This is a genomic window from Variovorax sp. OV084, from assembly GCF_900111625.1.
Lineage (GTDB): Bacteria > Pseudomonadota > Gammaproteobacteria > Burkholderiales > Burkholderiaceae_C > Variovorax.
The window spans coordinates 617,695-673,687 of sequence record NZ_FOII01000002.1; the positions used below are offsets into that span (position 1 = coordinate 617,695).

52 protein-coding genes (2 of these 52 running past the window's edge) are annotated in these 55,993 nt (G+C 65.4%); 21 read left to right on the plus strand and 31 right to left on the minus strand.

The window, feature by feature from the left end; genetic code table 11:
- The 3 genes in view from BMW87_RS09225 to BMW87_RS09235 are tightly spaced (at most 6 nt apart) and all read right to left on the minus strand, a layout consistent with a single transcriptional unit that may run on beyond the window.
- Positions 1-551 carry the 5' portion of a type IV pilus inner membrane component PilO gene (locus BMW87_RS09225; protein ID WP_093075886.1) on the minus strand. It extends 127 nt beyond the left edge of the window, so 551 of the gene's 678 nt are visible here — the first part of the coding sequence; it begins with the start codon at positions 549-551; its stop codon lies off the left edge, out of view.
- A 6-nt stretch (positions 552-557) separates the two neighbouring features.
- Positions 558-1,178, minus strand: a complete 621-nt coding sequence (locus BMW87_RS09230; RefSeq protein WP_093048536.1) for a PilN domain-containing protein — start codon at positions 1,176-1,178, stop codon at positions 558-560.
- On the minus strand, positions 1,175-2,254 hold the full coding sequence (locus BMW87_RS09235) for a pilus assembly protein PilM (protein WP_093048533.1): 1,080 nt from the start codon (positions 2,252-2,254) through the stop codon (positions 1,175-1,177). Before BMW87_RS09235 ends, BMW87_RS09230 begins: the two co-directional genes overlap by 4 nt.
- A 239-nt stretch (positions 2,255-2,493) precedes the next feature.
- On the opposite strand from BMW87_RS09235, the gene BMW87_RS09240 reads away from it, so the two are divergent.
- Complete coding sequence (locus tag BMW87_RS09240; RefSeq protein WP_093048530.1) at positions 2,494-4,902, plus strand: penicillin-binding protein 1A; 2,409 nt, start codon at positions 2,494-2,496, stop codon at positions 4,900-4,902.
- A 16-nt stretch (positions 4,903-4,918) separates the two neighbouring features.
- Here BMW87_RS09240 and cyaY read toward each other — a convergent pair whose 3' ends face one another.
- Positions 4,919-5,251 carry an iron donor protein CyaY gene (gene cyaY / locus BMW87_RS09245; RefSeq protein ID WP_093048527.1) on the minus strand — a complete coding sequence of 111 codons (333 nt, stop codon included), beginning with the start codon at positions 5,249-5,251 and terminating at the stop codon, positions 4,919-4,921.
- Between the two features lie 12 nt (positions 5,252-5,263).
- Here cyaY and BMW87_RS09250 point away from each other — a divergent pair, with 12 nt between their 5' ends.
- Positions 5,264-5,551: an LPS translocon maturation chaperone LptM gene (locus tag BMW87_RS09250; RefSeq protein ID WP_093075888.1), complete on the plus strand. Its 288-nt coding sequence runs from the start codon at positions 5,264-5,266 to the stop codon at positions 5,549-5,551.
- Positions 5,548-6,834, plus strand: coding sequence for a diaminopimelate decarboxylase (gene lysA, locus BMW87_RS09255; RefSeq protein WP_093075889.1), 1,287 nt, complete (start codon positions 5,548-5,550; stop codon positions 6,832-6,834). Before BMW87_RS09250 ends, lysA begins: the two co-directional genes overlap by 4 nt.
- A gap of 10 nt (positions 6,835-6,844) precedes the next feature.
- Here lysA and BMW87_RS09260 read toward each other — a convergent pair whose 3' ends face one another.
- The 5 genes from BMW87_RS09260 to BMW87_RS09280 form a co-directional block, all read right to left on the minus strand.
- Positions 6,845-7,510: a protein-methionine-sulfoxide reductase heme-binding subunit MsrQ gene (locus BMW87_RS09260; RefSeq protein WP_093075891.1), complete on the minus strand. Its 666-nt coding sequence runs from the start codon at positions 7,508-7,510 to the stop codon at positions 6,845-6,847.
- Positions 7,511-7,538: 28 nt separating this feature from the next.
- Entirely contained in the window at positions 7,539-8,561 is a 1,023-nt protein-coding gene (gene msrP / locus BMW87_RS09265; RefSeq protein WP_093075892.1) for a protein-methionine-sulfoxide reductase catalytic subunit MsrP, read from the minus strand.
- A gap of 116 nt (positions 8,562-8,677) precedes the next feature.
- On the minus strand, positions 8,678-9,994 hold the full coding sequence (gene ccsB / locus BMW87_RS09270; protein WP_093048512.1) for a c-type cytochrome biogenesis protein CcsB: 1,317 nt from the start codon (positions 9,992-9,994) through the stop codon (positions 8,678-8,680).
- Positions 9,991-12,162, minus strand: a complete 2,172-nt coding sequence (locus BMW87_RS09275) for a cytochrome c biogenesis protein ResB (protein ID WP_093075894.1) — start codon at positions 12,160-12,162, stop codon at positions 9,991-9,993. Before BMW87_RS09275 ends, ccsB begins: the two co-directional genes overlap by 4 nt.
- A 119-nt stretch (positions 12,163-12,281) precedes the next feature.
- A complete protein-coding gene (locus BMW87_RS09280) occupies positions 12,282-12,962 on the minus strand; it encodes a c-type cytochrome (RefSeq protein ID WP_093075895.1) in 681 nt (226 codons plus the stop codon).
- A 72-nt stretch (positions 12,963-13,034) separates the two neighbouring features.
- Between BMW87_RS09280 and yihA the strand changes: the two genes are divergently transcribed.
- The gene (yihA, locus tag BMW87_RS09285; protein WP_093048504.1) at positions 13,035-13,784 is read left to right on the plus strand and encodes a ribosome biogenesis GTP-binding protein YihA/YsxC; all 750 of its coding nucleotides are present in this window, start codon (positions 13,035-13,037) and stop codon (positions 13,782-13,784) included.
- Between the two features lie 85 nt (positions 13,785-13,869).
- Complete coding sequence (locus BMW87_RS09290) at positions 13,870-14,784, plus strand: alpha/beta fold hydrolase (RefSeq protein WP_093075896.1); 915 nt, start codon at positions 13,870-13,872, stop codon at positions 14,782-14,784.
- Here the strand turns inward: BMW87_RS09290 and BMW87_RS09295 are convergent.
- Together BMW87_RS09295 and BMW87_RS09300 are read right to left on the minus strand one after the other, a co-directional pair.
- Positions 14,778-15,662, minus strand: coding sequence for an LpxL/LpxP family acyltransferase (locus BMW87_RS09295; RefSeq protein ID WP_093048494.1), 885 nt, complete (start codon positions 15,660-15,662; stop codon positions 14,778-14,780). The genes BMW87_RS09290 and BMW87_RS09295 overlap by 7 nt on opposite strands.
- On the minus strand, positions 15,659-16,549 hold the full coding sequence (locus tag BMW87_RS09300) for a lysophospholipid acyltransferase family protein (protein ID WP_093075898.1): 891 nt from the start codon (positions 16,547-16,549) through the stop codon (positions 15,659-15,661). The genes BMW87_RS09295 and BMW87_RS09300 overlap by 4 nt, the downstream gene beginning before the upstream one ends.
- Before the next feature lie 220 nt (positions 16,550-16,769).
- Between BMW87_RS09300 and metK the strand changes: the two genes are divergently transcribed.
- Entirely contained in the window at positions 16,770-17,954 is a 1,185-nt protein-coding gene (metK, locus tag BMW87_RS09305) for a methionine adenosyltransferase (protein WP_093050301.1), read from the plus strand.
- Between the two features lie 21 nt (positions 17,955-17,975).
- On the opposite strand, the gene BMW87_RS09310 is transcribed toward metK, so the two are convergent.
- From BMW87_RS09310 to BMW87_RS09325, 4 genes are all read right to left on the minus strand, one after another.
- Positions 17,976-20,114 (minus strand): TonB-dependent receptor, encoded by a 2,139-nt coding sequence (locus BMW87_RS09310; protein WP_093075899.1) that lies wholly within the window; start codon positions 20,112-20,114, stop codon positions 17,976-17,978.
- A gap of 63 nt (positions 20,115-20,177) precedes the next feature.
- A complete protein-coding gene (locus BMW87_RS09315) occupies positions 20,178-20,375 on the minus strand; it encodes a hypothetical protein (RefSeq protein ID WP_093075901.1) in 198 nt (65 codons plus the stop codon).
- Complete coding sequence (locus BMW87_RS09320; RefSeq protein WP_093075903.1) at positions 20,372-21,562, minus strand: PepSY-associated TM helix domain-containing protein; 1,191 nt, start codon at positions 21,560-21,562, stop codon at positions 20,372-20,374. The genes BMW87_RS09315 and BMW87_RS09320 overlap by 4 nt, the downstream gene beginning before the upstream one ends.
- 30 nt (positions 21,563-21,592) lie before the next feature.
- The gene (locus BMW87_RS09325) at positions 21,593-23,668 is read right to left on the minus strand and encodes a TonB-dependent siderophore receptor (RefSeq protein ID WP_256216706.1); all 2,076 of its coding nucleotides are present in this window, start codon (positions 23,666-23,668) and stop codon (positions 21,593-21,595) included.
- A gap of 182 nt (positions 23,669-23,850) precedes the next feature.
- On the opposite strand from BMW87_RS09325, the gene BMW87_RS09330 reads away from it, so the two are divergent.
- Positions 23,851-25,452, plus strand: coding sequence for a phospholipase D family protein (locus tag BMW87_RS09330; protein ID WP_093075904.1), 1,602 nt, complete (start codon positions 23,851-23,853; stop codon positions 25,450-25,452).
- A 12-nt stretch (positions 25,453-25,464) separates the two neighbouring features.
- Here the strand turns inward: BMW87_RS09330 and BMW87_RS09335 are convergent, their stop codons facing one another.
- Together BMW87_RS09335 and BMW87_RS09340 are read right to left on the minus strand one after the other, a co-directional pair.
- Positions 25,465-25,995, minus strand: a complete 531-nt coding sequence (locus BMW87_RS09335; protein ID WP_093075906.1) for an RBBP9/YdeN family alpha/beta hydrolase — start codon at positions 25,993-25,995, stop codon at positions 25,465-25,467.
- Between the two features lie 117 nt (positions 25,996-26,112).
- Positions 26,113-27,081, minus strand: a complete 969-nt coding sequence (locus BMW87_RS09340) for a zinc-binding alcohol dehydrogenase family protein (RefSeq protein WP_093075907.1) — start codon at positions 27,079-27,081, stop codon at positions 26,113-26,115.
- 110 nt (positions 27,082-27,191) lie between these two features.
- Between BMW87_RS09340 and BMW87_RS09345 the strand changes: the two genes are divergently transcribed.
- On the plus strand, positions 27,192-27,860 hold the full coding sequence (locus BMW87_RS09345) for a response regulator transcription factor (RefSeq protein ID WP_093075909.1): 669 nt from the start codon (positions 27,192-27,194) through the stop codon (positions 27,858-27,860).
- Positions 27,857-29,260, plus strand: coding sequence for a sensor histidine kinase (locus BMW87_RS09350; RefSeq protein WP_256216707.1), 1,404 nt, complete (start codon positions 27,857-27,859; stop codon positions 29,258-29,260). Before BMW87_RS09345 ends, BMW87_RS09350 begins: the two co-directional genes overlap by 4 nt.
- Here BMW87_RS09350 and BMW87_RS09355 read toward each other — a convergent pair.
- From BMW87_RS09355 to BMW87_RS09395, 9 genes are all read right to left on the minus strand, one after another.
- Positions 29,248-30,072: a MipA/OmpV family protein gene (locus tag BMW87_RS09355; protein ID WP_093075910.1), complete on the minus strand. Its 825-nt coding sequence runs from the start codon at positions 30,070-30,072 to the stop codon at positions 29,248-29,250. The two genes, BMW87_RS09350 and BMW87_RS09355, sit on opposite strands and share 13 nt — an antisense overlap.
- Positions 30,073-30,222: 150 nt before the next feature.
- Positions 30,223-31,650, minus strand: a complete 1,428-nt coding sequence (gene hydA, locus BMW87_RS09360) for a dihydropyrimidinase (RefSeq protein ID WP_093075912.1) — start codon at positions 31,648-31,650, stop codon at positions 30,223-30,225.
- Between the two features lie 18 nt (positions 31,651-31,668).
- On the minus strand, positions 31,669-32,349 hold the full coding sequence (locus tag BMW87_RS09365; RefSeq protein ID WP_093048470.1) for an amino acid ABC transporter permease: 681 nt from the start codon (positions 32,347-32,349) through the stop codon (positions 31,669-31,671).
- A 22-nt stretch (positions 32,350-32,371) separates the two neighbouring features.
- Positions 32,372-33,208 (minus strand): ABC transporter substrate-binding protein, encoded by an 837-nt coding sequence (locus BMW87_RS09370; protein ID WP_218132207.1) that lies wholly within the window; start codon positions 33,206-33,208, stop codon positions 32,372-32,374.
- Between the two features lie 64 nt (positions 33,209-33,272).
- On the minus strand, positions 33,273-33,725 hold the full coding sequence (locus BMW87_RS09375) for a MaoC family dehydratase (RefSeq protein ID WP_218149747.1): 453 nt from the start codon (positions 33,723-33,725) through the stop codon (positions 33,273-33,275).
- 5 nt (positions 33,726-33,730) lie between these two features.
- Positions 33,731-35,332 carry an acyl CoA:acetate/3-ketoacid CoA transferase gene (locus BMW87_RS09380; RefSeq protein ID WP_093075915.1) on the minus strand — a complete coding sequence of 534 codons (1,602 nt, stop codon included), beginning with the start codon at positions 35,330-35,332 and terminating at the stop codon, positions 33,731-33,733.
- A gap of 10 nt (positions 35,333-35,342) precedes the next feature.
- Positions 35,343-36,485 (minus strand): acyl-CoA dehydrogenase family protein, encoded by a 1,143-nt coding sequence (locus BMW87_RS09385; RefSeq protein ID WP_093075916.1) that lies wholly within the window; start codon positions 36,483-36,485, stop codon positions 35,343-35,345.
- A gap of 5 nt (positions 36,486-36,490) precedes the next feature.
- Positions 36,491-36,895, minus strand: coding sequence for a tautomerase family protein (locus tag BMW87_RS09390; protein WP_093075918.1), 405 nt, complete (start codon positions 36,893-36,895; stop codon positions 36,491-36,493).
- A 17-nt stretch (positions 36,896-36,912) separates the two neighbouring features.
- Positions 36,913-37,923 carry a LacI family DNA-binding transcriptional regulator gene (locus BMW87_RS09395; RefSeq protein WP_093048453.1) on the minus strand — a complete coding sequence of 337 codons (1,011 nt, stop codon included), beginning with the start codon at positions 37,921-37,923 and terminating at the stop codon, positions 36,913-36,915.
- 175 nt (positions 37,924-38,098) lie between these two features.
- On the opposite strand from BMW87_RS09395, the gene BMW87_RS09400 reads away from it, so the two are divergent.
- Genes BMW87_RS09400 through BMW87_RS09415 form a run of 4 tightly spaced genes read left to right on the plus strand, consistent with a single transcriptional unit; the run spans position 38,099 to position 41,185 of the window.
- Entirely contained in the window at positions 38,099-39,037 is a 939-nt protein-coding gene (locus BMW87_RS09400; protein ID WP_177192751.1) for a dihydrodipicolinate synthase family protein, read from the plus strand.
- A 20-nt stretch (positions 39,038-39,057) separates the two neighbouring features.
- Positions 39,058-39,951: a dihydrodipicolinate synthase family protein gene (locus BMW87_RS09405; protein ID WP_093075921.1), complete on the plus strand. Its 894-nt coding sequence runs from the start codon at positions 39,058-39,060 to the stop codon at positions 39,949-39,951.
- 9 nt (positions 39,952-39,960) lie between these two features.
- Positions 39,961-40,743, plus strand: a complete 783-nt coding sequence (locus tag BMW87_RS09410; protein WP_093075922.1) for an amino acid ABC transporter ATP-binding protein — start codon at positions 39,961-39,963, stop codon at positions 40,741-40,743.
- 31 nt (positions 40,744-40,774) lie between these two features.
- The gene (locus BMW87_RS09415) at positions 40,775-41,185 is read left to right on the plus strand and encodes a DUF3830 family protein (protein ID WP_093048441.1); all 411 of its coding nucleotides are present in this window, start codon (positions 40,775-40,777) and stop codon (positions 41,183-41,185) included.
- 21 nt (positions 41,186-41,206) lie between these two features.
- On the opposite strand, the gene BMW87_RS09420 is transcribed toward BMW87_RS09415, so the two are convergent.
- The 3 genes from BMW87_RS09420 to BMW87_RS09430 form a co-directional block, all read right to left on the minus strand.
- Positions 41,207-42,559 (minus strand): ABC transporter ATP-binding protein, encoded by a 1,353-nt coding sequence (locus BMW87_RS09420; RefSeq protein WP_093075924.1) that lies wholly within the window; start codon positions 42,557-42,559, stop codon positions 41,207-41,209.
- Between the two features lie 2 nt (positions 42,560-42,561).
- Entirely contained in the window at positions 42,562-44,304 is a 1,743-nt protein-coding gene (locus BMW87_RS09425) for an ABC transporter permease (protein WP_093048433.1), read from the minus strand.
- 139 nt (positions 44,305-44,443) lie between these two features.
- Complete coding sequence (locus BMW87_RS09430; protein WP_093075925.1) at positions 44,444-45,475, minus strand: LacI family DNA-binding transcriptional regulator; 1,032 nt, start codon at positions 45,473-45,475, stop codon at positions 44,444-44,446.
- Between the two features lie 151 nt (positions 45,476-45,626).
- On the opposite strand from BMW87_RS09430, the gene BMW87_RS09435 reads away from it, so the two are divergent.
- From BMW87_RS09435 to BMW87_RS09460, 6 genes are read left to right on the plus strand one after another with little or no spacing between them, the layout of a single operon-like run.
- Positions 45,627-46,493 carry a dioxygenase family protein gene (locus tag BMW87_RS09435; protein WP_093048427.1) on the plus strand — a complete coding sequence of 289 codons (867 nt, stop codon included), beginning with the start codon at positions 45,627-45,629 and terminating at the stop codon, positions 46,491-46,493.
- A gap of 22 nt (positions 46,494-46,515) precedes the next feature.
- Entirely contained in the window at positions 46,516-47,280 is a 765-nt protein-coding gene (locus tag BMW87_RS09440; RefSeq protein WP_093075927.1) for an SDR family NAD(P)-dependent oxidoreductase, read from the plus strand.
- Positions 47,277-48,182, plus strand: a complete 906-nt coding sequence (locus BMW87_RS09445; protein ID WP_093075928.1) for a beta-keto acid cleavage family enzyme — start codon at positions 47,277-47,279, stop codon at positions 48,180-48,182. Before BMW87_RS09440 ends, BMW87_RS09445 begins: the two co-directional genes overlap by 4 nt.
- Entirely contained in the window at positions 48,179-49,186 is a 1,008-nt protein-coding gene (locus BMW87_RS09450) for a quinone oxidoreductase family protein (RefSeq protein ID WP_256216708.1), read from the plus strand. Before BMW87_RS09445 ends, BMW87_RS09450 begins: the two co-directional genes overlap by 4 nt.
- A gap of 20 nt (positions 49,187-49,206) precedes the next feature.
- Positions 49,207-49,563 (plus strand): cupin domain-containing protein, encoded by a 357-nt coding sequence (locus tag BMW87_RS09455; RefSeq protein WP_093075930.1) that lies wholly within the window; start codon positions 49,207-49,209, stop codon positions 49,561-49,563.
- 59 nt (positions 49,564-49,622) lie between these two features.
- Positions 49,623-50,621, plus strand: coding sequence for a Bug family tripartite tricarboxylate transporter substrate binding protein (locus BMW87_RS09460; protein ID WP_093075931.1), 999 nt, complete (start codon positions 49,623-49,625; stop codon positions 50,619-50,621).
- Between the two features lie 132 nt (positions 50,622-50,753).
- On the opposite strand, the gene BMW87_RS09465 is transcribed toward BMW87_RS09460, so the two are convergent.
- Positions 50,754-52,307 (minus strand): hypothetical protein, encoded by a 1,554-nt coding sequence (locus BMW87_RS09465; RefSeq protein WP_143062571.1) that lies wholly within the window; start codon positions 52,305-52,307, stop codon positions 50,754-50,756.
- Positions 52,308-52,741: 434 nt separating this feature from the next.
- Between BMW87_RS09465 and BMW87_RS09470 the strand changes: the two genes are divergently transcribed.
- Both BMW87_RS09470 and groL read left to right on the plus strand, forming a co-directional pair.
- Positions 52,742-53,032, plus strand: a complete 291-nt coding sequence (locus BMW87_RS09470) for a co-chaperone GroES (RefSeq protein ID WP_007835162.1) — start codon at positions 52,742-52,744, stop codon at positions 53,030-53,032.
- 29 nt (positions 53,033-53,061) lie between these two features.
- The gene (gene groL, locus BMW87_RS09475; RefSeq protein ID WP_093048403.1) at positions 53,062-54,714 is read left to right on the plus strand and encodes a chaperonin GroEL; all 1,653 of its coding nucleotides are present in this window, start codon (positions 53,062-53,064) and stop codon (positions 54,712-54,714) included.
- Between the two features lie 71 nt (positions 54,715-54,785).
- Here groL and xylB read toward each other — a convergent pair whose 3' ends face one another.
- Positions 54,786-55,993 carry the 3' portion of a xylulokinase gene (gene xylB, locus BMW87_RS09480; RefSeq protein ID WP_093075934.1) on the minus strand. It continues 265 nt past the right edge of the window, so 1,208 of the gene's 1,473 nt are visible here — the last part of the coding sequence; the start codon falls outside the window, past its right edge; its stop codon occupies positions 54,786-54,788.

Sequence of the window (55,993 nt, forward strand, 5' to 3'; positions counted from 1 at the left end):
ATGTTGTTCAGCGTCACGATGCGCGAGAGGCCGGCGACGTCAGCTGCGAAGGCACCCATGTCGTGGTACCGCCCGGTCACGCGAACAGCGATCGGAAGCTCGGCGTAGTAGTCCTTGACCGATACCTGCCCCGGACGGAACAGCTCGAACTGAAGGCTGCGGCCAAGACCTGCCTGATTGATGTCCGACAGCAGGGCGTCCATTTCAGCCTTGCTGGGCAACTGCTTCTCGAGCAGGGTCACGTACTGCTGCACCTGTTCGCGCTGCTTCTTCAGCAGTTCGAGGTTCGCTGCCTGAGCCACCTTCTTCTGGTAGTCGGCCTTGAGCGCAACTTCCTTGGAACGCTCGCTTTCGAGCTCGTCGTTCGAATTGGTCAGCCAGACAAACCACAGGGCGACCAGTACCAGCGCGGTGACCGCCAGGCAGAGCGCGTACCGGGGCACCGGCGGCCACATCGACGGATCGTTCGGGTTGAGCCCGCGGAACTGTTCGCCGAAACGCTGCAGCGCAGCGCCGACATCTATTTTTTGGGAGGGGCGATTGCTTGCCATGATCGGTTACCCCTTGGATTGCGCCGTTGCGGCCAAGGCCTTCTCGGCAGCGGCCTTTTGAGCATCGGTGGGGCGCTTCAGGCCAATGCGCATCGTGAAGTTCGCAACGCGGCGCTGGTCGCGTGGATTCAGGTTCACGTTTGCCGACGTGATTTCGACCAGCTCCGGCTTCACGAGCCATGGGCTGTTGTTGCCCAGGTTGCGCAGCAGTTCCGAGACCCGCTCGTTCGACTGAGCCATGCCTTGCAGCGTGACCGTCTGGTTGTCCTGCTTCATGCTGGTCAGGTAGACGCCATCGGGCAGTTGCCGGACCAGTTCGTTGAGCAGGTGCACAGGCAGGTTACGGTCGCCCTGCAGGTCTTCGACGGCCTGCTGGCGCGCGCGCAGCGCCGCGATTTCTTCCTGCAGGGTCGAGATTTCCTTGATCTCGACCTCAAGCTTCTTGATCTCGGCCGAGAGGAAGCTGTTCTTCGATTGCTGCGCCGCGATCTGGGCCTCGAACCAGAGGTAGCCCAAGCCAGCAATCAGAAGACCGAGCACCGCTGCGGCGCCCAATGTGCCAAAGAAAGCCTCGCGCCGCCGCTTGCGTGCAGCTTCGCGGTGCGGAAGCAGATTGATGAGGATCACTGCAGGAACCTCCGCATGGCCAACCCGCAAGAGGTCAGATAGGACGGCGCCTCGCGACGAACCTTCTTCTCGCGGATGTTCGAACTGAAGTCCATGCCGTCGAAGGGATTCAGGAGCGAGCAGGCGAACGAGGTCTGTCGCGTCACGGCGTTGGTCAGGCCCGGCAGCGATGCCGATCCACCCGCCAGCAACACATAGTCGACACGGTTGTGCGGCGTGCTCGTGAAGAAGAACTGGAGCGCACGCGCGATTTCCTGCGCGATGCCTTCCACGAAAGGCTTGAGCACACCGGAACCGTAGTCGTCGGGCAGATCGCCGCTGCGCTTTTTGGCTTCGGCTTCTTCAGCGGAAAAACCGTACTGGCGCACGATCAGTTGCGTAAGCTGGGCGCCGCCGAATGCCTGATCGCGGTCATACAGCACTTCCTGGTTGCGAAGCACCTGCATGCTGGTGGTAAAGGCACCCACTTCGAAGAGCGCCACGATCGAATCCACGCCCTTGCCGGGTAGTTGCTCGATCAGGCGGGCGGTTGCCAGGCGCGATGCATAAGACTCGACGTCGAGGATCATCGCCTTCAGGCCGGCGGCTTCCGCCAGGCCTTCGCGATCCTGCACCTTTTCTTTGCGGGACGCGGCAATCAGCACTTCCACGTCGCCGGCGGACGTGGCGCTCGGCCCCGTGACGCAGAAGTCGAGACTGACTTCGTCCAGCGAGAACGGGATGTACTGGTTGGCCTCGGACTCGACTTGAATCTCGAGCTCCTGCTCGCTCATGCCGCCCGGAAGAATGATCTTCTTGGTGATCACGGCCGACGGCGGCAGTGCAAGCGCCACATTGCGCGTGCGCGTGCCGCTCTTGCGGACGACGCGCCGGACGGCTTCCGCCACCTCGTCGAATTTCTCGACGTTGCCGTCAGTGATCCAGCCACGTTCCAGGGGCTCGATGGCACAGCGCTCCAGGACCAGCTTGCCGCTGGCCTCACGGCCGAGCTCGACCAGCTTGACGCTGGACGAACTGACATCCAGCCCAAGCAGGGGAGCGTTCTGACGACGAAACAATGATCCAAGAGCAGCCAAGTTAAGTCCCTCTCCCCCTGTATTTGTAACCAATAGAAAAATGTGCGTTCGGTTGCATGCTAGCAGCAGGCGTAGCGGCAACCAAGCAGCGCCGGGGGGCAAAACCCTGAAGCGTTGTCAAAACCTGACGTCAAATCCGCATTTTGTAACTTTTGAATTATGGCGATGCAAGGGCAGCAAAGATCGGATCGTGAAAAGAGGACGGCTTTTTATAATGTCCGGTGACTCTCCGGCCCCTCATGCAAGAAACTTCAAGCCCCAAAGGGCCAGCCAAGACCCCTCCCCCCAAGCGCCCGACCTGGCTGAAATGGCTGTTGCGCTTTTTCTTCTGGGGGTTCGGCATTGCCGCGGCCGGTGTGCTGGCGGTGCTTTGCGTGGTGGCGGTGGCTCTTGCCGTCGCGTATCCGAACCTGCCGGACATCAGCGAACTCTCCGACTACCGGCCCAAGCTGCCGCTGCGGGTGTTCTCGGCTGAAGGCACCCTGATCGGCGAATTCGGCGAGGAACGCCGCAATCTCACGCCGATTTCCGCCATTCCCAAGGTCGTGAAAGACGCTGTGCTCGCGGCCGAAGATGCACGCTTCTACGACCACGGCGGCGTGGACTACAAGGGCATGGTGCGCGCGGGCCTGGCCAACATGAATCGCGTGAAGAGCCAGGGCGCGTCGACCATCACGATGCAGGTGGCGCGCAACGTCTACCTGAGCTCGGAGAAGACGCTCACCCGCAAGATCTACGAAGTACTGCTGACCTTCAAGCTGGAGCACCTGCTCACCAAGGATCAGATCTTCGAGATCTACCTGAACCAGATCTACCTCGGCAACCGCGCCTACGGCTTCGCCGCCGCCTCCGAAGCGTATTTCGGCAAGCCGCTGCAAGAACTCACGATCGCACAGGCCGCCATGCTGGCCGGCCTGCCGAAGGCGCCGGGTGCGAACAACCCGGTCAACAACCCACAGCGTGCACGCGGTCGCCAGTTCTACGTGATCGACCGCATGCAGGAAGCCGGCTTCATCACCGCCGAACAGGCCGCCGAAGCCAAGAAGGAAGAACTGCATCTGCGCGATGCCGCCGACCCGAACCGCCTGCACGCCGAATACGTCGCGGAAACCGTGCGCCAGCTGATGTACGCCCAGTACGGCGACAGCACCTACACGCGCGGACTGAAGGTCTACACCTCGCTGGTCGCGGCCGACCAGGCGGCAGCCTACAAGGCGCTGCGCAAGGGCATCATGGACTACGAGCGCCGCCAGATCTATCGCGGCCCCGAGAAGTTCGTCGATCTGCCGAACGACGCCAAGGAACTCGACGAGGCGGTGGACGACGCACTCAGCGACCACCCCGACAACGGCGACGTGATGGCAGCGGTCGTGCTCAAGGCCACTGCCAAGCAGATCGACGCCGTGCGCGGCAACGGCGACCCAGTGCAGATCACCGGCGACGGCCTCAAGCCTGCGCAGTCCGGCCTCTCCGACAAGGCCCCGCCCAATATCAAGATCCGCCGCGGCGCGGTCATCCGCGTGGTGAAGACGCCCAAGAACACCTGGGAAATCACGCAGCTGCCCGAGGTCGAAGGCGCCTTCGTCGCCATGGATCCGCGCGACGGCGCCATCAAGGCACTGGTCGGCGGTTTCGATTTCGGCAAGAACAAGTTCAACCACGTGACGCAGGCCTGGCGCCAGCCGGGCTCGAGCTTCAAGCCATTCATCTATTCCGCGGCGCTTGAAAAGGGCTTCACCCCGGCCACCGTCATCAACGACGGCCCCCTCTTCTTCGACGCCGGCACCACCGGCGGCCAGCCCTGGGAGCCCAAGAACTACGGCGGCGGCTACGACGGTCCGATGTCGATGCGCACCGCGCTGATGAAGTCGAAGAATCTCGTGTCGATCCGCATCCTGCAGTCCATCGGCACGCGCTACGCGCAGGAGTGGATCACCAACTTCGGCTTCGACAAGGACAAGCACCCGGCCTACCTGCCAATGGCGCTCGGCGCGGGCTCGGTCACGCCGATGCAGATGGCGGTGGGCTATTCGGTGTTCGCCAACGGCGGCTACCGCGTCAATCCGTATCTCGTGACCCGCATCACCGACCACAAGGACAAGGTGCTGGTCGACAAGCAGCCGCCGCTGCTCAACGAGTCGCTGCGCGCCATTCCCCAGCGCAATGCCTTCATCATGGACACGCTGCTGAATTCCGTGGCTCGCGCCGGCACCGCGGCCAAGGCGCAGGCCATGCTCAAGCGCCCCGACCTCTACGGCAAGACCGGCACCACCAACGACTCGCTCGATGCCTGGTTCGCCGGCTTCCAGCCGACCATGACGGCCATCTCGTGGATCGGCTACGACACACCGCGCAACCTGGGCGACCGCGAAACCGGCGGCGGCCTGAGCCTGCCGATCTGGATCACCTATATGGAAACCGCCATCAAGGGCGTGCCGGTGACAGAGCTGTCGGCCAACCCGCCGTCTGGCATCGTGAGCGTCGGCGGCGAGTGGTACTACGACGACTACGCGCCGGGACGCGGCGTGGCAAGCCTGGGCGTGGAGTCCACGCCTGCGGCGCCAGCGGAAGCCCTGACCGGCGCCCCGGTGAGCCCGCCGGCCCCGCCCGAGGAGCGCAACCGCATCCTCGATCTTTTCCGCAACTGACGGCGGAGACGCAGAATCAGGCAGCCGCGAACGCCAGCGGCTGGCCTGCCTGCAGGGTCGCCTCGCGCGACAGGTTGCCGAAGAATTCTTCCCCGGTCTTGGTATCGACCCAGACTTGGCCGTTATGGCGGTAGTGGTAGCCGCCAGAGCGCGCGGCAAGCCAGATTTCCTGCAGGGGCTTTTGCAGATTCACGATCAACTGACTGCCGTTGCGGAACGAAATCGTGATCATCCCGCCCACCCTCTGGTTGTCGATGTCAGCGTCGGTCGCATCGTTGATGCGGTCGCAGCCTTGCTCGATGGCGGCGAGCGCGGCTTCGGCGCGGTCCATGTACTCTGTGTCGGTCATTACAATTTCGCTATGTTGAACGTTCGCCAAATTCTAGTGAGCACCCGCGCCCGCGCTGCGCTCATGGTCTGCCTCGTCGCAGGCGCTGCCGGTTTGGTTGCTTGCGGACAGCGCGGTGCGCTGTACCTGCCGACCGATCCTGCCGCCGCCGGACGAGCCACGTTGCCGCAGCTGATGACGCCCGAAAGCTTGCGGTCATCGTCCTCCAGCGAGGCGGCCCCCACACCGGCGGCAGCCGCCAGTGCACCGGCCGCCGCGGCCAGCGCACCGGCCAGCAACAGCACGGAACCGCGCAAGTGAGCGCCGATATCACATCCCCCGCCCTCCCTGGCCAGCCGCACATCGCAGAACGCGATGGCGCCCTGCACGTCGAAGGCGTTGCGCTCGACGCGCTGGCCCGCGAGCACGGCACCCCTCTTTTCGTCTACTCGAAGCAGTGGATGCTGGACGCCCTGGCGGCCTACCAGCGCGGCTTCGAAGGTCGCGATGCGCTGATTTGCTATGCGATGAAAGCCAATTCGTCGCTCGGCGTGCTGCGCGTTTTCGCGGAAGCAGGCTGCGGCTTCGACATCGTCTCGGGCGGCGAACTGGCTCGCGTTCTGGCCGTGGGCGCCGATCCGAAGAAGATCATCTTCTCGGGCGTCGGCAAGACCCGCGCGGAAATGCGCGAAGCCCTCGCTGCCGGCATCGCCTGCTTCAACGTCGAGAGCGAAGCCGAACTCGACGTGCTCAACGAAGTGGCGGTGGCCGAAGGCAAGCGCGCGCCCATCAGCATTCGCATCAACCCGAATGTCGATCCGAAGACGCACCCGTACATCTCCACCGGCCTCAAGGGCAACAAGTTCGGCATCGCGCACGATCGCGCGGTCGAAGCCTACCGGCATGCTGCAAGGCTGCCGGGCCTGGAAGTGGTCGGTATCGACTGCCACATCGGCTCGCAGATCACCGAAGCCTCGCCCTACCTCGACGCCTGCGATCGCGTGCTCGACCTGGTCGAGGCAATCGAAGCGGCCGGCGTGCCGATCCATCATCTGGACTTCGGCGGCGGCCTGGGCATCGACTACAACGGCGAAGTGCCGCCCAAGGCCGATGCGCTGTGGCAGCAGTTGCTCGCCAAGCTGGACGCGCGCGGCTTCGGCCAGCGCAAACTGGTGATCGAGCCCGGACGCTCGCTGGTCGGCAATGCCGGCGTGTGCGTAACCGAGGTGCTCTACACCAAGCCCGGCGAGGACAAGAACTTCTGCATCGTCGACGCGGCCATGAACGACCTGCCGCGCCCCGCGATGTACCAGGCCTTCCAGCGCATCGTGCCGGTACGCGCGCGCGCTGGCGACTCGCCGACCTACGACGTGGTCGGCCCGGTCTGCGAAAGCGGCGACTGGATCGGCCGCGACCGCGCGCTCAACGTGGTGGCGGGCGACCTGCTGGCGGTGCTGTCGGCGGGCGCGTACTGCATGAGCATGTCCAGCAACTACAACACGCGCGGCCGTGCCGCCGAGGTGCTGGTAAGTGGCGCCAGCGCCAGGCTGATCCGCCGTCGCGAGACGATGGAAGACCAGCTGCGCAGCGAGATCGACGGCTGATTGCCGTCTGTCAGTTGGTGCGTAGCGGCTTCTCGCTGTTGCGCACCGCGCCTGTTGCCCCTGCTGCCGGCTTCGCCTTGCGCTTGCTCGCAAAATTCCACACGCGCCACGCAAGCAGCACCCCGATGATCGCAACGTAGACGAACACTTCGGCGAAGTTGTTCTTGCCCGCGCGCATCCAGAAGAAGTGCAGCAGGCCCAGGCCCGCGATCACGTAGACCAGCTTATGCAGCATCTGCCAGCGCTTCGCCCCCATCGCCTTGATCGCGCGATTGAACGACGTGGCCGCCAGCGGCGTCAGCAGCACGAAGGCCGAGAAGCCCACCAGGATGAACGGCCGCTTCGCGATGTCCTTGGCAATGTCGCCCCACTCGAAACCCATGTCGAACCAGCTGTAGCACAGCAGGTGCAGCACCACGTAGAAGTAGGCGAACAGGCCCAGCATGCGCCGGTAGCGCGCAAGCGCGTTCCACTTGCTGATGACGCGCAGCGGCGTCACCGCCAACACGATGCAGATGAAGCGCAGCGTCCAGTCGCCGGTGGCGCGAATCAGGAACTCGGCGGGGTTGGCGCCGAGCCCGTCCGTGAACGCGCCGTAGGCCAGCCGCGCGAACGGCAGCAGGCACAGCAAGAAGATGACCGGCTTGGTCGCCGGATGCATGAGCAGCTTGTTCATGGAGCGATGGCCGGGTGCAGAGGCAAGCTCAGTAGTTCTTCTTCAGGTCCATGCCCGCATAGAGCTGGCCGACCTGGGCTTCGTAGCCATTGAACATCTCGGTCTTGCGCCGCTTGGCGAACAGGCCGCCGCCATCGCCGATGCGGCGCTCGGTCGCCTGGCTCCAGCGCGGGTGGTCGACGTTCGGGTTCACGTTCGAATAGAAGCCGTACTCGTTGGCCGCAGCCTTGTTCCACGCCGTGCTCGGTTCCTTTTCGACGAAGCGGATCTTCACGATCGACTTGGCCGACTTGAAGCCGTACTTCCACGGCACCACCAGGCGCACCGGCGCGCCGTTCTGGTTGGGCAGCACCTCGCCGTACATGCCGAAGGCAAGCAGCGTGAGCGGATGCATCGCTTCGTCCATGCGCAGGCCTTCGGTATAGGGCCAGTCGAGCACGCGCGAGCCCACGAAGGGCATGGTCTTGGGGTCGGCCAACGTCACGAACTCGACGAATTTGGCATTGCCCTGCGGCTCGACCTTCTTGATCAGCTCAGCCAGCGAATAGCCGACCCACGGAATGACCATCGACCAGCCTTCGACACAGCGCAGGCGGTAGATGCGCTCTTCCTGCGCGCTGAGCTTGAGCAGGTCTTCGATGCCGTACTTGCCCGGCTTCTTGACCAGGCCTTCGACCTCCACGGTCCATGGCCGCGTCTTCAGCGTGCCGGCGTTCTTGGCCGGATCGGCCTTGTCGGTGCCGAACTCGTAGTAGTTGTTGTAGGTCGACGCGTCCTTGTAGTCGGTGAGCTTTTCCATCGACATGGCCCCCGGCACCGCCGACTTGGCGCCCGGCAGCGGCGCGAGCTTGTTGGGGCGCTCGACCTGTGCCCAGGCTTCGCGCGAGGCAAAACCGGCCAGCGCCGCCCCTGCCGCACCACCAGCCATGAGCTTCAGCATGTCGCGCCGGCTTTCGTAGGCGGCGCGCGGCGTGATCTCGCTCGACAGCGGGTGGGTGAAGCCGTTGTCGCTGCTGCTGTTGCGACGGATCGGGCGGGAATGGAACGACATGACAGGCCTTTCGCGTGAATCGTTGTGCTCAGGGTAGTTCGTGACCAACCCTGATTTGGTTACGCGCCGTCGCGGCGCGCGGTTTCAATTCTTCGCGAAAGACCGCAAGCTTGCGTCTACAGCGTGCCGTAGCTGTGCAACCCGCTCAGGAACATGTTCACGCCAAGGAAGGCGAAAGTGGTGACCGCCAGCCCGCCCAGTGCCCACCAGGCCGCCACGGTGCCGCGCAGGCCCTTCACGAGCCGCATGTGCAGCCAGGCCGCGTAGTTGAGCCAGACGATCAGCGCCCAGGTTTCCTTCGGGTCCCAGCTCCAGTAGCCGCCCCAGGCATCGGCCGCCCACAGGGCGCCCAGCACTGTGGCGATGGTGAAGAAGGCGAAGCCGACGGTGATCGACTTGTACATGACGTCGTCGAGCACGTCGTTGGCCGGCAGGCGCGCCGCGATGCGCTTGCGCCCCAGCAGGATGCCCGCCGCAATCAGCGCCGAGATGCCTGCATAGACCACCCAGTAGCTGCCGCCAGCTTCCTGCACGCGCTGGCGGAACGCCACCGGCACGAAGCACAGCGCCACGCCCAGCAGCCAGATCGGCGTGAGCTTGTACCAGCGCGTCTCGTTGGCCTGCTCCTTGATGAGATAGGCGAAGGCGACCATGGCCGACAGCGCGAAGGTGCCGTAACCGATGAAGTTGGCCGGCACGTGCAGCTTCATCCACCAGCTCTGCAGCGCAGGCACCAGCGGCTGGATTTCATGCGCCTCGCGCACGATCGTGTACCAGAGCAGAAAGCCGACCGCCGCGCTCACCACCAGCATCACGAAGGCGCCGAGCGCGCGCGTGTTGTAGCGCTCTTCGAAGTAAAGGTAGAACGTGGCCGTCAGCCAGCAGAACAGCACGAACACTTCGTACAGGTTGCTGACCGGGATGTGGCCGATGTCCGGGCCGAGCAGGTGGCTTTCGTACCAGCGCACCATGGTGCCGATCAGCGCCATCGTCACTGCAGCCCAGGTCAGGCGCGAGCCGATCATGTCGAAAGCATCCGACTGCTTGCCGCCGAAGAAGCCGAGCCAGTAGAACAGCGTACCCATGAAGAACAGCACGCTCATCCAGAGGATTGCCGACTGGCTCGACAGGAAGTACTTGAGCCAGAACACCGTGTCGGCGCGTGCCAGGTCGCCCTGGTACGACGCGATGGCCAGCAGCGACGCCGCGGCCACCACGATGGCCAGCACGCGCAACGGCCGCCAGAACCAGCCGATGGAGATCATCGCGATCACCGCGGCGACGAGGATCGGCTTCTCGTAATAGTCCATCGACCCCGCATAGCGCGCGAACGCGAACAGGCCGCCGGCCAGCACCAGCGCCGCAAACACCCAGTCGAACAGGTTGCGGCGCGAGAGCCAGCTTTCATTGAGCGTGAGGGTCGTGGTGTTCATGGTGTCTCGGGTTCTGTCTTGTTCAGGGCGAGCAGCTTGTGCTTGAGGTGCTCGAATTCGCGGTCGCTGTCCATGGTCTTGCGATTGACCGAGAACGCCATCGTGGCCGCCGTGGCACCGTCGGTCCCGTTGCCATCGGGCGTCAGCCACACCCAGAGGCGCCGCTCACGGACGTACAGCATGGCAAAAATCCCGACGATCAGCAACAGACAGCCCAGATAGACGACGTTCTTGCCAGGGGCGCGCGCCACCTGGAACACGCTGGCCTGCACCTGGGTGAAGTCGGTCATCATCATCGCGACCGGGGCCGGGTAGAAGTGCGCGTCGCTGATGGCCAGCACGGCCTGGGTCAGGTAGGCCTGCGACTTCTCGTCGTTCGGCAGCGCGGCCAGGCCGGCGCCTTCGCGGCTCAGGTTGAGCACTTCGAACAGCACATCGTTCAGGATGCGCACCAGCACGCCGCCTGCGCGCTCGCGCTCGGCCTCGGGCACGTTGACTTCCATGAACTCTGCAATCGCCTGCCAGCCGCCTGCGGTGGTTGCGTCGGCCTTGGCACGCTCGCTGCCCGAGAACAGCGCCAGCGCGCGCGCGGCCGACACGCGCAGCTGCTCGGCCATTTCGGGGCGCTTGGGGTCGGTCGCCTTGGCGATGTAGCGCTCGATGGCACGCGCGCGGGTGTCGGCGTCGCCGAGTGCGGCGCGCATGCGCACGAAACCATCCATCGAGCCCTGCTCGTCGGCCGGCACGCGCAGGTAGCGGAACGGGTCTTCGGGCTTCTCGCGCATGCCGAGCAGGAACACCGGCTGGCCGTCGCCGGTGTCGACCGGCACCATGTAGTTTTGATACTCGCGCGCCTGGCCGGCGGCATCGCGCAGCTTGTAGCCGATGCTCGGGCCGATGTTGCGCAGCACCTTCGGCTTGTTGGTCTTGTTGGCGGCGCCCAGGCGCGATTCGATGTCGTGGCGCAGGTCGACCTTGCGCACGTCGGCGCCGCTGCCCATGGCGCCGGCGTCGGCGAAGTTCTCGACGTTGATCACGCGCAGCGCGGCGTATTCGAGCGTGAGCTTGTCCTTGCCGTTGGTGATCTCGGTGCTCGGGCCGCCGATGATGCCTTCCACTTCGAAAGACTTGGCAGCGGCCGCCATCGGCACCGCCTTGAGCTTCACCTTGGAGCCGCCATCGTCGAAGCTGGACTGGTAGATCTCCACGCCCTTGTAGCTGGCCGGGTGGTTGACCTCGATGCGCGCCGGCACCTGCTCGCCGGTCTCGCGGTCGTGCAGCACCACCTCGCTCGCAAACAGCTTGGGCATGCCGGTCGAGTAGTAGTCGACGATGAACTTCTTCAGCTCGATGGAGAACGGCAGCTCCTGCAGCAGCACGCCGTCGGACTGGTTCAGGATGGCCACGCTGCCCTGCCCGCCCTCGGGCACGAGGATGTTGCCGCGGAAGGTCGGGTTGCTGGCGGACAGGCGGTGCTCCGGCGCCACGTCGGCGATCATGCCGCCGCCGGTGAACACGCTCTTGCCGTTGAACCAGGTCTGCGCGCGCACCACGAGGTCGCCGTCGAGCAGGCCGCCGATGCACACCAGCACGATCGCGCTGTGGGCCGCGATGTAGCCGAGCTTGTGGGCGCCGCCGGCGCGCGCCGCGACCATCCAGCCTGCGGAGGTCGGCCGGCTGCCGTCGACGGCCTCGCGCTGCTGCAGCTTGACCTTCCAGCCGCCGCTCACCAGCAGTTGCCCGATGCGGTTGGCCGCTGCTTCGGGCGTTTCACCGAGCCGGTTCTCAGCACGCTGGCCGAAGGCCTTCAGGCTCTGCGCACGGATGTCTTCCTTGAAGGTCTTGAGGTCGACCAGGATGCGCGGCGTGTTGCGCGCAATGCACAGCGTGGTGCTGATCACAAGGAACAGCAGGATCAGCAGGAACCACCAGGCGCTGTAGATGGAGTCGAGCCGCGCCGCGCGGAACAGTTCGGCCCAGAACGGACCGAACTGGTTGATGTAGTTGTTGATCGGCTCGTGCTGCTTGAGCACGGTGCCGATGATCGACGCGATACAGATGATGGTGAGCAGCGCGATCGCGAAGCGCATCGACGAAAACAGCTCCACCGCAGCGCGAAGCATGTGCGGGCCGCGATGAACGCGAAGGCCATGGGTGGAGACGGACATCGGGCGAAGGTAAGGGAAGAAGGGAAGAAAGCAAAAAGGCGGGCCATCCTGCTGGATCGGCCCGCCCTTTGTTTGGGGTTGTTGTCGGCGGTTAGTTCACGCTCTGGAGCGCATCGTCATCAGCGCAAGCCGGCGATGTAGTCCGCCACGGCGGCAATTTCGCGGTCGTTGAGCTTGGCAGCGACGCCGGTCATGGGGCCGCTGTTGGTACGCACGGGGGTACCGTCGCCACGGAAGGCCTTGAGCTGGGCCACGGTGTAGTCGGCGTTCTGGCCGCCCAGGCGCGGGTATTGAGCGGGCAAGCCGGCGCCGTTGGGGCTGTGGCAGCCGGCGCAGGCGGGGATGGAGCGCTCACCGATACCACCGCGGTAGATCTTCTCGCCCAAGGCCACGGTGTCCTTGCTCTTCGAGAAGCCGGTCTTGACCTTCTTCGAGGCCACGAACCAGGCGATGTCGCGCATGTCCTGGTCGCTGAGGTTCGCGGCCATGGGACTCATGACGCTGTTCTTGCGCTTGCCGGACTTGAAGTCTTCCAGCTGCTTGAGGATGTATTCGGGATGCTGTTGCGCCAGCTTGGGGTTGGCCGCGATGGTCGAGTTGCCGTCGGCGTTGTGGCACGAGGCGCAGCTCTGCACTGTTGGAGTGCTCGCATTGAACAGCGTGTCCCCCTTGGCGGGGTCCGGCTTGGCCGGTTTTGCAGGCGCCGCGGCCGGAGCAGCCGCGTGTTCATCGGCTGCAAAACTCGCGCTGGATGCGATGCCCACGAGGGCTGCAAGCAGAATATTGGCAAACAACTTCATATCGGGGGCTTCGAATTTATGGCGCAAAACCTCACGATTCTACAATGTGGGTCTTGTTTCGAAAGTCCGTAGATGCCCTCCCCGCGCGCCAAGCCCGCTGCCTATCCTCCCCGCGCGGCCCCCGCCGCGGACCCCCAGGTCGCTGAACGCGAGCGCGTTGCGCTCGGCTGGCTGCACACCGCCCACTTCCTCACCAGCGCCCCCCAGCTGGAGCATCTGCCCCCGGTCGACCTGCCCGAGATCGCCTTCGTCGGCCGCTCCAACGCAGGCAAGTCGACCGCCATCAACACCCTCACGCAGCAGACGCGCCTGGCGTTCGCCTCCAAGACGCCTGGCCGCACCCAGCACATCAACCTGTTCGGCATCGGCAAGCAGAAGGTCGACGACGCGGTGCTGGCCGACCTGCCCGGCTACGGCTATGCGGCCGTTCCGCGCGAAGCCAAGCTGCGCTGGCAGCGCGTGATGGGCAACTACCTGATGACGCGCGAAAGCCTGCGCGGCGTGGTGCTGATGTGCGACCCGCGCCATGGCCTGACCGAGCTCGACGAGATCCTGCTCGACGTGATCCGCCCGCGCGTGGAACAGGGCCTCAAGTTCCTCGTGCTGCTGACCAAGTCCGACAAGCTCACGCGCAGCGAAGCCGCCAAGGTGCTGTCCATTACGCGACTGAACGCCGGCGGCGGCGAGGTGAAACTGTTCTCGGCTTTGAAGAAGCAGGGCGTTGGCGAAGCAGCCGAACTGCTGTGGCGCTGGGTGCATCCGGATGGGGCTGCCGCACCGGCAACGCCATCGGAGCCACCGGCGGAGCCAGAAGAGGCCTGATCACAAAACAGGCTATGCCGACCGTCCCATCTGCGCAGTTCACTATCAAAACAATAGCGACAGTCAACCCAAGGAGACAAGAAGCATGATCGAGACCTTCCAACGCAGCCTGCCCAACGGCACCACCCTGAGTTGCCGCGCCGCCGGCAAGCCGGGCCAGCCGCTGATGGTGTTCCTCCACGGCTTCCCCGAGGCCGCGTTCATCTGGGACGAACTGCTCGACTACTTCGCGGACCCCGCCCACGGCGGCTACCGCTGCGTGGCGCCCAACCTGCGCGGTTTCGAAAAGTCGAGCGCGCCGACGGAAGTGGCCGCCTACAAGGCTCACCTGCTGATTCAGGACATCCAGCAACTCGTCGCGACCGAAAGCGCCGATGGCACCATGGCCGCGCTGGTGGCCCACGACTGGGGCGGCGCCTTCGCCTGGGGCTATGCCAACGCTTTCCCGCAGCAGGTCGGCAAGCTGGTCATCATCAATTCGCCGCACCCGGGCACCTTCACCCGCGAACTGCGCAACAGCCCGGAACAGCAGCAAGCCAGCGCCTACATGAACTTCCTCGCGCGCCCCGACGCCGAGGGGCTGCTCGCGGCCGACGACTTCAAGCGCATGTGGCCCTTCTTCCTGCTGATGAAGGCCGGCCCGGACGGCTTCGGCTGGCTCACCGAAGAAGTGAAGCAGAAGTACCGCGAGGTCTGGGGCGCGGGCCTCACGGGCGCCTGCAATCTCTACCGCGTGACGCCGATGAAGCCGCCGCTGCCGGGCCAGACCATCGACAGCATCCCCGTGCTGCCGCGCGAACGGCTCACGGTGGACGTGCCGACCTTCGTGTTCTGGGCGCTCGACGACGCGGCGCTGCTGCCCGGGCTGCTCGAAGGGCTGGAAGACTATGTGCCGAAGCTCGAAGTGAAAAAGGTGCCGAACGCGACCCACTGGATCGTGCACGAGCAACCACAACTGGTCGCCCGCGAGATCGAAGGCTTCCTGCAGCGCGCTCAGTAAATAGGAGCCTCGCCCTCCGGGCGGGTCTTGAACCGCCGATGCACCCAGTAGTACTGGGCAGGCATCGTGTCGATGTAGCCCTGCAGCCGCGTGTTCATGAGCGTGGTGTCGGCCTCGACGTCGTCGGTCGGAAAGTTCTGCCAGGTCGGCAGGATCTCGATCTCGTAGCCCCCGGGCGTGAGCTTCGACACCACCGGCACCACCTTGGCCTTGCCCAGCCGCGCGAATCGCGACAGCGAGGGCACCGTGGCCGCCTGCACGCCGTAGAACGGCACGAAGATGGTCTGGTCGCGCCCGAAGTCCATGTCGGGCAGCAGGTACAGCAGGCCGCCCTTGCGCAGGCCCTGCAGCACCGGCTTGATGCCGTCCACCCGGTTGAGTGCCGCCACGTCGCCGAAGCGGGTGCGGCCTTCGCGGATCCAGGCGTCGACCATCGGGTCGCGCTGGGTCGTGTAGATGGTGGCCGAGGGGCGCGCCGTGTGCATGGTCAGCGCGGTGGCCGCGGCGTCGAGGCCGTAGAAATGCGGCGCGAACAGGATCATCGGCTCGTCGCCGTCGGCGATCTCGCGGATCTCCGAAGCGGCCCCGACCACCTTGAGCCGGCTCGCCACCACCTTTTCGGGCGCATGCCATAGCCAGCTGCGGTCCAGCCAGGACTGCGCCACGTAGACGAAGGTCTCGCGCGCGATGGCGCGCCGCTCGGCCTCCGATTTCTCGGGGAAGCACACCGCCAGATTGGTATCGACCACGCGCCGCCGCGGCACGGCGACGGTGTGAAGGATGCGGCCGAGAAACGCGCCGAAGCCGCGCACGAGCGGCAACGGCAGCGGCGCAATCACGCGCATGAAGCCGATGCCGAGTCGGGAACCGAGGCTCATGCGGCCTCCCCGGCGGCAGCGGCCACGCGCTCGGCGCGCGGCTCCTTGTAACGGGCGTAGTCCCACACGTACTGGCCCGGCAGGCTGTGGATCAGCCGGCCGATGGCGTCGTTCATGGCGGCCGACGCGTCCTCGATGGAGGCCGACGGATCAGTCAGCGCCGTGCCGACGATGGGTTCGAAGCGGATCACGTAGCCCGCGCCGTTCGGCAGGCGCTCGCACACGCTCAGGAAGCAGGCCGCGCCGGTCTGTTGCGCGAGGCGGGGAAGCAAGGTCATGGTGTAGGCCGGGCGCCCCAGGAACGGCGCCCATACGCCCTGCCCCAACGGCGGCACCTGGTCAGGCAGGATGCCGGTGTAGCCCCCGCCGCGCAGCGTGCGGATCAGGCCGCGCACGCCGCTGTTGTTGGTGGGCAGCGTCTGCAGGCCGGGCCGGTCGCGCGAGCCGGCGGCGATCAGGTCGGCCATCCATTTCTTGCGCGCGGGGCGAAACAGCGCCGTGATCGGCCCGTAGGCCGCGAGAAAGCGCTCGCCGATGGCCTGGCCGCACATCTCCCAGCTGCCGAGATGCGGCGCCACCAGGATCACGCCCTTTTTGGCCTGCATGGCCGCCTCGAAGGCCTCGACGCCCTCCCAGCGCACCACACGGTGCAGCACGGTCTGGCCCTGAGGGCGCAGCCAGAGCCAGGGCAGCTCGGAAGCCATCTTGCCGGCGGCGGCAATGGCGGGACGGTACTGGTCGGGGGCGAAGCCCGCGCTCTCGGCGTTGGCCTTGAAGCGGCGGCGGTAGTCCGGCGCGCTCCACCAGACCAGCCAGCCCAGCATGGCGCCGAGTCGATGCATCAACGGCATCGGCACGCGGGCAAGCAGGCGGAACAGGGTGATCATTGAAAACGGGAGGGAGGGGGTCAAAAAACGGACGCGCGCGCATGGTATTGCGCGGCTCGAATAGAATGCAAATTGTCGCCGAGTTACGGAACAACTTGCAGGGCGACAAACACAAGCGCGAAGCGATTGTGCCCCCGCCGATTCATCGGCATCTGCTAAAGCGTTCGCCATGGCTCCGCAGAGTTGGCAACGCGCCAACCACTTCAAGGAGTTTGAACAAATGGCGAACGATTTCCTCTTCACTTCCGAATCGGTTTCCGAAGGCCACCCCGACAAGGTAGCCGACCAGATCTCGGATGCCATCCTGGACGCGATCTTCGAGCAGGACCCCCGCAGCCGCGTGGCCGCCGAGACGCTGACCAACACCGGCCTGGTCGTGCTAGCTGGCGAAATCACGACCAACGCGCACGTCGACTACATCCAGGTGGCGCGCGACACCATCAAGCGCATCGGCTACGACAACACCGAGTACGGCATCGACTACAAGGGTTGCGCCGTGATGGTCTGCTACGACAAGCAGTCCAACGACATCGCCCAGGGCGTGGACCATGCCAGCGACGACCACCTGAACACCGGCGCCGGCGACCAGGGCCTGATGTTCGGCTACGCCTGCGACGAAACGCCCGAGCTGATGCCCGCGCCCATCTACTACGCGCACCGCCTCGTCGAGCGCCAGGCCCAGTTGCGCAAGGACGGCCGCCTGCCCTTCCTGCGCCCCGACGCCAAGAGCCAGGTCACGATGCGCTACGTGGACGGCAAGCCGCACAGCATCGACACCGTGGTGCTCTCCACCCAGCACAGCCCCGACCAGAGCGAAACCTCGACCAAGATGAAGGCCTCGTTCAACGAAGCCATCATCGAGGAGATCATCAAGCCGGTGCTGCCCAAGGAGTGGCTCAAGGACACGCGCTACCTGATCAACCCGACCGGCCGCTTCGTCATCGGCGGCCCGCAGGGCGACTGCGGCCTCACCGGCCGCAAGATCATCGTCGACACCTACGGCGGCGCCTGCCCGCACGGCGGCGGTGCGTTCTCCGGCAAGGACCCGTCGAAGGTCGACCGCTCGGCTGCCTATGCCGCGCGCTACGTGGCCAAGAACATCGTGGCCGCCGGCCTGGCGCGCCAGTGCCAGATCCAGGTGGCGTACGCCATCGGCGTGGCCCAGCCGATGAACATCACGGTCTACACCGAAGGCACCGGTGTGATCCCCGACGACAAGATCGCCGAACTCGTGCGCGAGCACTTCGACCTGCGTCCGAAGGGCATCATCCAGATGCTCGACCTGCTGCGCCCGATCTACCAGAAGACCGCCGCCTACGGCCACTTCGGCCGTGAAGAGCCCGAGTTCACCTGGGAAGCGACGACGCAGGCGCCCGCACTGCGCGCAGCTGCCGGCCTCAAGTAAGAAGCAAGAAACGGCGGTGGGTCAGAAGCGGTAAGCGCCGCTCAAACCCACCGTCCAGTTACGGCCCGGCGCAGGCTCGTAATAGCGCGCATTGCCCTCGTTGACGATGACCGAGCCCACGTAGCGCCGGTCGAACAGGTTGTCGACACGCGCGAAGGCGTTGAACTCCCAACGCTCCCATTTCTTCAGATAGCCCGCATACATCGCCGCGACGGCATAGCCCGGCGCGCTCGCGGTGTTGACGTCGTTGGCCTGCATTCGGCCCAGCGCACGCATCTCGACACCGGCACGCCAGCCCTCGGGCGGCACCCACCCCAGCGATGCAAACAGCGACTGCCGTGCAATGCCCGGAATGCGATTGCCCGCGGCCACGGTGTTCGCAGCCGCGCACGGAGACGGTGAACAGAAGACATCGCGATACGTCGCGTCCAGCCATGTGTAGGCCAGCTGCGTGCGCCAGTGATTCGCAGTCTCGTGCTGCCAACCCAGCTCGAAGCCGTTGCGCCTGGTGCGGCCCGCGTTCTGGAAGGTCGCGCGGCCGCCGACGTTGGTGTCCGTGACGATCTCGTCGCGCGTGCGGGTCTGGAACAGCGCCGCCGTCAGCAGGCCGCCCGCAAGCCGCGCCTTGGCCCCGACCTCGATGCTGTCGTTCACCGACGGCCGCAGCGCGAAGTTGAGCCCGCTCGCGCCGTTCGCCCGATAGGAGAGTTCGTTCAGCGTCGGCGTCTCGAAGCCGCGACCGATGGAGCCGTACAGCGCGAGGTCCTGCGTCGCCTGGTAGCGCAGCGAGGCCACGGGCAAGGTCTTGCTGTAGCGCGCGCTGCCACTGTCGTCGCGGTTCGCGCCCACGATGTAGCGGTCCTGCGAGTTGAAATGCACGCTGCTGCGACGCACGCCTGCTTCGAGCGTCCAGCGGTCGGTAAAGCGCCAGGTAGCTTGCGCGTAAGGATCGAGGTTCCAGGCTTCGTTGAGCTCGTTGCGCCTGAGCCGCCCCTGCACGCCGAGCACCGGCGCTGAAACCGGCCCGAGGTAGTTCTCATAGCCACGCCGCTTTTCGCGCAGGCTGTCGTAGGCCAGGCCCGCCACCACGTCGAGTGGCCGGTCGGCCAGCGTAAGCGCGGCGTTCCAGCGCAAGTCAACGCCGCCGTACTGCCGCGACAGGTCGATCACGCCGCCCGCGTGCAGCGGGCTCTGCTGCGCAGATGGCGGGATCGACTGGAACTGCGTGGTCTTGCGCTCGCCGCCATAGACCATGAGGCGCAGCCCCTGCTGCGCGTTGATGCGGTGCTCGTAGAGCAGACCGGCCTGCGTCTGCTCGACCGTCTTGCGGGTGTCGTACTGCGTGGCCAGCGGGGCGTTGCGCGGTGCCAGGGCGTACTGGTCGGCCGTGAGGCCCAGCGGGTCCTGTGCGTCGATGCGCACGCTGTTGAAGATCAGCGTCAGCTTGTCGCCGTTGTCCAGCGCGATGCCGAGCTTGCCGTTGGCGATGTCGCGCCGCGCCGCGCTGTGCTCGCGCCAGCCGTCGGTGTGGAAGCGACTCGCGTCGAGCAGATAGTCCACCGCCCCCTGCGATCCGCTCAGTTGCAGCGACTGCCGCCAGGTGCCGAAGCTGCCACCCGCGAGCGAGTACGCCAACCGCGGCGCGCCCTCGCCCGAAGCGGTGAATGCCTGCACCACGCCACCCGACGAGTTGCCATACAGCGCCGAGAACGGCCCGCGCAGCACTTCGACCCGGTCCAGCGAGCCGATGTCGATGTTCGAAGTCTGCCCCTGGCCATCGGGCAAGGTCGCGGGAATGCCATCGACATACAGCCGCACGCCACGCACGCCGAAGGTCGAGCGCGCGCCGAAGCCGCGGATGGACAGCTGCAGGTCCTGCGCGTAGTTCAGCCGGTTCTGCACCTGCAGCCCCGGCACCGCTCCGAGGCTTTCGGAGAGATTGACCTGCAGGCGGCTGTCGCGCATCTCGTCGCCATCGACACGGTCTACCGAGCCTGGCACGTTGAAAGGCGCGACTTCGCCGCGTGGCGTGGAGACAGTGATCTCGCGCAGACGCACGCCGCTGGTGTCAGGATCGGCCGATGGCTCCTGCTGGGCCTGCGCGGCCAGCGGAACACCCAGCAAGAGAAGGCAGGCGGCGGCAACGGGCGCAGGTTTCATCGCGCCGATTCTGCTTCGGCACACCAGCTACGCGTGTCGCGGTGGCGCGACTCTCAGGGAAAACTAGCGCTCCGGCGCCTTGTGCCAGCCATACCAGGCGCCCACCGCGCACGGAATGCCCAGTGCGATCCAGGCCAGGATGTCCCCCAGCCCGCCATCGCTGAAGAGTGCCGAGATCAGCCCGAAGGTGGTCAGCAGGCCGAGCACGATCGGCCAGCCCCACATGCGCCAGAAGCTTTGATGGTGTTGATGCGGCTTCATGCCTGAACCTTCATCGCCGGAGCCGGCTCGCCCTGCGGGGCGGCAGGCACATGCTGCTCATGCGCAGCCGTCTTCTTGCTGGACGCAGGCACGGGGTTGCCCCGCTTGAGCCAGAGATACAGCCCGCTGCCCAGCACGATGATGGTCGCTATGTCGAGCAGCGCCCAGATGATCTGCATCGGCATGCCGCCGTAGTCGCCGAAGTGCAGCGGCTGCGACACCAGCAGCGCCCAGAGGTACCAGGGCAGCTTCGGCGACGCGGTCACCTGCGCCGTCTTGGCGTCGACCAGCACCGGCTGGAAGAGCTTCGAAGTGAAGGGCTCGTTGCCGCGCAGGAAGAAGGTGGTGTGATGCGGGCTCGAGAACGACGTACCCGGGAACGCGATGAACGACAGCTTCGTGCCGGGCGCCTTCTGCATCGCGGCGTCCATCGAGCGCTGCACCGAGCCGCGTTCGTTCACCGCCACGATGGGCTCGTTCTTGTAAGGAGTGAGAAGTGCGCTGAGCTGGTCGTACTGCCAGTACTTGATGAGCAGGTCGGCCCACGTGTTGATCATGCCGGTGGCGCCCACCACGAACACCCACACCAGCGTGACGATGCCCAGCAGGTTGTGCAGGTCGAGCCACTTCAGGCGCGGCCGCTTCTCGCGCCGCACCGTGCCGAAGTCGAGCTTGCGCATGAAGGGCGAATACAGCACCACGCCCGAGACGACGGCCACCAGCAGCAGCAGGCCCATGAAGCCGAGGAACAGCTTGCCCGGCAGCCCGGCAAAGAGGTCGACGTGCAGCTTGAACATCACGTACATGAAGCCTTCGTCGAACTTGGGCTGCGCGAGCACCTCGCCCGTGCGCGCATCGACCGCGACCGACTTGAAGTCGTCCGTGGCTTCCGGCGTGGGCGTGAGCGTGACGAACCACAGGCCGTCGTCGTCCTCGGGCTGCGAGGCGAACTGCACCACGCGGTCGGGGTGCTTCGCCTTCGCGATGTCGAGCACGCGATCGAGGCTGATGTGCGGCGTGCCCGCCGGCATCTTCGGCGCCTCGACCTCGGTGCCGAGCAGGTGGCCGATCTCGTGGTGGAAGATCAGCGGCAGCCCCGTGATGCACAGCAGCAGCATGAACACCGTGCACACGAGGCTGCTCCACTTGTGCACCCAGGCCCAGGTCTTGATCTTTCGGCTGTTCATGTCGTGGTGGCTCTGATGGAGAAAGGGATTCTAGAAACGGTAGGTGGCGCTGGCGACGATGTTGCGGCGCGAGCCGTACCAGCAGTCACCACGCGACAGGCAGGTGCTGAAGTAGACCTTGTCCGTCACGTTGTTGATGTTGAGCGCATAGCGCCAGGCGGCGGTCTCGTAGGCGAACACGAGATCGGCCAGCGCAACGCCCGGTATGCGCGGACCCACGCCCGACTGCATGTCGCGGAACGAACTCATCATGCGCAGCCCGGCACCGGCCGAGAAGCCGCTCACGCCGCCGACCGAGAACTTGTACTTGGCCCAGACGCTCGCCTGGTGCTTGGGCAGACCCTCGATCAGCGCATCGGCGTCTGTGTAGTTGTAGTGGGCAATGAGGTCGAGGTTCGGGCCGATCGAGCCCTTGGCCTCCAGCTCCACGCCGCGGGTCTTGGTTTCGCCGAGCTGCGTGAACACCTTGGGCTGCGGCTCGCTGATCTGGTTCTTCTCGCGCAGGTCGTACACCGCGGCGCTGAAGGCCAGGGCGCGGTCCTTGGGCTCGTATTTCACGCCCACTTCCCATTGCTCGCCGCGCAGCGGACTGAAGATGCGGCCTTCGCGCGCAGCCTGCGGCGTGAACGACTCGCTGTAGCTCAGGTACGGCGACCAGCCGGAGGGCGAGGCGTACATCAGGCCGAAGCGTTTGGTGGTGGCGCTGCTTTTCTCGTCGTTGCTGCCGGCGGCGCTGGACACGGCCCTGTCGTGCCGCAGGCCCGCCACCAGGATCCAGTTGTCGAGCTTGATCTGGTCCTGCAGATAGACGCCCGTCTGGCGCTGGCGGGTGCGCGGCCGCGCGTCGCGCACGGGCTCGTCAAGATGGCCGTAGACCGGCGCATAGACGTCGATGGTGTCGAAAGTCGTTCCGACCCAGACGTTCTCGCGCTGGCGTGCGAAGTCCGCGCCCACGAGCAGCGTGTGCTTCAGGGCGCCGGTCTGGAAGTGGCCCTCGACGTGGTTGTCGAGCGTCTGCGTGCGGTTGCGCGTGAGCGAGCTGTCGTAGTAGCGGCCCAGCACGCGCTTGAAGATCGGGTCGGTGGCATCCCAGCTTTCGGCCCCCGCGAACGCGCCGCCGTAGTGGTAGCGGTTGTCGTTTTCGTTGCGCGCGTAGCGGAAGTTCTGGCGCAGCGTCCAGCTGTCGTTGAACTTGTGCTCGAACTGCCAGCCGAAGGTCTTGCGCTCGCTGTCGTAGTAGTCGCCCGGTTCGCCGATGAAGCGGCTGCTTGGAAGACGTCCGTTCGGGTTCGGCAACAAGGTGCCCTCCCAGGGCAGGAACTGCGAGCTGCTGCCGCTCTTGTCCTTCTGCCAGAGGCCTTGCAGCGTCAGCGAGGTCATGGCGTTGGGCCGCCAGGTCAGCGAAGGCGCGATCACGCTGCGGTCGTCGGGCACGTAGTCGACCTGCGTATCGGACTTGCGTTGCAGCGCGATCAGGCGGTACGACAGGGAACCGTCAGCATTCAGCGGGCCGGTGAGGTCGGCTTGGATCTGCTTGCGGCCGAAGCTGCCGAACTGCACGCCCACTTCGCGCTGGGCCTCCTGCAGCGGGCGCTTGCTCACCATGTTGACCACGCCCGCAGCCGTGCCCGCGCCGAACAGCATGCCCGAGGGGCCGCGCAGCACTTCGAGCCGCTCCAGCGTGTAGGGCTCGGTGCGGGTGGTGCTGGTGTAGTAGCCGTAGGCCTGGCGCAGGCCGTCGAGGTAGACGTCGGGGGTGGAGCCTCGCACCCGCACGGAGTCGGTTCGCGAATCGAGGCCGTAGGCGTCGGAGCGCACGCCGGCCGCGTAGTTGAGCGCGTCCTGCACGTTGATCGCGCCCTGGTCGACCATCTGGTCGCGCGTGATCACGGTCACGGACTGAGGCGTTTCCGACAGCGGCGTATCGGTCTTGGTGGCGGTGACCGCATTTTTCGCGCGGTAGCCGATCACCGGCGTGGTCGCCGTCTCGGCTTCAGCATTCGCGTCGACCCGCACTTCGGGCAGCGAGCCCGCATTCGTCGTCTGGGCCAGCACCTGGTGCTGTGTGGAAATCGCCAGGCACCCCATCAGCACCAACCTCTTCATTCCTGCTCCACTCCTCGAAATTTTGATTAATACGAACGATTCGCATTTTAGTCGTGACAAATTTCCGCTTCCTCCAATCACCGCCCTGAGTGAAGGGCGTTGCGTTGCGAAATTGCGTCTTCGGGTTAGGGGTGAACCGGCTACCATGCCGCCCGCACGCTTCCCGTGCGTTGGCAGCCCTCATGCTCAAGCTCATTGCCTTTCTGTTTCCCGCGCTGCGCGGTCCGGCTTTGCGGCTGATGGTCCTTGCGACTGCCATTGCGCTGACCGGCTGCGCCGGCCTCCCGCCGCGCACGCCCGAACCGCCGACGCTGGCCATTGCGGCCTCGCCCGCCACCGAGCTCGGCCGCGCGGCCGTCAGCCTCAATTCCCCGCCCGATGGCCTGACCAGCATGCGGCCGCTGATCGAAGCCTCCTTCGCGCTCGATGCACGGCTGGAGCTGATGCGGCGCGCCAAGTCGTCGCTCGACATCCAGACCTACCAGCTCGGCAACGACAAGACCGGTCGCCTGCTGCTGCGCGAAATGCGCAATGCCGCCCGGCGCGGCGTGCGCGTGCGGCTGCTGCTCGACGACTTCTACACGGCCGGCATGGACCGCCTGCTGCTGGGCCTGGCCGCCGAGCCCAATGCCGAGATCCGGCTGTTCAACCCCTTCGTGAACGCGCGCGACCATTCGTCGGGGCGCTGGCTGGAGTTCTTCTCCGACTTCAAGCGGCTCAACCACCGCATGCACAACAAGCTGTTCGTGGCCGACGGCGCCATGGCCATCGCGGGCGGCCGCAACCTGGCCGACGAATACTTCCTGCGCAGCGAGAGCGCGAACTTCATCGATTTCGAGGTGCTGCTGGCCGGCCCGGTGGTCCCCGAGTCCGCCGCCATCTTCGACACCTACTGGAACAGCGACGTGGTCTACCCCCTGCAAAGGGTGGCCAGCACCAGCCGAACGCCTCAGGAGTTGAAAACCGACTTCGAGGAAGCGACCTCCCCCACCCACGCACCGCCGCCCGACCCGCTGGCCGCCACCGACCTGCTCGGCGACCCGCCACTGGCCGCCCAGCTCGCCAACATCGACGAGGCCAAGTGGATGCGCGCCGAGGCCCATGCCTCCGCCGACAGCCCCAACAAGGCACTGGGCGTCATGGCGCATCCCACGGAGTCGCTGGCGCAGCGCTTTCACGAAATGCTGGCCACGGCCCAGTCGAACGTGGTGGTGATCTCGCCCTACTTCATTCCGGGCGACGAGGGCATGGAGCGCATCCGCATGGGCCGCGACCACGGCGTGAACATCACCGTCATCACCAACTCGCTGGCCGACAGCGACGAGCCACTGGTCAACATCAACTACAACCGCTACCGCGTCGACATGCTCAAGCTGGGCGTGAACCTGTACGAGGTCAGCACCCAGCAGCTGCGGCGCAGCGGCCAGTTCCGCGACCTGCTCAAGAAGGCGCGCGGCCGCCTGCACGCCAAACTGGCACTGGTCGACCGGCAGTGGGTGCTGCTCGGCTCGATGAACCTCGACCCGCGCTCCGCCCGACTGAACACCGAGTTCGGCGTGCGCGTGCGCAGCTTCGACCTGACGCAGGCGCTGCTCTTCGCCTACCAGCTCGACGACATCGAGGGCGTCTACCGCGTCACGCTCAAGCCCGATGGCCAGAACGTGCAATGGGTCGGCACCGGCGACGTCGACAACGAGGTGCTCGACAGCGAGCCGGACTCGAGCATGCTGACACGGCTGCAGCTGCTGCTGTTCTCGTGGTTCGTGCCCACGGACCAGCTGTAGGCAGCACCCGGTTCAGAGCAAGCGCTGCAGCAGGCGGTAGCCCTCGGGCCAGTCGCCGAGGCCGCTGGCAGCGTTGATGTGCCCAAGCGCCCCCACCTCGACTAACTCACTGCCCCAGGCGCGTGCGCGCTCGCTCGCGTAAGCCGTGCTGCCATAGGGATCGTCATTGCTGGCGACCACGATGCTCGGAAACGGCAGCCGGGCGGGCGGTAGTGGCTCGAACCCCAGCGACGTTTCCGCCGGATAGGCAGCGGCCTGAGGGTCGGGCACTGCGACGAGCAATGCGCCTCGAATCCGGGGCGTGCACCGCATCGCCCAATGCACCACGGCCAGGCAACCCAGGCTGTGCGCCACGACCACAAGATCGCGGCCCAACCCGCCAGCCTGCTGCTCCAGCGCCGAGACCCAGTCGTCGCAAACCGCCCGATCCCAGTCATCGACCTGCAACCGGAGCCATTCCGGTCGAGTCGACTGCCAGATGCTCTGCCAATGCGCAGGGCCTGAATTGCCGTGCCCAGGCACGACAAAGACTGGATTTTTCATTCGCGGTTCTCCCGTTGAGCGATGCGCTTCAGTCTATGAAGCGCGACACCTCAGCCGGAAGAGCAAGGCATTCGAAGGCGCAGCCGAAAACCTTCAAGTCATCGGCAATGCGGTCTGCTACACGACCACCACCAGCTTGCCGGCCGCACTGTTGCTCTCCATCTTCGTGTGAGCTTCGACGATCTCGTCGAAGCCGTACACATGGTCGATGGGCACGCTCAGCTTGCCCGCGCTCACGCCGTCGAGAAAGTCCTGAAGCACCGAGGCAGGCAGGTCGGAGGCATCGCCGGAGTACGCGCAAAGCCGCACAAGGTTCTTCAGATAGCCGATCGGATAGAAGTCCTTGACCAGCCACTCGTTCGACAGCATTCCGGTGAAGCAGACGACGCCCCTGGGCCGAACCGCCCGCAAGGTGTCGGGCAGCGCAGGCGTGCCGACCAACTCCAGTGCGAGATCCACGCCACCCGGCAGGATCTTCCGGACCTGCGAAGCCACATCGCCGTCATCGACGATCACGTGGTCGACCCCGGCAGCCGTGAGCACATCCCGCTTTGCAGCGTTGCGCGTTGTCGAGAAGACCACGAGGCCGCGCTGCCTGGCCAGAATGGCAGTCGCCAGGCCAACCGACGAAGTCCCGCCCCGCACCAGGATCGATTGGCCAGGTTGCGCATCGAGCGCGCTGACCAGCGAGCCATAGGCCGTCTGCAGCATCTCGGGCACGGCGCCGAGTGTGCTCCAGGGAAGCGTGCTCCTGAACGGAATCACTTGGCTGGCCGGCACGCAGGTGTACTCGGCATAGCCGCCGTCGTAGGTGCGTCCCATGTTCCCCATCACCGCAACCACTTGCTGGTCGACCGCGAACTCGCCTCCAGGGCATTCGGCGACCTGCCCGCAGGCTTCGATGCCGAGCACCCGGGGAAATGTCACGCCTTCCGCCAGCCCCAGCCGCGTATGAAGCTCTGATCGATTGAGCCCGAACGCGCGGACCTTGATGAGCACCTGCCCCTTGAGCGGCGTCGGTATGGGCAGCTCGCGATAGTGCAGCGCTTCGGGCGGCCCGGGCGCATCCAGCACGATGGCTCGCATGGTTCTACTCGCAACTTCGTTCATGGCCTTCTCGCACATCTTAAAAAGTCATTAATGATCCTGGCGCATCATCCGGGCTGTTTCGTTCGGCCACAAGAAATTCCGCTCTCATGCACCTGCTCCTCGTAGAAGACGACGACATGCTGGGTGAAGCCGTGTGCGATGGCGCGCGCCAGAGCGGCTGGTCCATCGACCGTGTCGGCAATGCATCAGCCGCCCGGATCGCCCTGATCGACCATGCCTATGCAGCCGTGCTGCTGGACCTGGGCCTGCCAGGCGGAGAGTCGGGGCTGACGGTGCTGCGGTCGATGCGAAGCCGCTACGACCCGACACCGGTCCTGATTCTCACGGCGCGAGATCAGTTGAGCGAGCGCATCCACGGCCTCGACGCGGGCGCCGACGACTACCTCGTCAAGCCCTTCCAGTTCGACGAACTGTGGGCACGTGTGCGTTCGGTCATTCGCCGCAGCCAGGGTCGCGTGATACCCGTTTTTTCCCGTGGCGACGTCACGGTCGACCGCAGTCGCCGCGTGGTCACCAAGGCCGGCGTCGATGTGCCGTTGAGCGCGCACGAGTACCGCACCCTGCTCGCCTTGCTGGAACGCCCCGGCCACGTCGTCACGCGCGATCAACTGCAGGATGTGGTCTACGGAACGGCCAGCGTCGTCGAGAGCAACACCATTGCCGTGTTCATCCACCAGTTGCGCCGCAAGCTCGGCGACGACCTGATCCGCACCGTTCACGGCCATGGCTATGTCGTCGGCCAGCCTCCGCCGTGAAGTCGAAGTCGCTCTATGCGCGAATGATCCTGATGCTCGGGGCGACCATCGTCCTGGGCTGGATCGTGGCGTTCGCGGTGCTTTTCGCGTATCTCGCGCACAACAAGGCCAGCATCTGGGACGACAAGCTCAAGGTCATTGCCACTCGCATCCTGCTGACAATTCCGGCCGACAAGGACATGGTTGTGACGGGGCCAGGGCTGCAACTGCGGGACCCCGCGCTGGCAGAGAGCGAGCAACTCGTCTTCCAAGTCTGGATCGATCGCAAGCGGTTGTCCGTGCGTACGCCCGGAGCTCCCGAATCGCCGCTGCGGCCAGGCTTCGAGGATGGCATCACCACCACGGTGATCGAGGGAAGACGATGGCGTGTCTATTCGGTCTCGGATTCCAAAGGCCGGATCTATGTACAGGTCGGCAACCTCCACAGCGTGGTGGACGCCGAAATGCAGCACCAGGCCCTGACCGGGCTGGTACTCAGCACCATCCTGTTGCTGATCGTGGGCGCGCTGATGTGGCTGGTGGTACGCAGCTCGCTCAAGCCAGTGGTGGCGCTGGAAGCTGCCATGCGAAGCCGGCGCAGGTTCGACCTCACGCCGCTGTCCTCGGCCGCGCTGCCGCGCGAGCTGCATCCGCTGGTCGCGTCGTTCAATCGTCTGCTGGAGCAGCTTTCCGAATCGATCGAGGGCGAGCGTCGCTTCATCGGCGATGCCGCCCACGAGCTGCGCACGCCCCTGGCTGCGCTGCAGGCGCAGGCCCAGATCGCGCTGCGCGCGAACACCGCCGCCGACAAGGACGTGGCACTGACCAAGCTGCTTCGGGTCGCACAGAGCAGCTCGCGGTTGTCCGAACAGTTGCTCGACCTGGCACGACTGAATGCGAGTGCCAATGCTCCGCAGCACATGCGGGCAGACCTGAGCGATCTCATCCTGCACGTGACCCGCGATTTCGACACCCATGCCCTGCAGCAGGAGCGCTCGATCCTGCTCGATATTCACAAATGCACCATCCACTGCAACATCGACGAGATGGGCATCCTGCTGCGCAACCTGATCGACAACGCGCTGCGCTACACGCCCAAGGGCGGGCGCGTTCGGGTCAGCTGCGGCCATGAGCCGGCCGTCGGACAGGAAGAGACGCACAGAGTCTATCTCGAAGTGGCAGACGACGGTCCCGGCGTGCCGCTGTCGGAACGCAAGGCGATCTTCGAGCGCTTCCATCGGGCTGCCGGCACTTCCACGCGCGGCAGCGGCATCGGCCTGTCGCTGGTGGCTGGAATCGCCCAGCTGCATCATGCGACCATCGAAACCGGGGATGGACTGGAGGGGCGCGGCTTTGCCATCCAGGTGATGTTCCCGGCGGCGGCAGCGCCGCCCCCGTCGACCTCTTCTCAGAACCTGTAGACGTACCCGAGGCGCACGCCGGTCTGGTTCGACCGGCTGACCAAAGGGCTGTTCTTGATGCCGCTGCCGAAGCTGGTCGCGCTCATGTCCAGGAAAACTGTCTGCTTCGGCGCCACGGCGTAGTCCACGCGCAGGCCCACTTCGATGTTGGCGGTAGCCTTGCCGGCATATTCGGGCCGGTCGGATCGGGCCTCGGCCGCCGTCACGCCGTAGTAGTAGTCGACGTACTTGCGGTCGACCCAATGCGCGGCCAGGCGCGGCGTGAAGCCGAAGGCACCTGAAGAAAAGCGCCGGTCGATCTGCACCTTGAACCGCGTTCCCTTGCTGTTGCCTGACCCGTCGGCCAGCAGTTCGGCCGACAGGTTGGCAATGTCGTTGCGCCAGATGGCTGCCCCGCCCAGCCACAGGCTGCCCTTGCGCTTTTCCATGCCGCCGAAATAGGGCGAATCGTCGGCCTCATAGCCATCGCCCGCGTAGCGCGCACGCAACCGCAAAGAGACGGGCCCCACGGACGTCAGCTTCAAATCGGCACTCGGGAACGCAACGCTGACCCACTTGTTCTCGTAGGTGAGCATGGGGATGGCCAGGCCCTTGTTGTCGAAGTCGCGATAGGGCTTGCGCTCCATGCCAGCGGCAATGCCGATGCCCCATTGCGAACCCGCTTCGGAGAGCTGGTCTTGTGCAACTTGCGCCCATGCCGACGAAACGCATGCCGCAGAGGCGACGCCCGCAGCGATGGTTCTGAAAGGTATGCGCGCGCGGCTGTTCTTTTCTCGGCTCGAAAGACAGTTTGACTTCAGGTGGTTCAGCATGGAGGCTCCAGTACGAATGGTCGGCGACAGACACCATGTCGTCGCCTTCTGGAGCCGATGCTGAAGGGATGGCTTTAATAAGTTTTTAGCTGTTTTAAGATTTGATTAACCGGTTCGCAATGTCATCGACTGGTGGCCTCCGGCGTTCTCTCAACGACGCCTGGGCATCAACGTCGGCACACCGCAGGCCAGCAGTTCGCCGCGCCCCTGGTGCGAATGAAAGCTGCTGCCGTCCCACACCACCTCGCCGCGGCTCAGCGTCACGCCCGGCCAGGCCTTGAGCCGCATGCCTTCGTAGGGCGTGTAGTCGACCTCATGGTGCAGCTGCTCGTTCTTCAGCACGAAGTCGCGTTCGTCCCAGATCACGATGTCTGCATCGGAACCCACCGCGATCGTTCCCTTGCGCGGATGCAGACCGTAGGCCTTGGCCGGGCCCGTGGCCGTGAGCTCGACAAAACGGTTGGCCGTCATCCGGCCCGAGAGCACGCCTTCGGACCACAGCAGCGGCATGCGCGTCTCGATGCCGGGAATGCCGTTGGGAATGTGGCGGAATGCGACCTCTTCGCCACCGGGCTTCTTGCCCTCCGGTGCGTCGTACTTGAACGGTGCATGGTCCGACGAGAAGACGGTGAAGAGCCCGTCGTTGAGTCCGTCCCAGATCACCTGCTGGTTGGCCTTGTCACGCGGCGGTGGGCTGCACACGCACTTCGCGCCCTTGTAGCTGTCGTCGATGCCCAGGTCTTCAGCGGTGAGGAACAGGTACTGCGGGCAGGTCTCGGCGAACACGTTCAGGCCATGCGCACGCGCCCAGCGGATCTGCTCGACGGCCTCGCGGCCCGACACGTGCACGATCAGGATCGGCACATCGACCAGTTCGGCCAGCGCAATGGCGCGGTGCGTCGCCTCGCGCTCCACCAGCATCGGCCGCGCATGCGCGTGAAAGCGCGGCGCGGTGCGGCCTGCGGCCTCGAGCCGCTTGGTCAGCCACTCGATGCAGTCGGAGTTCTCGGCATGCAGCATTGCCATTGCGCCGTGTTCGCGCGCCACCGCCAGCACGTCGAGGATCTGGCCGTCGTCGAGCTTCATGTCGTCGTAGGTCATGTAGATCTTGAAAGACGTGAAGCCTTCCTTGATCAGTGCCGGCAGCTCTTCCTTCAGCACCGTGGGCGTCGGGTCGCTCACGATCAGGTGGAAGGCGTAGTCGACGTGGGCCTTGCCCGCCGCGCGGGCGCGATAGTCCTCGACCGCCGCGCGCAGCGACTGGCCCTTCTGCTGCGCGGCGAACGGAATCACGGTCGTCGTGCCTCCGCAAGCCGCCGAACGCGTGCCGGTGTCGAAGTCGTCGGCGTTGCGCGTGGGCGGCGGCATCGGCTGGTCGAGATGGCAGTGGGCGTCCACGCCGCCCGGTGTCACGGTGCGGCCGGCCGCATCGATCTCGCGCGCGGCGGGGCCGAGCTTCGCCCCGAGCTGCACGATGCGCCCTTCGCTGATGCCGATGTCGCAATCGAAGGTGTCTGAAGCGGTAACGACGCGCGCATTGCGCACGACAAGGTCGAAGTCGGAGGTTGAAGTGGACATGGTTCAGATGAATCCGGTTCAGGCCGCGCCACGCGCAGCCGCATAGCCCCTGCCGTAGTGGCGCTCCAGCCGCACCTGCACACGGTCCCAAAGCGTGGTCAGCACCAGGTAGAAGCAGGCCGCGACGCAATAGAGTTCGAGCACTTCGAATTTTTCCTGCATGAGCACCTGGGCGCGGCGCATCAGCTCTTCCATCGAGATCACCGACGCCAGCGAGGTTGCCTTGAGCAGCCCGTTCACCGAGTTTCCCAGCGGCGGAATGATCACCCGCAAAACCTGCGGCAGGGTCACCAGCCGCAAGGTCGCGAAGCGCGAAAGGCTCAACGCCTTGGCCGCTTCGATTTGCCCCTTCGCGATGGCGGAGAAGCCGCCGCGAATGGTCTCCGACAGGTACGCCGCTTCGTTCAGGCTCAGCGCCAGCACCGCGGAGGTCAACACGTCGAAGCGAAGGCCCAGCTGCGGCAGCCCGGTGTAGATGATGACGATCTGCACCAGCAGCGGCGTGCCGCGAAACACCCAGATGTAGAAGCGCGCCGGCGCCGACAACAATCGATGCGAAGACATGCTGCCCAGCGCCAGTGGCAGCGCCAGGGCCAGGCCGATCACGATGGTCGCGATGGTCAGTCCGATCGTGATGCCCACGCCCCCGAGGAGGAACGGGTTGACGAAGTAGGACAGGAAGGCATCGAAATTGAACACGGCCGGCCCCTCTTCAACCTGCTTACTTCGGCGACGGGCCGGGGCCGCGGATCGCGAACTTCGTGGTGTCCTTCAGGCGCGTCATGCGGAACTTGTCGAACAGCTTGTCGTAGGTGCCGTCGGCCTTCAGGTCGGTCAGGGCTTGCGCAACGGCTTCGGCAACCGCGCGGTCGCGGAACGACAGCGTGATGTCGGTGCCGTAGAGGCCGCTCGCGCGGATCTTGACGATGCCGCGCTCCTCGAAGGCAATGGCCGTCTCGTCGATGTTGATGCCCGCTTCCAGCTGGCCGGCGCGCAGCGCGGCCGTGGTTTCGGAGGCCGTTGCAAAGGTGCGGAAGTCGATAGGCGCCATGCCCTTGGCGACCATGGCTGCGTTCGATTCGCGCGACTTGCGCTCGGCGTACGTACCGGTCTCGATGCCGACGACGTGCCCCGAGAGGTCTTCGAACTTGGTCAGCGCGAGCTTGCTGTTCGGCACGGTGTAGATGCTCATCGATTGCTGGCCGTACGGCACCTGGAACATTAGCTTGGAGCGCTCCTCGGTCCAGAACAGGCCGGTGTTGATCACGTCGAAGCGGCCGGCCTGCAGCGCAGGCACCATCGGCGGCATATCCATGCGCACGAAGACCGGTTCGAGGCACAGTTGCTTTGCGACAGCGCGGCCGAGCTCGATGTTGAGCCCCTGCAACTCGCCCTTGCTGTCGACGAACTGCTGCGGCGGCAGTGTCGGGTTGGTGGACATCTGGAGCTTGCCGGGCGCGGTCAGGTGTTCGGCGGAGACTTTGGGTGTGCAGGTCTGGGCAAGGACCGAGCCGCTCAGCACGAGGCCGACGATGAAACCCAGGGATAGTTTGATCATGTGCATGAGATGCTTTCGTTGAAGACAGGGAAGGAAAGAAAGAGAAGAACTCGGGCAATCAAAGTCAGGCCGCCTGGGTCGCTTGTCGACATGCAACCAGCGCCACGTGCACGGCTTCGATCACGGGCTCCGCGCGCTGGTTGACGAGCTGCAGGCTCTCGGTCACCACGCCGCGGCCACCGCGCGACGAAAGACGTTTGTCGGTGAAGCGGAACACCACGTGCACCGCATCCCCTGCAACAACAGGTCGCAAGAACCGGACCTGATCCCATCCGAGCGAAGCGATGGAACTGTTCTCGTAAATCTTCAAAGCGGTCTTCAGCCCCTCCATCAGCGAGAGACCGAACAGCCCGTGCGCAATGACGCCCGGAAAGCCGCGCGACTGCGCGTAGTCCGCATCGGTATGCAATGGATGGTGGTCGTGTGTGAGATCGCAGAAGCGGCCGATGTCATCGGCACTCACGACGTGGCTTTCGCTGCGCAGTTCTGCGCCGATCACCACGTCTTCGAAATACACATCACTCATGCCCGCTCTCCTTGCGCCGCGTTGCCAGCGTGGCGTGGTGCCTTCGCAATGAACTCGTCGTGCACGCCCATGGGGCCGTTGCGGAAGATGCGTGCGTCCATGGTGCGCAGTTGCTCGCTGACGCGCACCTCGAAGCCGATCTTCTCGAGCACGTCTTCCTTCAGTCGCACGCCTGGCGCAATCTCGGTGAGCACGAGCCCGTCGGCTTCGAGTTCGAACACGGCGCGGTCGGTCACGAAGCTCACTTGCTGGCCTCGCTCTCGCGCGAGCCGCCCCGAGAAGCTGATCTGATCGACCGCCGGGACGAACTTCTTGAATGCACCGTCGCGGCGGATCTTGAGTTCGCCGTCGGCCACGCCGATGTCGAAGTCGCCCCCGGTGAGCGAACCGTTGAACACCAGGCGCTGCGTGTTCTGCGTGATGTTGATGAAGCCGCCCGCGCCGTCGTAGCGCTTGCCGAAGCGCGTGACGTTGACGTTGCCTTGCGGATCGACCTGCGCGAACGAAAGAAACGCGCAGCTCAGGCCGCCACCGTCGTAGAAGTCGAACTGGTACGACTGATCGAGGATCGCGCGCGGGTTGACCGAAGTGCCGAACTCGCGCGCATGACCGGGCACGCCGCCAACCACGCCCGACTCGACCGTGAGCGTGATCAGGTCGGCAATGCCCTCTTCCGAGGCCACGTTGGGAATCATCGCGGAGATGCCCACGCCGAGGTTCACCACGTCGCGCGGGCGCAGCTCGAAGGCCGCGCGCCTTGCCACCACGCGGCGCACGTCGAGCGGGTCTGGCGCGATGCTCGAGGCGGGCACCACGATCTCGCCGCAGCGCGCCGGGTCGTAGCGCGTGGTGTAGGTCTGCATCTGCTCGGGCTCGACCACGAAGTGATCGATCAGGAAGCCCGGAATCTTCACCATGTGCGGATGCAGCGTGCCGCGCTTGACGATGCGCTTGACCTGGCAGATGACGATGCCACCGGCGTTGTGCACGGCCTGCGCCATCGAGAGGTCTTCGCGCGCGGTGGCTTCGTGCTCCATGCTCACGTAGCCGTCTTCGTCGGCCGAGGTGCCGCGGATGAGCGCCACGTTCGGCACGCCGGGCGCGCGGTAGAACAGCCAGTCGCGGTCAGCCACGTGCACCAGTTCGACCAGCGCCTCGGTGGTGCGCGCGTTCATGCGGCCGCCGTCCTGGCGCGGGTCCATGTAGGTTTCGAGGCCCACGTGCGTGAGCACGCCGGGCTGGCGGCCCGCCATCGCGCGGCACAGGTGCGTCATGACACCCTGCGGGAAGTTGTAGGCCTCCACGTCCTGCGCGAGGATCATCTTCATGAACGGCAGCTGCATGCCGAAGTTGCCGCCGATCACGCGGCGCACCAGGCCCGGGTGCGCGAAATGGCACATGCCCTTTTCGGTGAGCGCGCCCACGCCGGTAACGTGGAACAGCGTGAGGTCGTGCGGGCCGTCGCCGGCAGTGAAGCGCCGCTCGATGGCTTCGAACACGGCTTCGGGCACGCCCGAACCACCGTTGCCGCCAGCCAGCACCATGTCGCCATCGCGCAGCAGCGCGGCGGCGGCGTCGGGGGTGATGCAGTCGATCATGGCTGCGTCCTCAAGCCAGTTCTTTCACGACCTGGCGCGAGATGATCAGGCGCTGGATCTGGTTGGTGCCTTCGTAGATCTGCGCCAGGCGCACGTCGCGGAAGATGCGCTCGATGCGGTAGTCGCGCGAGTAGCCGTTGCCACCGTGGATCTGCAGCGCGTTCGACACGTGGCGCATCGCCATGTCGGTGGTGAAGAGCTTGGCCTGCGCGCCTTCCTTGGCGATGGAGTGGCCGGCGTCCTGCAGCCGCGCGCCGTGATGGATCAGCAGGCGCGCCGCGGCGATGTCGGTCGCCATGTCGGCCACCATGAACTGGATGGCCTGGAAGTTCATGATCGGCTCGCCGAACTGCTTGCGCGTGGTGGCGTAGGCCACGGCGTCTTCCATCGCGGCCTGCGCCATGCCGAGCGCCATGGACGACATCAGCAGGCGGCTGAAGTTGAAGTTGCCCATGGCCGTCTTGAAAGCCTGGTTCTCGGCGCCGATCAGCGCCGTCCTGGGCACGTGCACGTCCTGCAGCACGATCTGGCAGTCTTCCAGGCCGTGCATGCCGAGCAGTTCCTCGTTCTTGCCGCGGCTCACGCCGGCCTGGTGCGCATCGACCATGAAGCAGCTGATCGACTTGTGGCCGGCCTCCTTGCCGGTGCGCGCGAACACCATGATGCGATCGGCCACGCCGCCGAGCGTGACCCAGGCCTTGGTGCCGTTGAGTACCCAGCCGTCTTCCACGGCGCGCGCGGTGGTGGTGATGCTCGCCACGTCCGAGCCGAAGTCGGGCTCCGACATGGCGGTGGCCATGACGACGGAGCCGTCGAGGATGCCGGGGATCAGCGCCTTCTGGCTCTCGTTGCCGTGGTGGTGCAGGAACAGCGCCGCCTCGACGGGAATCGCGAACGCGTTGCCGATGGCACCCGAGCAGCGCGCCAGCTCTTCCATCACGAGGCAGGTGCTGACGGTGTCGAAGCCCGAGCCGCCGGCCACTTCGGGCAGGCTCACGCCGAACAGCCCGAGTTCGGCCATGCCGCGATACAGCACCCGGTCGAACTTGTCTTCACGGTCGATGGCCGCGGCACGCGGCAGCACTTCGCCCTCGGCGAAACGGCGCGCGGTGTCGCGCAGCGAGATCTGGTCTTCGGTGAGGAAATGGGTCATGGTCTTCAGGCGGTGTGATCGGGTTGCTGCTCGGCTTCGTCGCTGGCCAGGTGGCCGTCGTGCGCGACTTCGTCTTGTTCGCGGTCGAGGAAATAGACGGCCACGTTGTGGCTGCCGGTGGCGAAGCAGGTAGCCAGCGCGGGCGTGATGGCGGCGGCCAAGGCGCGACGCTGGGCCGGCGTGCGGCGGTAGGCGTGCACCTTGACGAACACGCGCGTGCCCTCTCCCCCGCCGTCGTGGCCCAGTTGGCCCTCGTGGGCATAGTCGTGGGGCGCGATGGGCATGAAGTACAGGGTCACGGTCGAGGGCTCGACGCCGAACGATGTGACGACGCCGTCGGTCAGCGCGCGGCTGGCGGTGCGCTTGCGGGTTTCGGGGGCGCTCGGCGCCAGGATTTCGAGATAGGGCATGTCAGGGAGAGGTTGTTTCAGTGCGCTTCGACGGCGCGGCAGGAGGCGCGCTGTATCAGCCGCGAGCCGACGCGGTATTCGCGGCCGCTGTTGGCCACGCCGGAGAGGCGCTGCACCAGCCGGTCGACCGCGAGGTTGGCCATCTCAAAGGCGCCGCTGTCCACCACGCTGATGGCGGGGCGCTGCCACTCGAACCAGGGCGAGTCTTCGTAGAACAGCAGCGAGAGGTCGTCGGGAATCAGCAGTCCGCGCTCCGACACCACGCGCAGCACGCCGAGCGATGACTCGTGGTTGGCCACGAAGAGCGCCGAGGGCGGCGTGGGCATCGACAGCAGCGCGTTGGCAGCCACCACGCCTGTTTCGGGCGCATAGCGGCCGGCCTGGATCAGCGCCGGATCGATGGGCAGGCCCGCTTCCTGCATGGCCCGCTTGTAGCCCGCGAGGCGTTCCTTGCCGGAGGTGGTGTCGCTCATGCCCACGATCAGGCCGATGCGCCGGTGACCGAGGTCGAGCAGGTGCTTGGTGCCGGCATAGGCGCCGTCGAGGTCGCCCGCGAGCACCGATTCGAGCGTGGCGCCCTCGACGCGGCGCACCGCGCAGATCACCGGGATGTCGGCGTGCTCCATGGCCAGCAGCTGGGCGCCGTTGGCACCGTTGGGCACGGCGATCAGGCCGTCGACGCTATGGTCGACCAGGGTCTTGAAGATGTCGCGTTCCTGCTCGGGGTCGTCGGCGCTGATGCTCAGGATGACCTGGTAGCCGAGCGCCTGCATGCGCGTCTGCACCACCGAGGCGAGCACTTGGAACGAGGCGTTCTCCAGGTTGTGCACGGTGAGGCCGATGAGCCGCGAGCGCTTGGTTTTCAGCGCCCGGGCGAAGGTGTTGGTGCGGTAGCCGAGGGCGGCGGCGACCTGGATCACGTGCCGCTGCGTCGCATGGTTAGTGAGGCTGGAGCCGGCCAGCGCACGGGAAGCCGTGGCAATGGAAACGTCGGCGGCACGGGCCACGTCGCGCAGCGTTACCGCCATGGCCTGGCCTCGTGAGAGCAGTTTCTTGTAAACGTTTGCATATTTTTATCGTAGATTTTCATAAGGCCTGTAGTCAAGAAGAAAACTGCAAGCCATGCAGGCTGGTCGGGATTATTGCAATCGTTTCCAATTTTCTTGCATACTGCCGGCTTCAGCGACCCAACCCAGGATGGCCATGCACATTTCCGGAGTCGGCGGCATCTGGCCCGCCACGCTCACCCCCTTCACCCCGGACGGCCGCGTCGACGACGACGCGCTGGCCGCCCATGTGCGCGACGTGGCCGGCACGCCCGGCGTGCGCGCGGTGGTGGTCAACGGGCATGCGGGCGAGGCGACTTCGCTTGATCGCGCGGAGCGCGCCCAGGTGGTGAGCGTTGCGGTGGCCGCGGCCGGCGGCGTGCCCGTGGTGGCCGGCGTGGTGGCCGACGACACCCGCTACGCCTGCGCGCTGGCGCAGGATGCGGCGCAGGCCGGAGCCTCGGCCCTGTTGCTGTTTCCGCCCGCGGTGTTCGCGCAGGGCGCGGGCGCGCGGCCCGACATGGCCCGTCGCTTCGTGAGCAAGGTGGCCGGTGCGAGCAGCCTGCCCATCGTGCTGTTCCAGCTGTCGCGCGCCTCGGGCCTCGCGTTCTCCACCGAGACGTTGGCGCAGCTTTGCCTGGACGTGCCTGCCATCGTGGCGGTGAAGGAAGGCAGCGACGTTCCCGAGCTCTACGAAGACAACCTCCGGGCCCTGCGCGCGCTGCCTCGCCCGGTCACGCTGCTGAGCAGCAGCAACAGCTGGCTGCTCGCTTCACTGGCCTATGGCGCCGACGGCATCCTGTCGGGCCTGGGCAGCGTGGCAGCCCCGCTGCTGGTGGCGCTGCACGAAGCCGTCGCACGCGGCGACCTGGCTGCCGCACGTGCGGTCAACGATCGGCTGGTGCCGCTGTGCCGGGCCTTCTATCGCGCGCCATACCTCGACGCCCACAACCGCATGAAGACTGCGCTGCATCTTCTCGGCCGGCTGCCCCATCCGGACCCACGCCCGCCGCTGCTGCCCGTGCCGGCCGACGACACGGCGCGCATCCGCGCAGCACTGGTGGCCTCGGGCCTGCTGCCTTCCTCCACCCATTGACCTACTGAACAACCTGTCCCATGGCTGATTTCCGCGGCACCTACACCATCATGGTCACGCCCTTCGACGCCGACGGCGCGGTCGACGTGCCCACGCTCGAGCGCTATGTCGACTGGCAGATCGAATCCGGCATCCACGGCCTGATCCCGCTCGGCTCGACGGGTGAATTCATGTCGATGTCCGACGACGAGATCGAGCTTGTCGCCAAGACGGTGATCGACCGCGCCGCCGGCCGCGTGCCGGTGCTGATCGGCACCACCGCCGAAGACACGCGCGCCGCCGTGCGCCTGAGCCGCCGCGCCGAGGCGCAGGGCGCCGACGGCGTGATGGTGCTGCCGCCCTTCTACTGCACCCCCACCGACGACGAACTGTTCCTGCACTACAAGACCATCTCCGACGCCATCGGCATTCCGATCATGGTCTACAACAACCCGGCCGTTGCCAACGTCGACCTGAAGCCGCCGCTGGTGGCGCGGCTCTCGCAGATCGACAACTGCCGCTACATCAAGGAATCGACGCTGGAAGTGACCCGCGTGCGCGACATCATGCGGCTGTCGGACGGCCGCATGGCGGTCTTCGGCGGCATCATGGGCTTCGAGTCGTATGTCGAGGGCGCAGTGGGCTGGGCCGCAGTGCCGTCCAACGGCGCTCCGGGCGAAATGGCGCGCCTGTACGACCTCGTCATGGCCGGCCAGCTGGCTGAGGCGCGCGAGCTGGCGTTCAAGCACTTTCCGATGATCGACTTCGTCGCCGGCCAGTCGTACGTGGCGGGCACCAAGGCCCTGCTCGCGGCCATGGGCCTGCCGGTCGGCGCGCCGCGCCCGCCGCGCCTGCCTATAGGCGCCGAGGGCATCGCCGCGGCGAAGCGCCTGGTCGACGAACTCGGCCTGAAGATCCGAACCACCACCGCCTGAGGTATTCCCATGAGCGCCTTGCAACCGGACACGCCCGCGTCGACCACAGACAATCGGGCCGAACTCGTCATCCGCATGGTCGGCGTGCAGAAGTGGTACGGCGACTTCCAGGTGCTGCGCGACATCGACCTCGAAGTGCAGCGCGGCGAACGCATCGTGATCTGCGGGCCTTCGGGCTCGGGCAAGTCGACGCTGCTGCGCTGCATTAACCGGCTCGAAGAGCATCAGCAGGGGCAGATCGTGGTGAACCGCGCCGAGCTCACCGCTGACATGCGTCGCATCGACGCGGTGCGGCGCGACGTCGGCATGGTGTTCCAGCACTTCAACCTGTTCCCGCATCTCACCATCCTCGAGAACTGCACGCTCGCGCCGGTGTGGAGCAAGAAGTACACGCCGAAAGAGGCGAAGGAAGTGGCCATGTCGTACCTGGAGCGCGTGCGCATTCCGGAGCAGGCCAACAAATATCCGTCGCAGCTTTCAGGCGGCCAGCAGCAGCGCGTGGCCATTGCGCGTGCTCTGTGCATGGGCCCCAAGGTCATGCTGTTCGACGAACCGACCTCGGCGCTCGACCCCGAAATGGTCAAGGAGGTGCTGGACACCATGGTCTCGCTCGCCGACGACGGCATGACCATGCTGTCGGTCACGCACGAGATGAACTTCGCGCGCCAGGTTGCCAACCGCGTGATCTTCATGGACCAGGGCACCATCGTCGAACAGGCAGAGCCGAAGGAGTTCTTCAGCAATCCGAAACACGAGCGCACCCGGCTCTTCCTGAGCCAGCTGCTGCACTGATCAACCCTTACTTACTTTTCTTCAATCACTCATGGCAAGAATTGGCATCGAAGCGGCAGGCTTGCGCTTCATCGCGGAAACGAATCCCGAAGCACCCAAGACCGTGGAGGCGTTCACCAGGCTGCTGCCCTACAGGCAGAAGATCATCCACGTGCGCTGGAGCGGCGAGGGCTGCTGGATTCCGCTGGGCGACTTCGAACTGGGCGTCGGCTTCGAGAACCACACCAGCCATCCTTCGGTCGGCGACATCCTGTTCTACCCCGGTGGCTACAGCGAGACCGAAATCATCCTGGCCTACGGCAGCTGCAGCTTCGCCAGCAAGATGGGGCCGCTTGCGGGCAACCACTTCCTGACGATCGTGGAAGGCAAGGAGCAGCTGCGCGCGCTCGGCAGGAAGGTGCTGTGGGAAGGCGCGCAGGACATCGCATTCGAGCTGCTTTGACTTGAGCAGCCGCAGCGGTCGTCAGATGTGCGCGTCTTCGACCGCATCCCCGTCTTCCGGCACGAACACCATGCCGGTCTTGGCGTTGTAGTCCATCAGGCCCGCGTAGCGACCCCAGGCGATCATCGTCTCGAAGATCTTCTCCGGGTTGTCGTACGGCAAGGCGCTGCCGATGTCCTTGATGACGCGCTCGGCCTCGACTTCTTCGTATTCCTTGAGCAGCGCGATGATGATGTGGAACAGCCGCAGCTTGAAGACCTGCTCCTCGAAGATCGCGCGCTTTCCGAGCCGGTCGGCAGCAACGAACTTCCGGCCGAGCTCGGTGAAGCGCACCTCCTGCCGCGGCGTATCGATCAACTCGAGGATCTCGGCCGCCTTGAGAATGGCGATCGTCTCGCCGAACTCCTTGCCGATCTCGTCGGAAATGTCGTAGATGTTGGACAGGTCCGGCGAGTCGCTGAGGATGCTCATCAGCCCGAGGATCTGCCCCACCGGCACCAGCGGGATCGATTCCATCCGGGTGCGCGCACGTGAGATGGGCTCCCCCTTCACGGGCGTCTCCGGCGGCAGGTCGGGCAGCGTCATCGTGGTGATGCACTCGTGGATCACGCTGACCAGCCGCTGGAACTCGGGGTCCTTGCTGTCACGCGGATAGGGCAGCTTGTTCTCCAGCACGAGGCCGATGCGTCCCGGTCGCGGAAACACGACCACGATGCGCGTGGCCATTTCCACCGCCTCTTCGATGTTGTGCGTGACCATGAAGACCGAGCTGAGGTCGCCGCCCGGGTCGCGCCACAGGCTGATCAGCTCCTGCCGCAGGTTCTCTGCGGTCAATACATCCAGCGCACTGAAGGCCTCGTCCAGGCACAGCAGCTTGGGCTGCGAAACCAGCGCACGCGCAATGCCCACCCGCTGCCTCATGCCGCCCGACAGCTCGCGCGGAAAGGCCGAGTGGTAGTTGCCCAGGCCGATGAGCTCGATCGCCCGATCGACAGCCGCGTCGCGCTCGGCTCGGCCGATCTTTCTGGCCATCAGGCCCACCGCCACGTTCTGCTCGACGGTGAGCCACGGGTAGAGCGCGAAAGTCTGGAAGACCACCGAGGCATCGGGATTCACGCCGTTAAGCGGCTTGCCGTTGGCCAGCGCCCGGCCCGAGGTCGGCACGATCAGGCCCGTGAGGCAACGCAGGATCGTCGACTTGCCCGAGCCGGACTGTCCCAGCAGCGCAAGGAACTCGCCTTCGCTGACGGCCAGGTCGATGTTGTCGAGCACCTTGAGTTCATGGTTTCCTGCAGTCATGAACGTCTTGGTGACGGCACGGAGCTCGGCCACCGGCACGGGCGGCTCCTTCAATGAGGGCGTGGGAGTGTTCATGTTCAGTCCAATCTGAATCGGCGCTCGGCAAAGGCATACAGCCGGCGCCAGATGAGCTTGTTCATCAGCACGACGAAGATCGACATCACACCGATGCTCGCGATGATCAATGGCGTATCGCCCGTCTTGGTGACGTTGGCGATGTACGCGCCAAGACCATCCGCCTGCAGGCTCGTGCCGCCCCATGTGGCGAGCTCGGCCACGATGCTGGCGTTCCATGCACCTCCGGCGGCCGTGCAGGCGCCGGTCACCCAGAACGGAAAGATGGCCGGCAGGATCAGGGTGCGCCACAGGCTCCAGCGGCGCAGGCCGTAGACGCGCCCGGCTTCCTTCAGGTCGTTCGGAATCGCCATGGCGCCGGCGATCACGTTGAACAGGATGTACCACTGCGTGCCCATGGCAATGAGCAGGATGCTGCCCCAGTTGAGGCTGATGTGGCTGGCCACGAAGAAGCCGACGACGATCGGGAACGTCATGTTCACGGGAAACGACGCACCGATCTGCGCCAGCGGCTGGGCGAATCGCGCAACGCGCGGCTGGAACCCGATCCACACGCCGACCGGCGTCCAGATCAGCGTGGCCAGGACTGTCATGGCAGCGACGCGCAGGGCCGTAAGAAAGCCAAGCCAGACGATGTGGCCAAAGTCGGCCAAGGACAGCGCACCGTGCAGCGCGGCAGTGGCCGCCGCCACGGCCCTGAGAAGCTCGATACCGATCCAGATGGAAAGCACGATGCCCACCACCCGCCAGAGCAACTTCTTCCACGACGCCTTGAGCCTCACCGGCATTCGCGCCATCGGAGCCCGCGCCTGAAACACCTTGTCCAGCAACGGGCGCCAGAGGCGCTCGCTGATCCAGGTGAACAGGTAGGCGCCGCGCAGCAGGTTGTAGACCCACGAGGTCGCCGGAGTCGTCGACCCCGTCAGCTCGATCTTGAACTTGTCCGCCCACGCCAGCAGAGGGCGCCAGACCAGCTGGTCGCTGGCCAGGATCAACACGATCATGGCCACCACTGCCCACAGCGCGGCCGTCCTGTCGCCGTTCGAGATCGCCTGCACCATGTACGAGCCCAGGCCCGGCAGCTTGATGTCCTTGTTCATCACGCTGATGGCTTCGCTCTGCGCAACGAAGAACCAGCCGCCGCCGAAGGACATCATCGAATTCCAGATCAGGCTGTGCGCCGATGCCGGCAGCTCGACCGTCCTGAAGCGCTGCCAGCGGGTCAGGCCGTAGGTCGACGCGGCCTCCTGCATGTCGGTGGGAACGGTGACCATCGAGTGATAGAAACCGAAGGCCATGTTCCACACCTGCCCGGTGAAGATGGCGAAGATCGCGGCGCACTCGACGCCGAGCAGGCTGCCGGGGAACAGCGCCATGAAACCCGTCACCGTTGCCGACAGGAACCCCAGCACCGGCACCGACTGCAGCACGTCGAGCGCCGGCAGGATGAAGGCGCGCGCGGTCCGGTTCTTTGCCGCAAGGTAGCCCACGGAAATGGCGAAGAACAGCGAGAAGCCGAAGGCGATCCACATGCGCATCAGCGTGCGACCCGCGTAGTACGGAATCAGGCTCGGCGAGTTGTCGACCTGCGGCACCGCGGCCGGATCGAAATGCACCAGCATGCCCTTGCCGAAGTGCAATGCGCTCCAGAACAAACCCAGCAAGGCCAGCATGACCAGGGCATCGACCCAGCCGAATGCGCGGCGTTCTTCAGTGACGGTGAGCTGCGGAGCGGTGCTTTTCATGCAGGGCGGTAACTCTTGTCAATGAAAGGGTTGCCGGCCATTCTCGTGCCTGGACGATCAAACGGGAATCTGGTCATGAGCGGGAAGCCTATCGCGCAGCGCGCAAAAAGGGCGCAAATTCCTGGACGCGACTCCCTGATCAGCGCGCGGCCGGCGCGCGCGTCGACTTGCGCACCACCAGCTCCGGCCGCAGCACCACGGTCGACGCCGACATCGCCGCCCCGTCGATCTCCGCGAACAGCATCTCGGCCGAGCGCCAGCCGAGTTCGCGGTGCGGCAGGCGGATGGTGGTGAGCGGCGGATCGACCATGTCCACCAGCGGCATGTCGTTGTGGCCGGTGACCGAGATGTCCTGCGGCACGCGCAGTCCCGCCTCGCGCAGCGCGTCGTAGGCGCCCAGCGCGACGAGGTCGTTGCAGCACACCACCGCCTGAGGCGCGGCACCGGCTGCGAGCATCTGCTTCATTGCGGTCGCGCCCGCCTCGCGGCTGTAGCTCGCGCACTCGACCACGCGGAACGGCTTCATGCGGTGGTCGCGCAAGGCCTGCTCCACGCCCAGCGAGCGGCCCACGCCGGTGGGAATGTTCTGCGGCCCCGCGAGATGCGCGATGCGCTTGTGGCCCAGGCCGACGAGGTGGTCGACCGCGAGCTTCATCGCGAGCCGGTCGTCGCTGACCACGGCCGGCAGGCGGCCGGTTTCGTCGGCGCGGTTGACCAGCACCGTGGTCAGGCCGGCCTTGACGACGAAGTCGACCAGCGGGTCGTCGCGCGTGGCGGTGGCCAGGATCACGCCGTCGACGCGTTGCGCCAGCATGCGTTCGAGCACCGGCCGCGCGAGCGTGGGGTCGACCACATTGGTGACGAAGACGAAGTAGCCACGAGCCGCCGCGCTGGCTTCGATGCCCTGGAGGATCGGCGGGAACACCGCGTTCGTGATGTCGGGCACCAGCACGCCGATGGTGTGGGTGCGCCCGGTGCGCAGCGCGGAGGCCGCGCGGTTGGGCCGGTAGCCCAGGCGCTGCGCCGCTTCTTCCACCACGCGCAGCACCTCGTCGCTGATCAACGAACGCTTCTCGGGGCTGAGCGCGCGCGAGACGGTCGACACATGCACGCCGGCGGCACGGGCGACATCGCGGATGGTCACGGGGGAGGAAGTCGGGCTGGTGCTCATGATTTGTGCAAACGATTGTCGTGCGTGTCAGGTGCTTGGGGCGGCTTTTCCTATTCATGACCTGCGGAATGTGGTCATTTTACTTTTCGACGATCTGGCGTAATATCGTGCAAACGATTGCATGAATCACGTAGATTGCACGAGACTCACCATGAACATCGCCACCTCCCCCGACTCGGTGCTGGGCTTCGCGCTCGACGCCATGAAGCGAACGCCCGACCCACGGCTGCGCACCGTGATGGATGCGCTCACCCGCCACCTGCATGCCTTCGTCCAGGAGGTGAAGCTGACCGAGGAGGAGTTCGAGCAAGCGCTCGAATTCATCGTCGCCATCGGCCAGGCCACCGGCGAAACCAAGAACGAAGTGGTGCTGGCGGCAGACATCCTCGGCGTCTCCACCGTGGTGGCGCTGCAGAACAACCAGGACCCGCACGGCGAATCGCCGGCCGCGCTGCTTGGGCCCTTCTGGCGCGCGAACTCGCCGGCCTGCGCACCGGGCGACAACATCGCGCGCTCAGGCACGCCGGGCATTCCGCTCGCGGTGACAGGCACGGTGCGCGACGCACAGGGCCAGCCTGTGGCCGACGCCACGGTCGACGTGTGGCAGGCCTCGCCCATCGGGCTCTACGAGAACCAAGACCCCGAGCAAGAAGACATGAACCTGCGCGGGCGCTTCAGCACCGATGCCGAGGGGCGCTTTCACTTCCGCAGCGTGCGGCCGGCCGGCTACCCGGTGCCTACCGATGGACCCTGCGGTGTGCTGCTGCGCGCGCAACAGCGCCATCCGAACCGGCCCGCTCACCTGCACTTCATGGTGAGCAAGCCGGGCCACAAGGTGCTGATCACGCAGGTGTTCGCCGATGACGACGAGAACCTGGAGAGCGACCCGACCTTCGGTGTGACGCGCCGGCTGATCGGCCGCTTCGCGCTGGCGCCCGACGGCAAGACCGCCACGCTGCAGTACGACTTCCAGCTCGAGCCGGGCGAGATGAAGTTCCCCCGGCCGCCGATTCCTTGATTCCTCAACTCCTCTTCATCCAATGAGCTTCGATCCTGTTTCCAGACTCGACGGCAAGGTCGCTGTCATCACCGGTGGCCTCGGCGCCATCGGCTACGCGACGGCCACTCGCCTCGCAGCGCTCGGCGCTACCTGCGTGCTGCTGCACCGCAAGGGCGACGATGCGACTGCGCGTGCTGCCGCCCTGCCCTCTGCGCAAGCACAGCGCCACGGCGCGATCCGCGCCGACATCGTCGACACGCCTAGCCTGCAGGCCGCGGCCGCAGAGGTGAAAGCCACGCATGGCCGCTGCGACATCCTGGTCAACAGCGCGGGCCATACGCAGCCCGTTCCCGCCGGTGACCTCGACGCGCTGACCGACGAGCTCATCGACGACATCGTGCGCGCCAACTTCCGCGGCGTGTTCGCGACCATCCGCGCCTTTGCACCGATGCTGAAGGCCAGTGGCGATGGGCTCGTGGTCAACATCTCGTCCATCGCGGGCTTCACCGGCGTGGGCAGCAACCTCGCGTATGTCGCAGCGAAGGCCGGGCTGGACGTGGTCGGCGACGCGCTGGCCAAGGCACTGGCACCGGCGGTGCGCGTCGTTTCGGTGTCGCCGGGCGCGGTGGAGTCGGGCTTCGTGCCCGGCCGCGGCGCGGAGTTCGCCAGCAAGATGGCGAGCACCACGCCGCTCGGGCGCATCGGCAAGCCCGACGACGTGGCGGCCACCGTAGAAGCGCTCGCGACGACGATGCGCTTCGTCACCGGTACGCGCATCGTGGTCGACGGAGGGCGTCACCTGTGAACCCGAAGACCCTCATCACATGCGCCGTCACGGGCAACCTCGTGAAGCCGGAGCAGACGCCGCACCTGCCGATCACGCCGGTGCAGATTGCCGACGAATGCCTGGCCGCGGCCGAGGCCGGCGCGGCGCAGGTACACATCCATGTGCGCCATCCCGAAACCGGCAAACCCTCGATGGAAATCGAGCTCTACCGCGAGGTGGTCGACCGCATCCGCCGCGGGAACCGCGAGCTGATCATCAACCTCACGACCGGCCCCGGCGGGCGCTTCATTCCGGGCGAGGACGACCCGAAGATCGCCGCGCCCGGCACCACGCTGCTGCCTCCGGAAAAACGCGTGGAGCACATCGCGCTGATCAAGCCCGACGTGTGCTCGCTCGACCTCAACACCATGAACTCCGGCCCCGACGTGGTGATGAACACGCCGAAGAATGTACGACGCATGGCGAAGGTGATCCGCGAGGCCGGCGTGAAGCCCGAGCTGGAGATCTTCGATTCGGGCGACATCAACCTTGCACTCGACCTCATCGCCGACGGCACGCTCGACGGCCCCGCGATGTGGACCTTCGTGCTCGGCGTGAAGTACGGCTTTGCGCCCACACCGGAGACGCTGCTCTACGCCCGCAACATGCTGCCGCGCGGCGCCTTCTGGAGCGCCTTCGGCATCGGCCGCATGGAGTTTCCGATCGTCGCGCAGGCCTGGCTGCTGGGCGGCCATGTGCGCGTGGGCATGGAGGACAACATCTACCTGGAGAAGGGCGTGCTGGCCGAAAGCAATGCGCAGCTGGTGGCCAAGGCGCGCGACATCCTGCTGAGCCTGGGCGGCGAGATCGCCAACCCGCGCGAGGCCCGCACCATGCTGGGCTTGCCGGAAGCGAGGGGCATGCAAGGGGTTGGGCGATGAGCATCGCAGCCATGCACCCGGCTCACAGCTCCCGCGCATTGCGCGTGAGCGAGAAGGCCGCCAACCTCGACACGCTGCGGCTCGAGGCCGCGCCGCAGCCGGAACCCACGCCACCACCCGGCCACGCCGTGGTGCGCATCGCCGCCGCCGCGGTGAACCCGAGCGACGTGAAAGCGACGCTGGGCATCATGCCGCAGGCTGTCTGGCCACGCACCCCGGGCCGCGACTTCGCGGGCACCGTGGTGAGCGGCCCTGCCGAATGGATCGGCCGCGAGGTCTACGGCTCGGGCGGCGACGTGGGCATCACGCGCGACGGCTCACATGCGCGCTACCTGGTGCTGCCCGAAGCGGCGCTGCGCGCAAAGCCCCGGGGCATTTCGATGGACGAAGCCGGCGCGGTGGGCGTGCCCTTCGTCACCGCCTACGAAGGCTTTCGCCGCAGCGGCATGCCGCAGGCGGGGCAGACTGTGCTGGTACTCGGCGCCAACGGAAAGGTCGGGCAGGCGGCGGTGCAACTCGCTTCGCAGGCTGGCGCGCGGGTGATCGCAGTGCAGCGGCACGCCGGGCCCTTCGAGGGATTCGCGAACGGGCCGGTCGACGTGATCGACGCGCGCCAGCATGCCGACGTGGGCGCGCAAGTGCGCGAACTCACCGACGGGCGCGGCGCGCACATCGTCTACAACACCGTGGGCAGCGCCTACTTCGAGGCCGCCAACAAGGCGATGGCCAAGGGCGCGACGCAGATCTTCATTGCCACGCACGACCGCGCGGTGCCCTTCGACATCTTCGCGTTCTACCGCGGCATGCACACCTTCGTGGGCATCGACTCGCTTGCGATGGACTGCGTTGCCTCCACCGCGCAGCTCGACGCGATGCGCGAGGGCTTCGAGCGCGGCACGCTGAAGCCCTTTCCCGTGGCGCGCCACTTCGCGCTCGACGAAGCCATCGATGCCTACCGGCTGGTGCTGTCGGGCAGCACCGACCGCGTTGTGCTGCGCCCCTGAAACCGCAAGGAACACCCGCCATGCACGTGACCCGTTTCAACGAAGCGCCGCACTACGAGGCGCCCAACCACTTCGACATGCGTTGCCTGCGCCTGCAGGGCAAGGAAGCCGGCCCCTCCACGCAGATGTGGATGGGCATGAGCCAGATCCTGCCCGGCGGCCACACCGGGCTCGACGGCTCGCCGATGGAAAAGCTCTACCTCGTGCTCGAAGGCCAGCTGCATGTGGTCGGTGAGACCGACGGCGTGCACCAGGAAGACGTGCTCGAGCAGTACGACAGCTGCCGCTTCGCACCCGGCGAGAAGCGGCAGCTCGAAAACCGCAGCAACCGCCCGGTGCTAGTGGCGTTGGTGATGCCGAATGCGCCACCGGCCTAGCGCTCGCACCCCCTTCGGTCATTCATTGCTCATCGAACAAATCAACGGAGACAAGACGCATGAAGAAGAAGACTTTCCCCTGGAGCCGCCGACAGGCACTCACCGCGGCCGCGGCGCTCGCGGCCTGCACGCTGGGCAGCAACGGCGCGCTGGCGCAGGGCGCATGGCCGGGCACGCAGCCGATCAAGCTGGTGGTGCCGTTCACGGCAGGCAGCGGCACCGACATCGTCGCGCGCCTCGTGGCCGAGAAGCTCGGGCCGGCGCTGGGCACGAGCGTGATCGTCGACAACAAGCCCGGCGCGGGCGGAACCCTGGGCGCGGCCATCACGGCCAAGTCACCGGCCGACGGGTACACGCTGCTGGTGCATTCAGCGGGGCACCTCGTGAATCCATGGATCTACAAGGGCCTGTCGTACGACACGATCAAGGACTTCACCGGCATCACGCCGATGGCGAGCCTGCCCAACGTGCTGGTGACCGCGCCCGCGCATTTCACGAACGTGCAGGACCTGGTCGCGAAGGTCAAGGCAAAGCCGGGCAGCTTCAACTACGGATCGGCTGGCAACGGCTCGGCCACGCACATGAACGCGGAGGTGTTCCGCCTCGCGGCCGGGCTCGATGCGCAGCACGTGCCCTTCCGCGGCACGCCCGAGGCGATGACCGAGGTGATGTCGGGCCGCGTCGACTGGTTCTTCGCGCCGATGGTGTCGGCGCTGCCGCTCATCAAGAGCGGCAAGCTGCAGGCGCTGGCCGTGGGAACCGCCCAACGCTCGCCCGCCTTGCCCGATGCCCCAACCACCGTGGAAGCCGGCGTGCCAGGTTCGGCGTATTTGTTCTGGGTCGGCCTCTTCGCCCCGGCAAAGACGCCGCAACCCGTGGTGGAGCGGCTTCAGGCCGAGGTCGCGAAGATCATGGTGTCGCCCGAGCTGAAAGAGCGGCTGGAGAAGCTCGGCGCCGAGCCGTTCACGATGCAGTCGGCACAGTTCAACAAGTTCATCGTCGACGAAACCGCCAAGGCGCAGCAGGTGGTCAAGGCTGCGAGCATTAAGGTGGACTGACACGACACAAAGCGGGAAGCCCCGTCCTTCCTGCGCTGCATGAGGTACGCCTCATCTTGTCCGAAACTCCAAGGCCGACAACGAAAGTCTCTCGCCTCAAGAGGAGAGCTGACTCGCCTCATCATTTGGTGCTCAGAGCTTGGCAGGATGAAGGTTCGCAGACGCAGTTGGTCCGCCGAAGCACATCCTCAGGCACTGCAAACGATGACCGAGGTCGGACGACTCGCCTATCTTTCCATCAAACAGCTCTCCCAGCAGCCTCCGGCTCTTGGGAAGATCCATGCCTCCGGTGGCATATTTCAACGCGAGAGTAGGCAACAGCCTGTGCACCTTAGCCAACAACCCCCAGCCCTCAGATTCAGGGAAACGTGCAATCAAGGCGTGACGGTATCGCCAGCCGGTTGCCGGGTTGAAATTGACCGCCAGAATTTTCCCTCCACGTCCCGACCCGTCGATGAATGCTTCCGGGGTGCAGATCAACTCGAAAGGGATCTGTACGTAGGCGGTGTAGTTCGCCATCATGAAGGCTTCGATGCTCGTCATGCGGCCAATGGCATCCTGGCTGTTCGCGGCAAAGACCCTGATCAATTTTCTGTGCTCTGACTCATACTCAAACAGCAAAATGTCAACTCCGTTAGCCTTTCGAATTAATCGGGCATAAACGCCGGTTTCTTTGCGAAAGTTATAGAGGACCAGGGGATGGAGCCTGTCGGGCTGCTGTAATGCGCGCTCGAAGAGCCGCCGAAAGTTCGCCAGCCTGTAAGGTTTTTCGAAGCGGAAACTTCGGGTCTGTTGCGGGTTGTCGATGGTCGGGGCTGGGATTCTCCGAGATTTATCGAAAACCAACAGCAGCTGGTCTGAATCAATTGAAAATTCTGGCATCCATCGAAGATCCTCGGTGTGCCAAATGTGAATAAGGATTGATCGAACAGCACCGTAGCGCTGCATAAGCCGGAGAACTGGAAGCTCGTCGTTCCAAAAGACATTGCCCAATGCAAAACCGCCGTCCATATAGACATGTATATCGCCGCTGGCTCCCATGCCGAAATACCGAGACACCAGCGCCCACAGAAGCGTCGAAAGCTCCCACGGGACTGCTTTGAACAATGAAAGCTTGTCGAGCAGCTGCCCTATATCGGTTTTTTCCAGAGCGGTAGCTTCGGGCGGTGGTTGGGAGACCTCATATGCCTTCTTGCGGCTCTCCGCACCTGACCAGAACACGCGCGGGCTTTCCGCCTCCAACGGCTTCAGCCCCAGAGCTTTGGCGCGCTGCAGGAAAGCATAGGCTTTGTCTATCTTCTTCTCGACGAAGCACTCCACCATCAATTCCCAAAGGCCCAAAGCCTGTTCTTCGCTGATGGAATTCTTTAAGGTCCGAACGCGCTCAACGAACTCCTTTCGCCATATCACCAGATTGTCATTCAACATCTGGAAATTGACGGTATGAGCATCGACAGGGCCTTTTGGCCCATAGTTTCTCTCGAAAAACAAATTGATTTGCTCAATCGATGGTCGCCTTGGTGCAGTCGGCATGAGCCCAAGGACGTGAGCATCGATAGCCTCAGGAAAAGGCCCCTGCATGTAGGTCGCGCAAACTGGGCAGCGAGTGCTGACGGAATATTCGGCCAACTCGTGCCATCCGCCCTTTCCCTCCCGAGTACAGGGGATGCATTTCCACCAGGCCATCGATCACTCCTGTTCTCAATCGTTAGAAAAGCTCCGTCACTCTCGATTCATGTCAATTTGTTACGCGCAAGATTAAGGGCACGGCGGGGACCGGTCCATCACCCAAATTAGGTATCGCGGCGCGCGCGAGGCGTCCGAAAGCAACTCTGAAAGATGCTGGGCCCTACGCAAGCCGATGCCCATCCGCGAGATAGCGAGGTGCACAGGCCTGTCTCGCAACATCGCAAAGAAGTACCTGCGAGCGACCGACGAAACGTCGCGCTACACGAAGCGTACGGAAGTCCGCCCACTTGAATCGTCACCGATTGCCCTTATGATTAGCACTCGCTGCTGATGAGTGCTAACAGCCCTCGCTTCCAGTCGATGGGCTGCCGGCCTCCGGTCCGGCACCCGACCACAAAACCCGTTTCTTATCCATACATCCAGGAGATGCAATGAAACTTCGTCCTTTGGCCGATCGCGTGATCGTCAAGCGTGTTGACAGCGAAACCAAGACCGCCTCCGGCATCGTCATCCCCGACGCAGCCGCTGAAAAACCCGATCAGGGTGAAGTCCTGGCCGTGGGCCCGGGCAAGCGCAACGACAAGGGCGAACTGGCCGCACTGACCGTCAAGGTCGGCGACCGCGTCCTGTTCGGCAAGTACAGCGGCCAGACCGTCAAGGTCGGCGGTGACGAATTGCTCGTCATGAAGGAAGACGACCTGTTCGCGGTCGTCGAGAAGTAATTCAAACATCCCATTCGGAGTAAACAAACATGGCAGCAAAAGACGTAGTCTTCGGCGGTGAAGCCCGCGCACGCATGGTCGAGGGTGTCAACATCCTGGCCAACGCAGTCAAGGTGACCCTGGGCCCCAAGGGCCGCAACGTGGTGCTCGAGCGCTCGTTCGGCGCCCCCACCGTCACCAAGGACGGTGTGTCGGTCGCCAAGGAAATCGAACTCAAGGACAAGCTGCAGAACATGGGCGCCCAGCTCGTGAAGGAAGTGGCTTCCAAGACTTCGGACAACGCCGGTGACGGCACCACCACCGCGACCGTGCTGGCACAAGCCATCGTTCGCGAAGGTTTCAAGCTGGTGGCTGCCGGCATGAACCCTATGGACCTGAAGCGCGGCATCGACAAGGCTGTCACGGCCCTGGTCGCCGAGCTGAAGAAGGCTTCCAAGCCCACCACCACGTCGAAGGAAATCGCTCAAGTCGGCTCGATCTCGGCCAACAGCGACGAAACCATCGGCAAGCTCATCGCTGACGCGATGGACAAGGTCGGCAAGGAAGGCGTGATCACTGTCGAAGACGGCAAGTCGCTGGACAGCGAACTCGACGTCGTCGAAGGCATGCAGTTCGACCGCGGCTACCTGTCGCCCTACTTCATCAACAACCCCGAGAAGCAATCGGCGCTGCTCGACAACCCCTTCGTGCTGCTGTTCGACAAGAAGATCAGCAACATCCGTGACCTGCTCCCCACGCTGGAACAAGTCGCCAAGGCTGGCCGTCCGCTGCTGATCATTGCCGAAGAAGTCGAAGGCGAAGCCCTGGCTACGCTGGTCGTGAACACGATCCGCGGCATCCTGAAGGTCGTGGCTGTCAAGGCTCCTGGCTTCGGCGACCGCCGCAAGGCCATGCTGGAAGACATCGCCATCCTGACGGGCGGCAAGGTCATCGCTGAAGAAGTGGGCCTGACGCTCGAAAAGGTGACGCTGGCCGACCTGGGCCAAGCCAAGCGCATCGAAGTGGGCAAGGAAAACACGATCATCATCGACGGCGCCGGTGCCGCTGGCGACATCGAAGCCCGCGTGAAGCAAGTGCGCGTGCAGATCGAAGAAGCCACGAGCGACTACGACCGTGAAAAGCTGCAAGAGCGCGTGGCCAAGCTGGCCGGCGGCGTTGCAGTGATCAAGGTTGGCGCTGCCACCGAGGTCGAAATGAAGGAAAAGAAGGCTCGCGTCGAAGACGCCCTGCACGCTACCCGCGCTGCAGTGGAAGAAGGCGTCGTGGCTGGCGGCGGCGTGGCTCTGCTGCGTGCCAAGCAAGCCGTGGGCGAGTCGGTCAAGGGCGACAACGCTGACCAGGAAGCCGGCATCAAGCTGGTGCTCAAGGCCATCGAAGCTCCCCTGCGCGAAATCGTGAACAACGCCGGCGGCGAAGCCTCGGTGGTGGTGAACGCTGTGTTGGCCGGCAAGGGCAACTACGGCTTCAACGCTGCGAACGACACGTACGGCGACATGCTCGAGCTGGGCATCCTGGACCCGACGAAGGTCACCCGCACCGCACTGCAGAACGCCGCTTCGGTGTCCTCGCTGCTGCTGACGACCGAAGCCATGGTCGCTGACGCGCCCAAGGACGAGTCTGGCGCCGGCGGCGGCATGCCCGACATGGGCGGCATGGGCGGAATGGGCGGCATGGGCATGTAATGCCCGGCTGAGCACTGCTCACCAAAAGAAGAAGGGCCGCGAAAGCGGCCCTTTTTTATTGCCTGTGCCAGTTACTGAAACTGGTCTCGCAGCGCCGCATAGAGCACCTGAAAGCGTGTGTGGCGCGCGCTGTGCACAGCGGCTCCTTCGGTCGACGGAATCAACTGCTGCTGCACCGGCGGCAGCTTGCACACCTCGGCCACCGCGCCTCCATCGGCCAGCCACGCCAGCCGCGCTGCCCCCAACGCCCCGCCCGTCTCGCTTCCCGCATAGAGCGTCAGCGGCACCTGGAAGATGTCGGCCAGCAACTGGCCCCACCACACGCTGCGTGCACCACCGCCCACCAGCGCCACTTCGCGCAGCGGCATGTCGGCCGGCAGCCGCAGGGTGTCGAAGCCATCGCGCAGCCCGAAGCTCACGCCCTCGACCACGGCGTAGGCGATTTCCGCCGGACCGTGTGCATGCGTCAGCCCGAACAGCACGCCCTGCGCATTGGGGTTGTTGTGCGGCGAGCGTTCGCCCGAGAGATACGGCAGGAACAGCGGGCAGCGCTCGCGCTGCGCCAGCGAGATGGACGCCGCCGCTTCGAGCAGCGCGGCTTCGTCGACGAACCGGAAGGTCTTTGCCGCCCAACTCACCGCGCTCGCGGCCGAGAGCATCACCGACATCTGGTGCCAGCGCTTCGGCAACGCATGGCAGAAGGCGTGCATCGCCTGCGCGGGGTTCGGCAAGAAGCGGTCGGTCGACACGAACACCACACCCGATGTGCCGAGCGACACAAAACCCTGCCCCGGCTCGACCAGCCCCATGCCGACCGCGCTGGCCGCGTTATCGCCAGCACCGCCGGCAATCAGCACCGCACCACCGCCACCCACGCCCCAGCGCGCCGCAAACTCGGGCTTGAGCTGCGCCGACACCTCGCTGCCCTCGACCAGGCGCGGCATCTGCGCACGCGTGAGCCCGGTGGCAGCGAGCAATTCGTCGGACCAGTCGCGCGCACCCACGTCGAGCCACAGCGTGCCGGCCGCGTCCGACATCTCGCTGACCGCCTCGCCGCTGAGCATGAAGCGCAGCCAGTCCTTCGGCAGCAGCACGCGCGCAACGCGGCGGAAAACTTCGGGCTCGTGCTCGCGCACCCACAACAGCTTGGGCGCCGTGAACCCCGGCATCGCGAGGTTGCCCGCAATCTCGCCGAGCCGCGGTACGGCACGCGCAAGCGCTTCGCACTGCGCGCCACTGCGTCCGTCGTTCCAGAGAATCGCGGGGCGCAGCACCTGGC

What these genes read in the sequence shown, in the direction of transcription:
- BMW87_RS09240 (WP_093048530.1), top strand. Translation starts at nt 2,494, where the DNA reads ATGCAAGAAACTTCAAGCCCCAAAGGGCCAGCCAAGACCCCTCCCCCC.
- cyaY (WP_093048527.1), bottom strand. Translation starts at nt 5,251, where the DNA reads ATGACCGACACAGAGTACATGGACCGCGCCGAAGCCGCGCTCGCCGCC.
- BMW87_RS09250 (WP_093075888.1), top strand. Translation starts at nt 5,264, where the DNA reads ATGTTGAACGTTCGCCAAATTCTAGTGAGCACCCGCGCCCGCGCTGCG.
- BMW87_RS09260 (WP_093075891.1), bottom strand. Translation starts at nt 7,510, where the DNA reads ATGAACAAGCTGCTCATGCATCCGGCGACCAAGCCGGTCATCTTCTTG.
- msrP (WP_093075892.1), bottom strand. Translation starts at nt 8,561, where the DNA reads ATGTCGTTCCATTCCCGCCCGATCCGTCGCAACAGCAGCAGCGACAAC.
- ccsB (WP_093048512.1), bottom strand. Translation starts at nt 9,994, where the DNA reads ATGAACACCACGACCCTCACGCTCAATGAAAGCTGGCTCTCGCGCCGC.
- BMW87_RS09275 (WP_093075894.1), bottom strand. Translation starts at nt 12,162, where the DNA reads ATGTCCGTCTCCACCCATGGCCTTCGCGTTCATCGCGGCCCGCACATG.
- BMW87_RS09280 (WP_093075895.1), bottom strand. Translation starts at nt 12,962, where the DNA reads ATGAAGTTGTTTGCCAATATTCTGCTTGCAGCCCTCGTGGGCATCGCA.
- yihA (WP_093048504.1), top strand. Translation starts at nt 13,035, where the DNA reads ATGCCCTCCCCGCGCGCCAAGCCCGCTGCCTATCCTCCCCGCGCGGCC.
- BMW87_RS09290 (WP_093075896.1), top strand. Translation starts at nt 13,870, where the DNA reads ATGATCGAGACCTTCCAACGCAGCCTGCCCAACGGCACCACCCTGAGT.
- BMW87_RS09295 (WP_093048494.1), bottom strand. Translation starts at nt 15,662, where the DNA reads ATGAGCCTCGGTTCCCGACTCGGCATCGGCTTCATGCGCGTGATTGCG.
- BMW87_RS09300 (WP_093075898.1), bottom strand. Translation starts at nt 16,549, where the DNA reads ATGATCACCCTGTTCCGCCTGCTTGCCCGCGTGCCGATGCCGTTGATG.
- metK (WP_093050301.1), top strand. Translation starts at nt 16,770, where the DNA reads ATGGCGAACGATTTCCTCTTCACTTCCGAATCGGTTTCCGAAGGCCAC.
- BMW87_RS09310 (WP_093075899.1), bottom strand. Translation starts at nt 20,114, where the DNA reads ATGAAACCTGCGCCCGTTGCCGCCGCCTGCCTTCTCTTGCTGGGTGTT.
- BMW87_RS09315 (WP_093075901.1), bottom strand. Translation starts at nt 20,375, where the DNA reads ATGAAGCCGCATCAACACCATCAAAGCTTCTGGCGCATGTGGGGCTGG.
- BMW87_RS09320 (WP_093075903.1), bottom strand. Translation starts at nt 21,562, where the DNA reads ATGAACAGCCGAAAGATCAAGACCTGGGCCTGGGTGCACAAGTGGAGC.
- BMW87_RS09325 (WP_256216706.1), bottom strand. Translation starts at nt 23,668, where the DNA reads ATGAAGAGGTTGGTGCTGATGGGGTGCCTGGCGATTTCCACACAGCAC.
- BMW87_RS09330 (WP_093075904.1), top strand. Translation starts at nt 23,851, where the DNA reads ATGCTCAAGCTCATTGCCTTTCTGTTTCCCGCGCTGCGCGGTCCGGCT.
- BMW87_RS09335 (WP_093075906.1), bottom strand. Translation starts at nt 25,995, where the DNA reads ATGAAAAATCCAGTCTTTGTCGTGCCTGGGCACGGCAATTCAGGCCCT.
- BMW87_RS09340 (WP_093075907.1), bottom strand. Translation starts at nt 27,081, where the DNA reads ATGCGAGCCATCGTGCTGGATGCGCCCGGGCCGCCCGAAGCGCTGCAC.
- BMW87_RS09345 (WP_093075909.1), top strand. Translation starts at nt 27,192, where the DNA reads ATGCACCTGCTCCTCGTAGAAGACGACGACATGCTGGGTGAAGCCGTG.
- BMW87_RS09355 (WP_093075910.1), bottom strand. Translation starts at nt 30,072, where the DNA reads ATGCTGAACCACCTGAAGTCAAACTGTCTTTCGAGCCGAGAAAAGAAC.
- hydA (WP_093075912.1), bottom strand. Translation starts at nt 31,650, where the DNA reads ATGTCCACTTCAACCTCCGACTTCGACCTTGTCGTGCGCAATGCGCGC.
- BMW87_RS09370 (WP_218132207.1), bottom strand. Translation starts at nt 33,208, where the DNA reads ATGATCAAACTATCCCTGGGTTTCATCGTCGGCCTCGTGCTGAGCGGC.
- BMW87_RS09380 (WP_093075915.1), bottom strand. Translation starts at nt 35,332, where the DNA reads ATGATCGACTGCATCACCCCCGACGCCGCCGCCGCGCTGCTGCGCGAT.
- BMW87_RS09385 (WP_093075916.1), bottom strand. Translation starts at nt 36,485, where the DNA reads ATGACCCATTTCCTCACCGAAGACCAGATCTCGCTGCGCGACACCGCG.
- BMW87_RS09390 (WP_093075918.1), bottom strand. Translation starts at nt 36,895, where the DNA reads ATGCCCTATCTCGAAATCCTGGCGCCGAGCGCCCCCGAAACCCGCAAG.
- BMW87_RS09395 (WP_093048453.1), bottom strand. Translation starts at nt 37,923, where the DNA reads ATGGCGGTAACGCTGCGCGACGTGGCCCGTGCCGCCGACGTTTCCATT.
- BMW87_RS09400 (WP_177192751.1), top strand. Translation starts at nt 38,099, where the DNA reads ATGCACATTTCCGGAGTCGGCGGCATCTGGCCCGCCACGCTCACCCCC.
- BMW87_RS09405 (WP_093075921.1), top strand. Translation starts at nt 39,058, where the DNA reads ATGGCTGATTTCCGCGGCACCTACACCATCATGGTCACGCCCTTCGAC.
- BMW87_RS09410 (WP_093075922.1), top strand. Translation starts at nt 39,961, where the DNA reads ATGAGCGCCTTGCAACCGGACACGCCCGCGTCGACCACAGACAATCGG.
- BMW87_RS09415 (WP_093048441.1), top strand. Translation starts at nt 40,775, where the DNA reads ATGGCAAGAATTGGCATCGAAGCGGCAGGCTTGCGCTTCATCGCGGAA.
- BMW87_RS09420 (WP_093075924.1), bottom strand. Translation starts at nt 42,559, where the DNA reads ATGAACACTCCCACGCCCTCATTGAAGGAGCCGCCCGTGCCGGTGGCC.
- BMW87_RS09425 (WP_093048433.1), bottom strand. Translation starts at nt 44,304, where the DNA reads ATGAAAAGCACCGCTCCGCAGCTCACCGTCACTGAAGAACGCCGCGCA.
- BMW87_RS09430 (WP_093075925.1), bottom strand. Translation starts at nt 45,475, where the DNA reads ATGAGCACCAGCCCGACTTCCTCCCCCGTGACCATCCGCGATGTCGCC.
- BMW87_RS09435 (WP_093048427.1), top strand. Translation starts at nt 45,627, where the DNA reads ATGAACATCGCCACCTCCCCCGACTCGGTGCTGGGCTTCGCGCTCGAC.
- BMW87_RS09440 (WP_093075927.1), top strand. Translation starts at nt 46,516, where the DNA reads ATGAGCTTCGATCCTGTTTCCAGACTCGACGGCAAGGTCGCTGTCATC.
- BMW87_RS09450 (WP_256216708.1), top strand. Translation starts at nt 48,179, where the DNA reads ATGAGCATCGCAGCCATGCACCCGGCTCACAGCTCCCGCGCATTGCGC.
- BMW87_RS09455 (WP_093075930.1), top strand. Translation starts at nt 49,207, where the DNA reads ATGCACGTGACCCGTTTCAACGAAGCGCCGCACTACGAGGCGCCCAAC.
- BMW87_RS09460 (WP_093075931.1), top strand. Translation starts at nt 49,623, where the DNA reads ATGAAGAAGAAGACTTTCCCCTGGAGCCGCCGACAGGCACTCACCGCG.
- BMW87_RS09465 (WP_143062571.1), bottom strand. Translation starts at nt 52,307, where the DNA reads ATGGCCTGGTGGAAATGCATCCCCTGTACTCGGGAGGGAAAGGGCGGA.
- BMW87_RS09470 (WP_007835162.1), top strand. Translation starts at nt 52,742, where the DNA reads ATGAAACTTCGTCCTTTGGCCGATCGCGTGATCGTCAAGCGTGTTGAC.
- groL (WP_093048403.1), top strand. Translation starts at nt 53,062, where the DNA reads ATGGCAGCAAAAGACGTAGTCTTCGGCGGTGAAGCCCGCGCACGCATG.